This window comes from uncultured Corynebacterium sp. (genome assembly GCF_902489365.1).
GTDB lineage: Bacteria > Actinomycetota > Actinomycetes > Mycobacteriales > Mycobacteriaceae > Corynebacterium.
Genome location: NZ_CABTZR010000011.1, coordinates 1 through 46,587, shown reverse-complemented (window position 1 = coordinate 46,587; position 46,587 = coordinate 1). Strand labels below are relative to the sequence as shown.

Genomic DNA, 46,587 nt, shown 5'->3' with positions numbered 1-46,587 from the left:
CATCCGGCATACACCAACCGCGATACGCATACGGCGTATCGCAGCCACAATGAATAAAATCAACCAACACAAAAAGTACATTGGCACACTATTGAGTTCTCAAACATCATCCGCACACCCGTCACTTCGAATTCATCGATTCTCTGCTCTGAGCGGCTGGAGTTCACACTCTAGCTAACAAGTTTCTCTCTTGTCAACTAGGAGTTAATCTCCGTGTCACCAGCTTCTCGCGGCGACCTCGATAAATATACGCACAGCCCCTAGCTTCAACAAATCGCCAGGTAAACAGCAGTTTTCTTAACCTACGGCAGCCGGTGCAGATACTCCGTCCCAGAAACGACGAAATCCCGCCGCACAAAGCGACGGGATCCGTATGCAGTCATCTAGCGAGGTCGAGCACGCTAATTAGTCGAGCTTGGCACCGGCAAAGTTCTTCTTACCGCGACGAAGGACCAGCCACTTACCGTGTAGCAGGTCTTCGTCCGCCGGCTCCCAGTCATCGGATTCAATCCGCTGGTTGTTGACGTAGGCTCCGCCTTCCTTGATGGTGCGACGAGCCGCACCCTTGGAATCTGCCAGACCAGAGGCAACCAACAGATCAACGATGGTGCGCGGATCACCAGCAGCAATCTCGGCCACGGTGGTTTCAGAAAGCGCACCCGCCAGCGCCTGCTCATCAAGGTCAGCAAGCTCTGCTTTACCGAACAGCGCTTGAGCAGCAAGTTCGACAGCCTTGGTGGCATCCTCGCCGTGAACCAGCGTGGTCATTTCCTGGGCGAGACGGCGCTGTGCCTCGCGACGGAAAGGTTCATTGGCAACCTTCTCCTCGTATTCAGCGATCTCCTCCTTAGACAGGAAGGTAAACCACCGCAGGTAGTCAATGACCACGGAATCGCCGGCATTGAGGAAGTACTGGTACCACGAGTAAGGCGACGTCTTTTCCGGATCGAGCCAGAGCTTTCCGCCACCGGTAGACTTGCCAAACTTTTGCCCCTGGGCATCCGTCACCAGCGGGACGGTGAGACCGTGGACTTTGACGCCCTTAACGCGGCGGTTGAGGTCGACACCAGACACAATGTTTCCCCACTGATCACCGCCGCCGATCTGCAGGACGCAGTCGTACTCCTCGTGAAGGTGGACGTAGTCATTGGACTGGAGGAGCATGTAAGAGAACTCGGTGTAGGAAATACCGTCGGACTCCAAGCGGCGCTTGACGGTATCACGATCCAACATGGTATTCAGCGAGAAGTTTTTGCCGACATCACGCAGGAAATCAATGACGGTCATCTGCGAGGTCCAGTCAGCATTGTTGACCATGGTGGCTGCGTTCTCGCCCTCAAAGTCAATAAACTGGCGTAGCTGTTTCTTGATAGCCACCATGTTCTCGTTGATGGTCTCCTGCGACAGCATGGTGCGCTCCCCTACGTCGCGTGGGTCACCGATTTGGCCCGTTGCGCCACCGGCCAAAGCAATCGGGTGGTGGCCAGCTTTTTGGAAACGGCGCAGCATAATCATCGGAACGAGGTGACCAGCATGGAGGGAGTCACCGGTTGGATCAAAACCGCAGTACAAGGTAATGGGCTCTTCGCAGGCCTCGCGCAGCGCGTCAAGGTCGGTGGACTGGTTAATGAGGCCGCGCCACTGCAGCTCATCGATGATGTTCATGAATGCTCCTTGGAAAGTCGATTCGGTGCTGTGAGAATTAATTCTGGGGTGGCCACGGTACTGCGTGGTCTACCAGCATGACGGGAATGTCGTTCTCAATGGGATAGGCCACGCCGAGGCGTTCGTTGACCAAAACCTGTTCTTCGGCCAGATAAACCAGCGGACCTTTATCCTGCGGACATACCAAGATGTCGAGCAGCTTCGAATCGAGACTCATAACCGCTAACCCTACACCTCCTTGGATTCGATGGATGGAAGGGTCCCGCCGTATTCGAGTTTGAGAGCCATGGAATGGTTGCGCAGGTTGCGTACCGAGTTTTGGGCTATGGCATCTCGAATCTCACCCATCTCTCGGCCTAGGATCCCCAGCGATTCGCTCATTTCCTCGACAGCGACTGGATTCTTCAAGTCCGTTACGTCGAGGTAAGAATTCACCAGCTCCTTGGAGTGTTCTTCAATCATGTCCCGCACGAGGGCTTGCTGGTGTGGAGCATCGTCAAGGCGGTGCCAATTGTCTAGGACCCACACAGCCGAGTCATCGAACGAGTCCCACGCTTTCTGAACAGGTCCGGGCACTTTGGACTGCTTCAGGTTGTATCGGACGCCCTCCAACGAATTAATCAATTCACCTGCGCCGGATGGAGGGGCTTCAATGGCCTTCTTCTCCTGCTTGGGCGGCGTCACGAATCCTGCAGCCGCACCTGTGGAGACCGCGACTAGTGGCCACAGGAAACCTAAACCGCCACCAGTTAGCACGTGAAGGACGACAACGAGCGCGGTTACCGCAACGCCGACGACGATCTTCCGCGAGTTCAGTGTGTTCATAAGGTGTAGGTCCTCCTGGGGATAGGTGGAGATTTTTACTGGTAAGCGCGGATTTCCTCGAAGGCCGCGGCAAGGTCGCCGTTGAGCGCATCGAATGTCTTGCCGCCCGTGAGCTGAGCAAGCTCCTCCATCTCTTGAATGTTGGCTTCACCATACAAGATGACAAAGACCGGGATCTCCTTTTTCTCCGGGGGAAGCTGCTCATAGGCCTCCTTGAATTGTGCAAAAGTGCGCCCACGCGTCACTTCGCCATCAGTCATGAGTACCACGGTCCCGATCTCGCCGTTGCTGGTGTCTACCTCGTTGAAAGCATTGAGCACGGCCTCGAACGTCGCCGTATCGCCATCCGCCACGAGTCGATCTACGCGATCAGCAAGCTCTTTTGTGGTTGCCGGATTCTCTAAATCGACTCGCGCGCGAGTCGGCTGCTGAGGCTCGGAAGAATAAGGGATGAGCTTGATCTGCTCACGGTTACGGAAGGCTACCTGGCCTTCACCGTCTGGAGAGCCGTCAGCTGAGCCGTCGATCAGCGGGCGCAGACTATTCTTGAGCAAATCAATGCGCTCGCCCTCCATGGAGCCCGAGGTATCCAAGACCAGCGCCGTGTTGCCAGGGTTACGCAGCTCGTGAGCAAAGGCATCCTCCAGTGCGCTTACGGTTTGTTCATTCGCCGGGTACGGCAGCTCGAAGATGGTCCCAGGCATATCAGAATCGTCCACACGCAGGTGGTAGTTCCTCAGCTTCTCTGGGTGTTCAGCAAACCATTCGGCAAGCGCCTGCACCTTGCCCTCAGCCTCCTGGTCCGGGGAGCTGGCGAGAGCCGACAAGGGGTAGTCCGCCGAAATCACGCCATCGGAGGGGATGACCACCTCAAGATCGACGCCCTCATCCTTGAGCTGGTAAAGCACTGATTCATAGTTAAGGATGGCGTCGGCCTGCTCCGGATGCTCGCGGAACCTATCAGCCAGCCAACCCGACGATCCCGACGTTAAAGTCTGGTTGCTGAAGAGTTTCTGGACCTTGCCCGTGGCCTGGCGGATATCTTTCTCCGTAAGCGCGCGGCCGGTGTCCGCGAAAGCAGTGGTAGCGGCCGCTAGCGCGGAGAAGCCCGAATTTGAGGTCGAAGGATCGGTCATACCGAAGGTAATCCCCGAGTCAGCAATCTCCTGCCACGTCGGTTGCTTCGTGGTCCAGCCCTTTTCCTTCGCCACGGAAGGCTGCACACCGAGTACCACGGGGGATCGCGCCACACTGTGTTCTTTTCGCAGCTTCTCATCGGCACCAATGATGCGCGCATAACGATTGGTGGCAAACCACGTGGCATCATAGGTTCCGTCGAAACCGCCTTGTTTCAGGCTGCGGGAATTCGCCAGCGTCCCATCCTCAGTGGTCATGGTGATATCGAAGCCGAGGTCTTGGGAGGCGTCGTCAAGCACCGGCTCCAGAGGCTTAAGCTCCGTGGCCGCCACAATGTTGAGGCCACCGCTGAAGGAGGAGCCGGAACCCGGCATATCCAAATCATCGAACAAGCCGCCTGCCGAACAAGCCGTCAGCGCCATGGTGCTCAGCATTGCGAGCAGGACTTTTAAAGACCGAAACATTCCCTGTACCTTCCTGATGCTTTCCTTGCGGGGCCTTAGCCAACCACCCGCAAAATCTCTTCATAATCCGCCCACCGTAGTTGGGTGGTATCGCCACCATCCACCGGGATCGGGTAGGTAGCTGAAGAGTCAATGTTGGCAACGAAGTCCGAATTCTGCGAGCCCAAGCCAAGGTTCTCCGCGACTGCTGGGATTGCGTCTTCATCCATTGCTGTGGCGAACAATGCGCCCTCGTCCGTGCGTGGAAGAACGATGCTGCTTAGTTTCGTCGCCGGTTTCAACGACAACAGCGCATAGCCGGATAGGTCCTTGCCCGCACGATCGAGGTACAGGTACTGCTCCGCAGTGGTCAATACCATAGGCATTTCGCCCTTATCCACACGGAGGAAAGCATCGAGGATGCCCTGATCGGTGGTTTCGCCATACCCCTGATCAGCAACGAGGCGGCGCATGATGTCATTCGCCTGCGCGTTGATCTTCTCCTTGCTATCGCTGCCCAGTTCCTTTTCCGCATAGCTCGCGGCCGCGGTGTGTACGACCCGGGCATAGCGCAGTGCGGCAAAGGACTGGTCCACCTGTGGCACCGCCACATCCACCACGCGCGGCGAGCCGAAGGACGGGCTGATGTCCCGCCAGCGAGTGTCCTTCTGGGACATCTCCACCAGCGTCTCCATGTCCAAAGCCGCCTGGTTGTCGTATCCCGCAACCAAACCGTGGTCCCTCATGTCCTCGACAAGCTCGCTATGTACCAGCACCAACAGCGGCTTACCAAAATACATCGGGGATAGGTCATCCCTTCCGGCTAGATCCGGATGGGCATCGCGCACATCGGAGGTCCATGTAGCGCCGTTAGGATCCGCGAGCACAAAGTCATAATCTTTGTCCAAGCTACTGCTTCCCTCAACGAAGTCCCGTGCCGGCAGGATATCGAGCTCGAGCTCGATATCGTGCTTTTCCATCGCCTTCGTTGTGGCTGGGTCCTTAAAAACAGCCTCCAGCTCCGGGCTAATGGCGCCCTTAACGTGATGCGTGCCTGTGGAAAAGCCAAAGCTCGGAAGGGAGCTACCTCCGCGCCCCACCACGATGGATGCCACAGCAATCACGAGGAAAACCGCGGCGATCACGAAGGACTTGGTGCGCTTCTTCGACGATGAGCTGCTCATGACCTAGATCATAAAGTGATTTTCTTCCCACCGCTGGATTCACGGCGGGGCAAGGGGAGAAACAGGCACCCCCCTTGCCTTGCGCTCGGGCTAAAGAAGGGAAGGTACGTTCGCGACCAAGGAGAAAAGATCCTTGGGGTCGTCGGGGTTCGCGATGATGTCGATTTCGGATTCCAAATCTGTGCCCTTGACAGAATCGCGCAGGTAGCGGAGAGCCGAAAAGTCATTGATAGCGAATCCGACATCATCGAAGAGTGTGATCTGCTCGTCATTATCGCGCCCGGTGGCTTGGCCGGTGAGTACCTGATAGAACTCGACCACGGGGAAGTCCTCCGGTTTCTGCTGAATCTCTCCTTCGATGCGTGTCTGCTCTGGGAATTCAACGAAAACCTTGGATTTATCCAGGATGGAGCTTTCAAGCTCGGTCTTGCCCGGGCAATCACCACCGACGGCATTGAGGTGCACGCCCGGTGCAACGTGGCGCTCAGCCAGAATCTGGTTTTGAGCCTTGTCCGCGGTGCAGGTGGTAATGATATCCGCGCCCACAACGACCTCGTCAACGCTCGAGGCGGCCGTGATGTTGAAGCCCAAGGGTTCCAGATTGCGCTGGAATTTTTCTACGGCCTCAGGGTCAATGTCGTAGATGGCAATCTCGTCGATTCCCATCACGCCACGGAAGGCTAGGGCTTGGAACTCGGACTGGGAGCCGGCACCCACCATGGCCATGCGCTTGGAATCCTTGCGGGCTAGGTACTTGGCCACCATGGCGGAGGTTGCGGCCGTACGTAGTGCAGTAAGCAGCGTCATTTCGGCCTCGAAGGTGGGGTATCCATTGTCAACGTCTGCCAACACGCCGAAGGCAGTAACCGTCTGATAGCCGCGGGCGGGGTTGGACGGGTGACCGTTGACGTATTTGAAGGAGTACTCCTTGCCATTGGAGGTCGGCATGAGCTCAATAACGCCAAAGGGGGTGTGGGAGGCAACGCGCGCAACCTTGTCGAAGCGCTCCCATTCGCGGTAGTCGGCTTCAAGATAGTCCACCATCCCGGTGATGATGTTCTCGACGCCTTCGCGCTGAATCCAGCGCGCCATATTTTCTACGTCCACAAACTTAACTACAGGCTTCATCAAAGTCTCCATTCTTAGTTCTTGTCTTGGTTCTTGCTGTGCTGTGCGTTTCGGTTCCTGGGGTGAAGGTCCGTTTGCGGTGCGGCCGGGAACCGCGAGGTCGGCAGGTGCTTGGCCTTCCTCTCCGCCGCAATCGCGTAGATTCGCTCACGCCATGCAAACCACATTGCCGCAAACACTGGGATGAGAAGTAGCGTTGAGGCCAAAGCGAAGGTTCCGATGGGGTAATCGAAAGCCATGAGGATGATGACCACGCCGATGAAAGCGAGAACGGACCAGTCACCAGCTTGGCCGAATGGCGAGCGGTAGTTCGGGCGGGTATAGCGCCCCTTCTTGGCCAGCTGCAGAAACTTGATATGTGACAAGGCCACTGCAGCCCACGACGCTAGCGTGCCCAGCGCCGCCAAGTTCAGCACGATTTCGAAGGCCATTTCAGGCACAACATAGTTGAGGAACACGCCGGCAAGGCCGACGAAGGCGGCCATCACGATGCCACCGTAGGGCACACCAGACTTGGACATGCGCGCGCCAAACTTCGGCCCGGAGCCGGCAGTAGACATGTTGTACATGATGCGGCCCGTCGAATACAGTCCAGCGTTCAGCGAGGAAATTGCCGCGGTGATGACGACCAGCTGGAAGATCGGTGCGGCATAACCAGCGCCGAGGGATTCGAAGAAGGTCACGAACGGCGACACTTCCGCAACGTAGCTGGTGTACGGCAGCACCAGGGTCAGCAGCAGCACACTACCGAAGTAGAAGACCACGATGCGGAACAGGACGCTGTTGACCGCGCGTGGGATATGCTTCTCCACGTCCTTGGTCTCACCGGAGGTGGTGCCCACCAGCTCGATACCGGCGTAGGCGAAGACCACACCCTGGATGACGATGACGGCGGGAAGCAGGCCATTGGGAAGCCAGCCACCGGCATCGGAAATCAGGCTAAAGCCCGTGGGGTCACCATTCGGGTGCCCCATAATCACCACGCCGATAGCCACGACCATGAAAATCAACAGCGCGATGATCTTGATCATGGAGAACCAATACTCCAGCTCACCGAAGATCTTCACCGACAACATGTTGAACAAAAGGATGCTGCACACTACGCCGAGAGCAAGTAACCATTGCGGGACAGCGTCGAGCCAGGAGGTGTACTGGCCAAACCATTTGATGTAGATGGCCACGGCTGTGCCGTCGGCCACCAAGGTCGCAGCCCAGTTGCCCCAGTAGAGCCATCCGGTAACGAAGGCAGTCTTTTCGCCGTAAAACTCGCGTGCATAGGACACGAAAGATCCAGAGCTTGGGCGGTAGACGATGAGCTCGCCGAGCGAGCGCAAGATAATGTAACCGAAGAAACCGCAGACCAGATACAAAACTGCGAGAAATGGTCCAGCGGTTTGCAATCGGCTGCCGGTACCGAGCAACAAACCGGTGCCGATCGCAGAGCCGATGGCGATCATCTGGAGCTGCCGATTGCCCATCCCCTTCTGAAGGCCGTGGTCTTCCGAAGCATAGACCGCTTTCTCCTTCTCGTGAGAATCCGTGTTGGGCGGGCGAAGTGTATCAGCCATTAGGGAGATAGTCCTTTCGATGTTGCGAACGTGCCTTTCTTCACATTCCCTAAGGAAACGTTATATCAACCTTATGAGATTTCCCTCACTTCGATACCCCCACAGTGCGCCCTAACACATCGATGCCCAGTAGTAATAGATTTGTTTTCTACCCCCACACACAAAAGAACCGCATGGCCCCAAAAGACCATGCGGTTACTAAATCTCTGTGCGGACTAGCGCAGGGTAGTTTTCGCCCACTCCCGCGCGGCGCCAGCGCGCTCGCGAACCTTTTCACGCTGCTCCACCACGCGAACGCCAGCGGTGCCGCCCTTGGTGGCGCGGGACGCCACTGCCCCATCGATGGTAAGCACCTCACGTACTTCCGGAAGCAGGCGCTTGTCGACGCCCGCCAGTTCTTCATCCGTGAGATCCACCAGATCCACACCGCGAGACTCCGCGATCTGCACGCAGGCACCGGAAGCCTCGTGCGCCTCGCGGAACGGCACACCCTGGCGCACCATCCATTCGGCCAGGTCGGTGGCCAAGGTGAAACCGCGCGGGGCCAGCTCACGCATTCGGTCTTCATGGAAGGTCAGGGTTTCCACCAGCCCAGTCATGGCCGGTAGCAAGAGGTTCAGCTGCGCCACCGAGTCGACGATGGGCTCCTTATCCTCCTGCAGGTCTCGGTTATAGGCCAAAGGCTGCGCCTTGAGCGTTGCCAACAAGCCGGTGAGGTTACCGATGAGTCGGCCGGTCTTACCGCGGGTCAGCTCCGGAACGTCCGGGTTCTTCTTCTGCGGCATGATCGAGGAACCAGTCGACCAGGCATCATCCAGGGTGACGTAGCCGTACTCCGGGGTGCACCAATAGATGATCTCTTCCGACAGGCGGGACATGTCCACCGCGATCTGGGTGAGCACGAAAGCCGTTTCGGAGGCGAAGTCACGCGCTGCCGTACCGTCCAACGAGTTCTCCGCGGAAGAATCGAAGCCCAGCTCCTCGGCAATCGCCTCCGGATCCAAGTGCAGCGAGGAACCCGCAAGCGCACCAGAACCATAAGGGGACACCGCCAAGCGCTTATCCAGATCCTGCAGGCGCTCGATATCGCGCAGCAGCGGCTGGGCATGAGCGAGCAGCTCGTGTGCCAGCAGCACCGGCTGCGCCGCCTGGGAGTGGGTCTTGCCCGGCATAATGGCATCCGGGTGGGCCTCGGCCTGGTTGGCCAGAGCCTCCACCAAATCCGTGACCTGAAGTGCGATATCGCGAATGGCATCGCGAATCCACATCCGGAACAGCGTTGCCACCTGGTCGTTTCGGGAGCGCCCAGCGCGCAAGCGGCCACCGACCTCAGGTCCTACGATGTCGATGAGACCGCGCTCCATTGCACCGTGGACGTCTTCATCCGTCGGCAGCGGGGTGAATTCACCAGAAGCAACCTTTTCCCCTAGCTCACTCAGCCCGTTAAGCATGGTGTCCAAGTCAGCGTCGGATAGCAATCCCGCCTTGTGCAGGACCTTAGCGTGAGCCTTGGAGGCCAGCACGTCATAGGGGGCGAGGACCCAGTCGAAGTGGGTGGATACGGACAGGGCAAACATCGCCTCGGAGGGGCCGCCCGAAAAGCGGCCGCCCCACAGCGCACCCTCGTTAGTCTTGTGCATCGATTCCTTACCTTGGCCTTGACTGTGCTGGTTTACTTACCGGTGGGGAAACCGCCGTCGCGGTCACGCTGGTTGGAGATCTGCGTCGACAGGCCGTGCAGTTGGACAAAGCCCTTGGCCGCGGTTTGATCGAAGGTATCACCGGTGTCGTAGGTAGCCAGGTCGAAGGAGTACAGCGACTGGCCAGAGCGACGGCCGTTGACGGTGGCGGTGCCAGCATGCAGAACCATGCGGATATCGCCGGTGACGTTCTCCTGGGTGGACTCGGTGAAAGCATCCAGGGAGCGCTTCAGCGGCGAGAACCAGAGGCCATCGTAGACTTCCTCGGACCAGCGAGCGTCCGTGAGGCGCTTGTAACGGGCCAGTTCGCGTTCCACGGTGACATCTTCCAGCGCCTCGTGAGCCTTGATAAGCACCATGGCACCAGGGGCCTCGTAGACCTCGCGGGACTTGATGCCCACCAAGCGGTCCTCCACCATGTCGAGGCGGCCAATGCCCTGGGCACCAGCGCGGCGGTTAAGCTCCTCGATAGCCTGGAGGACGGTCACCGGCTTGCCATCAATAGCGGTGGGAACACCCTTGTCAAAAGTGATGGTCACCTCGTCCGGGGCATTGCCCAGGTCCGGCTGCTCGGTGTAGGCGTAGAGGTCCTTTGTGGGCGGGTTCCACAGGTCCTCTAGGAAGCCGGTCTCTACCGCGCGGCCCCAGACGTTCTGATCAATGGAGAACGGGGATGCGGCGGACTGCTCAATCGGCAGGTTAATCTCCTCCGCGAAGGCGATGGCCTTATCGCGGGTCCAGGCGTAGTCACGCGCCGGGGCGATAATCTCCAGAGCCGGATCCAACGCGCGGAAAGAGACCTCAAAGCGCACCTGATCGTTGCCCTTGCCGGTGCAACCGTGGGAGACGTGGGTGCCGCCGTGAGCCTGAGCAGCCTCAACGAGGTGCTTGACAATGAGCGGGCGGGAGATAGCCGATACCAGCGGGTACTGCTTCATGTACATGCCATTTGCCTTGATAGTGGGCAGACAGTACTCCTCTGCGAACTCATCCTTGGCATCGACGACGATGGACTCGACCGCACCGCAGTCGAGGGCGCGCTGGCGCACGGACTCCATGTCCTCGCCACCCTGGCCGAGGTCAAGAGAGACGGCGATGACTTCGCCGCCGGTCATCTTGGCCAGGTAAGGAATGGCGACAGAGGTATCGAGACCGCCAGAGTAGGCAAGCACGACGCGTGCAGTCATAGTAATTTGCTCCTTTAAGACAAACAGGTGCTAAAAAATCGAACTTATTTATATTATACAGGATTGCGTATAAATGTTAAATGCTGCGGTTGGTGAGTTTCTCACCAAGCTCGCGGCCAGTCAACCCCTCGCGCGCGAGGACGAAGATCGTGTCATCGCCCGCAATGCAGCCGACCACGTCTGGAAGTCCCACGCGGTCGATGAAGGAGGCCAAGTACTGTGCAGCGCCCGCCGGGGTGCGCAGCATGGCGATGTTGCCAGAGAAGTCGTGGGACACCACCAGTTCATCAAGCATGCGCCGGAGCTTCTCACGCGGGCCGTTGAGCTGATCTTCGAACTGCTCCAACTCACCTCCCACCACGTAGAAGGACCGCCCGCCATCGCGCTTGACCTTCTTGGCGCCCAGCTCATCGAGATCGCGCGACAACGTAGCCTGCGTGATATCAATCCCTTCATCGAGCAGGAGCTCTGAGAGCTGGACTTGGCTGGTGACCCGGGTGCGATCCAGGATCTCCAAGATCTTGGCTTGGCGGGCATTGCGTGTAGTTGGGGTCGTAGTCATTCGCTTAGTTCTCCTTTTGAGCCGCAAGGAGCCAGACCAGCAGCGCCTTCTGCGCATGGAGGCGGTTTTCTGCCTCATCGAAGACGCGCGACTGGGGCCCATCAATTACCTCAGAAGTCACTTCGTTGCCGCGGTAGGCCGGCAAACAGTGCAGGAAGATTGCCTCGTCCTTAGCGCGGGACATCACATCCGCGGTCACCTGATAGGGCAAAAACGGCGTGCGGCGGTCTTTGCCGTCATCCTCCTGGCCCATGGACACCCACGTGTCGGTAATAACAACATCAGCGCCGTCCACGCCATCAAGGGAGTCGGTCACCGTCACTGTACCGCGCTTTCGGGCACGCTCAACAAACTCCGCCTGCGGCTGGAAACCCTCCGGGGCAACAATGGTCATCTCAATGCCAGCGGTAGCAAACCCCAACATGTAGGAATTAGCCATGTTGTTATTGCCATCCCCTAGGTAGACGGCCTTCAGTCCAGTAAGGTCCCCGAAGTTCTCGCGACAGGTCACCAAGTCCGCCAAGATCTGGCAGGGATGGAGATCATCGGACAAGGCGTTGACGATGGGTACTGTCGCGGTCTCCGCCATGTCCAGAAGGTTCTGATGCGCATATGTGCGCCACACGATTGCCTCAACGAAACGGGAGAGCACCGCTGCGGTGTCCTGGTAGGTCTCCCCTTTGCCCATCTGCGTGGATTTGGTCTCCGTAACGATGGCGTGTCCGCCTAGGTGCGCAATTCCCGCCTCGAAGGAGAAACGCGTGCGCGTCGACGTCTTGTCAAAAAGCACAGCCACCGACTTCGGCCCCTCCAACGGGCGCTCGGAGAAGGGATCCTTCTTGAGCCTTAGGGCAAGGTCGAGCACCTCGGCTTGCTCCTGCGGCGTGAGGTCATCATCGGCCAAGAAATGGCGCACACTCATGCAATTTCCTCCAGTACCTTATGCAGGCGTTCCACCGCCTGGGTGAGTTCTTCATCGGTGATCACCAGCGGCGGGGTCAAGCGTACGACCTCGCTACTTGGGGCGTTGAGGATAAGGCCATGCTGCAAACCTGCAGCCACGACTTCCTTGGCCACCGACTTATTTAATACAACACCTAGCATAAGCCCTCGGCCCCGCACCGACTGCACCGCAGGGGATTTACCGATCTCCTGTCGCAACCACTCGCCCTTGCGGGTGACTTCGGCGAGGAAGGGGAGGTCGACGAGCTCCAGCACCGTTGACGCCGCCGCACACGAGACAGGATTGCCGCCAAACGTCGTGCCGTGGGAGCCCGGGGTGAAAAGATCTGCGGCCTGACCACGCGCAATGGTGGCACCGATAGGCATGCCAGCACCTAGCCCCTTCGCCATGGTGATGACATCCGGGAGGATGCCTTCATGTTGGAAGGCGAAGAAGTCACCGGTACGCCCCACACCCGTTTGCACCTCATCCACGATCATGAGGATGCCGTGCTTGGTGCAGAGCTCACGCACCGCCGTCAAGAAACCTTCTGGTGCCGGGACGACACCCGTCTCCCCCTGTATGGGCTCCAAGATAATGGCGGCGGTGCCCTCCGGATCTTGTTCCACCAAGGCGGTCAGGTAGTCGATGTCGCCGTAGGTATAAAACTCCACGCCGCCCGGGAAAGGTTCAAAGGCTTTGCGTTTGCTGGGCTGCCCAGTCATGGCCAAAGAACCCATTGTCCGGCCATGGAAACCATGGTGCGCCGCAAGGATGCGGCGACGGCCGGTCAAACGAGCCAGTTTAAAGGCCGCCTCATTAGCTTCCGCGCCGGAGTTAGAGAAGAAGACGCGGGCCTCGCCATCTCCCACCTTTTCCAGGAGTTTCCCGGCGGCTTCAACCACGGGCTCGCTGGCAAAAAGATTGGACACGTGGCCTACGGTGGCCACCTGGGCACTCACCGCTTCGACGATCGCCGGGTGGGCGTAGCCTAGCGAGTTCACCGCGATACCGGCGAGCATGTCGATGTAGTCTTTACCGTCTTCATCGGTTACCGTGGCCCCCTTACCGGACACGATGGCAACGGGTGGGGTTCCATAGGTGTTGCTGAGTACCTGATCCCAACGCTCTGTCAACTTGGTCTGCGCGGTCACTTGTTATCGTCCTTCCTGAAGACCGTTCCCTCCGGGTAGTCCTCGCGGTTATAGTCATTGGGCAGCACCATCGTGCCGATTCCTCCCATAGTTAGCAGCTCCAGCAGCACGGCGTGGGCGATGCGCCCGTCGATAACGTGCGCGGCGTTGACCCCACCTTCCACCGCCATGAGGCAGGACTCCATCTTCGGGATCATTCCGGAATCCAGGCCTGGGAGAAGCGTGCTGAGCTTGTCAATCTCGATCTTCGACACCAAGGAGTCGCGGTTCGGCCAATCGGTGTACAGCCCCTCCACATTCGTGAGAATCACCAAGCGCTCGGCGCCCAACGCTCGCGCCAAGGCCCCGGCCGCGATATCCGCGTTGATGTTGTAAACCTCGCCATCGTTACCAGGCGCGATGGTGGACACCACCGGGATGCGCCCGGCCTCGATGATGTCCATGACAGCGGTGGGATCCACGCTGACGATCTCTCCCACCATGCCGATATCTGTCGGCTCACCATCGACCTGGACAAGCCGCTTGCGCGCCTTAAACAACCCAGCGTCCTCACCCGAGGTACCCACGGCATACGGGCCATGAGAATTAATGAGGTTGACCAGGCCGCGCCCCACTTGGCCAAAGAGAACCATGCGAACCACATCCATGATCTCCGGAGTAGTCACGCGGAAACCGCCCTTGAATTCCCCCTCGATTCCCAGCCTGCCCAGCATCTCGTTGATCTGCGGCCCACCGCCATGGACAACGACGGGCTTGGCACCCACGGTGCGCAGAAAAACCATATCGGCAGCGAAGGCGGCCTTAAGGGAATCATCCACCATCGCGTTGCCGCCATACTTCACGACCACAATCTTGTCGCGGTAGTGCTGCAGCCATGGCAGGGCCTCCGCGAGCACAGTGGCGCGGTCGGCATTACTTAGTCCCTGAAGCATTATTCCTCCTCGCGCGTTCTTAAGAGCTGTACGCGGAGTTAATCTCCACGTAGTCATGAGACAGGTCGGTGGTGCGGACAAAAGCTGTGCCGGATCCCCCGGTACCCAAGTCCACGCGCACATCAATATCGGCCCCGGAGAGATCAACGTCGCGCGCGCCGGGCGCGCCAGTGGAACGGACGCATACGGCTTGGTCATTGAAGAACACGGAGATGTTGTCCGGTTCCATTTCGGCATCCGCCATTCCGACAGCGGCGAGCACGCGGCCCCAGTTCGGGTCCGATCCGAACATGGCGCACTTGAAGAGGTTGTCGCGGCCCAAAGTGCGTGCGGCGTTGAGCGCCTGTTCATCGTTAGCGGTGCCTTCCACAATGATCTTCACGCGCTTGGTCACGCCCTCGGCGTCTGCTTGGAGCTGATCCGCGATATCGGCGCACACCGCGAGAACCGCAGCATCCAACTCCTCCTGGCTAGGTTCTTTCCCGGAAGCACCGGAAGCCATGATGATGACCGTGTCATTCGTCGATGTGGAGCCGTCCACATCGAGCGTATTGAAAGTTTGATCGCTCGCTGCCTGCAGCGCCGAGTGCAAGGCCTCAGAGGAGGCAACAGCGTCGGTGGTGATGCACACCAGCATGGTGGCCAGTGACGGCGCCATCATGCCTACACCCTTGCCCATCGCACCCATGCTCCAGCCCTCGGCCTCAATGAGTGCTTCTTTAGCTACGGTATCGGTGGTCATGATGGCTTCCGCCGCGGACTTACCGTGAGCTGCATCCGCGCCAAGATCTCCGGCAACCACTTCGACGCCAGCCAGTGCCTTATCCATGGGAAGGAGCTCTCCGATAAGTCCCGTCGAGCACGCCGCGATGTTGGCGGCAGGGATACCCGTGTGCTCAGCGGTGGCTGCCACAATCGCCGCAGCGTCCTTGTCTCCCTGTTCGCCGTTGCAAGCATTCGCGTTGCCGGAGTTATAAATGACGGCCTGAACAGTGCCATCCGCCACTGCTTCGCGGGATAGCTTCACGGGCGCGGCCACCACGCGGTTGCGCGTGAAGACCGCAGCGGCGTCGAAATTAGGACCCTGGTTAACCACGAGGGCCATGTCGGGTTTTCCGGAGGGCTTGATTCCGGCTGTCGTGGCGCCAGCGAGGAATCCTGCAGGGGCGGTAATCATGTCGAGTTTTCTCCTAGTTCGTGTGGAAGTGAGTTGAAGAAGGCGGTGCGGAACGCCTGGGAAGGTACGCGCGCTTTAAGGGGCAACTGCTGCCTGTGGAAGGCCCAGGATTTCTTCCCATCCCAAAGTCAGGTTCATGCACTGGACAGCAGCGCCGGCGGTGCCCTTGCACAGGTTGTCCAGAGCCGCGGTAATCACGAGACGGCGGGCGCGCTCATCCACGTGTGCTTGGATATGGACCATGTTGCTGCCCACCACGTTTTGCGTCTCCGGCTGTTGGCCCTCAGGCAGGACGAGGCAAAATGGTTCATCAGCATAAAAGTCACGGAAGGCCTCGGCGACTGTGCGCTTGTCGGCGTCCGCCTTCAACGGCGCCGTAATCGTCGCCAGAATGCCACGCGGCAGCGGCGCCAGCACCGGAGTGAAACTCACAGACACCGGTTGCTGCGTAAAAGGCTGTAGGTTTTGCACGACCTCCGGGGTATGCCGGTGTGTCCCGCCTGGCTTATAGGCTTTGAGGTTGCCCATGGTTTCCGCACCCAGCTGTGCCACGGAGGCCTTCTTGCCAGCTCCGGACACCCCGGTAATTGCTATCACCGACAGATCTGGCTCAATCAAATCCTGCGCCACGGCTGGCAACACACCCAGGGTAATCGTGGTGGGAAAGCAACCGGGAACGGCAACGCGGTTGCTGCCTTTAAGCTGCTCACGGTTGCCGGGAATCTCCGGAATTCCATAAGGCCAAGCACCGGCGTACTCACCACCATAAAATGCGTCCCAGTCTTCCTTGCTGCGCAAGCGGAAGTCAGCCGCACAGTCAATCACCGTGACGGACTCCCCCAGCTGGCGGCCGATCTCCGCGGAATGCCCGTGCGGCAAACCGAGGAACACGATGTCATGGCCGGCTAGAACCTCCGGCGTGGTGTCCTCAATGACGCGGTCCGCCACTTGCGGCAGGTGCGGCATGAGCTCAGATACTCGCTGACCTGCGTTGGAATGCCCGGTGAGCGCGCCGATGCGCAGCTCGCCCGAGAGGTATGCTGGGTGCGACAGTAGGAGGCGGAGGATTTCGCCGCCTGCATAGCCCGTAGCTCCGGCGATTGCTACTGAAATAGTCATGCGGCCACTTTAGCAAATAATGCAGTCCGTCGTATGTTATTCAGAAAAAATGCGCCGAATGACTCGGCGCATAATTCGCATAATTGAGGACAGGTCGGGCTTAAGAAGATTTACATGACGCGGGAAGACACAGCTCCCACGCCCTCTGCACCCGATACGGCGGTCTTTCCTGCATAGCCTAGGTAGCCGTGCGGGCCGACGAAGTGGATACCGCCCTGGGCGTCCGCGATAGCGACGACTTCATTGAACTGATAAATCTGGCCGGGCTGCAGGCGCTTGAAACTCGTGGTTGTCAACCCCTGGTTGAAGCAGTCAGCCTTGGAGCGACCTGCATGGTAGATGAATCGCGGAGCCAATTGGCCCGGCGGGTTGCACTGCGGGCTCGTGGCTCGTGCCCCATCGGATAGGCACGCGACGTAGGTACCCTCGATGTTCGCGGCTTCGCAGTTGACGGTGCCATCGGCGTTGGAGAAACCTTGGGACAAGTCAGCGGAGGCATGCGGGGCAATAGTCAATGCGCCGACAACGGCGGCGGTAGCGGTGATACGAGAAATAAAGCGCATGATATGGACAATCCTTTCGGTGTGGCGTGGTGTGAGAACTCAGCATCCTTGCTGCACCCTCGAGACTATGAGGCAGAGCACAACCCTTCCAGCGCAAGGGGATCTCTCCCCACGTCATCGCCCCGCTGCCCACAAGAAAACCCGGCCCACCTGTTGAGTGAGCCGGGTTAGTGGATGGACAGAGTCGGAACGCTAGGCCCGCATCTGTGCGCCAAGGCGCTGCTGGGCCAAATCCGCAGCAGCGAGGCGGTGCTCGTTGGCCTCTTCATCCGTCAGAGTGCGGTCACCAGCGCGGAAGAGCAGCTGGAAAGCCAGAGACTTCTTTCCTTCGCCGAGCTGTTCGCCACGGAAGACATCGAAAAGCTCAACAGACTCTAGGAGATCACCAGCACCCTCTTCGACCACACGGCGAACCGTTTCCGCCGGGGTTTCCTCGTCCACCACCAAGGCGATGTCCTGGTGCAAAGCCGGGAAGGAGGACAGCACGGGTGCGGGGAACTTTTCATCCAGCGGCAAGGCTGACACATCGAGCTCCATCGCACACGTGCGTGCTGGCAGCTCCAAGGCCTCAAGGACCTGCGGGTGCAGCTCACCCGCATAGCCTACGACTGTCTCCTCATCGCTCGCGAGGACGATCGCGGCACAGCGGCCCGGGTGCCACGGTAGCTGCTCAGCTGCCTTCACTGCGATGTCAACGCCAGCGGAACGAGCAACCTGGCGCGCAGCCTCAATAGCATCCGCGTAGCTGTAGGCGCGGCCAGCTCCCCACGGACCTTCGTGTTCAATGTTTCCGGTGGCAACCGTGGCTACGTGCAACGGCTGCAGCGGCAAAGACTCAAGGAGATCGGTGACCACCGACTCCTCCGGGCGCGATTCCACCGACGGCATGGGAGAAGAGTCAGCGCGCTTGAAGGCCACCTGCTGAAGGCCGAACAGGGCCAGATCACCGCGGCCACGGGCAACGTTGCGGGCGATGGCCTCAAGGAGATTGGGCAGCAACGTCGTGGACAGGATCGCCTTGTCTGACTCGAGTGGGTTCTGCACGGCCACGGTCTGGCGGCGTGCATCCTCCTTGTCCAAGCCCCACGTGTCGAAGATGTCGTTCGCGATGAACGGCGACGGGAGGACCTCGGCGTAGCCCGCGTAGGCCAACCCATGTCCGATCGCACGGCGACGTTTCTGCGCCGGAGTCAGGCCGCGGCCGCCCACCGGAGTGGGCAGGATGGTCGGAATATCTTCAAGCCCCTCCAGACGCAGGATCTCCTCGATGAGATCAACGTCCATTTCGATGTCCGTGCGCCAAGAGGCGGGGACGACGGAGAGCTCCTCCTCACCAGAGACCTCGCAGCCGACCTCCCTAAGGCGTTTCACCACGGTGTCTTGGGAATACTCGATACCGGCATACTCACTCGGCTTCGCCGCACGCAGGGAGATGGGTTCGCGCTTGGCGACGTCTCCCACGAGCGTCCGCCCGGCCTCGATCGTGCCGCCTGCAATCTGCTGAAGCAGCGCGCACGCCATGTCCAGCGCTACCTCGACGATGGCCGGATCTACGCCGCGCTCGAAACGGCGGGAAGCCTCCGAGGAAAGCTTGTGGCGGCGGGACGTGCGGGCCACGGTGATCGGATCCCAAATGGCCGACTCGAAGTAGACATCAGTCGTCTCGTCAGAAATCTCGGAGGTGGTGCCACCCATGACGCCCGCCAAGGACTGGATACAGTTGTCATCGCAGATGACCACGTCGCCCTCTGAAAGCTCCCTCTGGACATGGTCGAGGGTTTCGAACTTCTCACCTTCGCTGGCGTTGCGCACAACGAGGTTGCCCTTGACAACTTCGGCGTCAAAGGCATGCATCGGCGCGCCAAGAAGCAGCATGACGTAGTTCGTGACGTCGGTAGCCACGTTGACGCTGCGCTGACCAGAGAGCATGAGCTCGCGCTCCATCCAGAACGGGGTACGCGCTGCCGGGTTAATACCGGTCACCTTGCGCAGACCAAAACGCTGCGCCTTGGTTTCCTCCCTCAGGTCAACGTCGATAAGCGTGCCCTCCGGAGCCGGCACGACGGAGGTATCGATGCCAGCCACACTCGGGTCCTGCGCCACGTCCGGGAAAGTGAGATCAAATGCGGAGGCAATTTCACGCGTCAGGCCGCGTGCAGACAAGGCATAGCCACGATCCGGGGTGATGTTGACATCGAAGACCGTATCGGACAGCCCAATGAGGGGGCGGGCGTCCTCACCAATCTTGTCGGCAACCTCCTCCCCTAGCACGATGATGCCGTCTGCTTTAAGGCCGAAGCCCAGCTCAGCTGCGGAGCACATCATTCCGTTGGAGATATGGTCGTAGGTCTCGCGGGCCGCAATCTTAAATCCGCCCGGCAACTCAGCGCCTGGAAGGGAGACTACGACATAGTCGTTGAGGCGGAAGTTGCGGGCACCGCAGATAATGCCCTGCAGTTCCCCCGTCCCATTGGCCTGGCCAACGTTAACCTGGCAATAGCGAATTGGCTTCTTGAACTGGGTGAGCTCTTCGATCTCTACGACCTGACCGATAACCAACGGGCCCGTGGTTTCCGGAAGGGCCTCGTAGCCCTCGGTTTCAAAACCTACGCGGACAAATCCAGAGTCCAGTTCATCAGAGGACACGGTCCAGCCGGAATTAGCGGTGCCCAGGATACGGGTAACCCAGTCTTGGGAAATAAGCATTGTTTTCTTTCTATCCTTTCTCTGGGTTCCTATGCCTGCACGCCAAAAGGCAGGGTGAAGCGGACATCGCCTTCAACCATGTCGCGCATATCGGTCAGACCATTGCGGAACTGCAGGGTGCGCTCGAGGCCCATGCCGAAAGCGAAACCGGTGTATTCCTCGGGATCAATGCCCACCGCGCGCAAAACGTTGGGGTTGACCATGCCGCAGCCGCCCCACTCGATCCAGCCGGCGCCACCCTTCTTATTGGGGAACCAGACATCGACCTCGGCGGAGGGCTCGGTAAACGGGAAGTAGTTCACACGCATGCGGGTGGTGGTCTCCGGGCCGAAGAGTACCTTGGCCAAGTGCTCCAAGGTGCCACGGAGATGGGCCATCGTCAGCCCCTTATCCACGGCAAGGCCTTCCACCTGGTGGAAGACCGGAGTGTGGGTGGCATCGAGCTCATCAGTACGGAAAACACGGCCCGGGCAAGCAATGTAGAGCGGTACATCACGCTCGAGCATCGTGCGCACTTGCACCGGGGAGGTATGGGTACGCAGCACCTGCTTGGAGCCTTCCTTGCCCACATGGAAGGTGTCCTGCAAAGTGCGTGCCGGGTGATCCGGTTTGAAGTTCAAAGCATCGAAGTTAAAGTACTCAGCCTCGACTTCTGGGCCGTCGGCGATCTCCCAACCCATTCCCACAAAGATGTCCGCAATACGTTCTGACAGCGCGGTGATGGGGTGCAGAGCACCGGTCTGTGCGCGGGTGGTAGGGACGGTAACATCGACCTTCTCCGCCTTCAGCTGTGCGGCGCGGGCCTCCTGCTCCAGTACTTCACGAATCTGGGCAAAGCTCTTCTCCACCTTGCCGCGGGCCATGTTTACTACGCGGCCAGCATCCTTACGCTGGTCCTTCGGCAGCTGCCCCAGTGACTGGCGGGCCTGCGGAATATAGCCGCTATCACCAAGGTGCTCGCGACGGGCGGAGGTGAGCTCGTCGAGGCTAGTTGCAGCTTCGAAGGCGGCGATGGCCTTCTGCGCGGCGGCCTCGAGGGCCTCTTCGGTCAATTCGATCTGAGGTGTATCGGACACGTGCCTTGATTACCTTCTTCTCGCACAAAAACTAACGCGAGCTATCTTACCGTGCCGCCTGACTTCTGTGGCCACCAACCCTGGCACGTCGGCGGCGCTAGCTGCTCTGCTGCTTCGCAGACTCATATAGGCAAATGCTGGCGGCCGTGGCGAGATTCAGAGATTCCGCTCGGCCAAGAATCGGAATACGCACACGCATGTCCGCCTCATCCTGCAAATCACCCAGGCCATGTGCCTCGTTGCCAAAGAGCCACGCGGTGGGCTGGGACAGGTCCGCATCGGCGAGGTCGACCTCGCCATCAGCTGCCGTGGCCAACACTTGCAGGCCAGAGGAGCGCAGTTTGCCCAGTACATCCTTGATGTTGGGGTCTCGGGCTACGGGCACATGGAAAAGTGATCCGGCCGACGCGCGCGCCACCTTACAGCCCAAGGGATCCACGGTCTCCCCGGCAAAGATAACGCCATCGGCACCCATGGCATCCGAAGTCCTGATGAGCGTTCCCGCGTTGCCCGGCTCCGCCGTTAAGACAGGAACAGACACTAGCTTCGGCTTGCCGGCCAAAATTTTTCCAGCGGTCCACAGCACTGGGCGGCACACGGCAAAGAGACCAGTACTCGTGGCGGTATCGGACAGGTGTCTTGCCGCCTTATCCGTAATGGGATGCACATACACGTCCATGTAGCCGCAGGCTTGGACAATGTGCGCGAAGCGCTCGGCGGCCTTTTCCGTCACGAAAACATCAGTGGCTGCACCCGTGGACACGGCCGCGTCCACGGCATTTTCGCCTTCAATAAGGAAACGCTCCGCTTTTCGGCGGCTGGCCGCCCGGTGTAATTTGGCGGCATTAACCACGCGCGGCGTGCGTTCAGTAAAGGCAGAGGAAAAATCCAGATTCATGCATTTGACGGTACCCACCGAACCAGATATTGAAAAGTCCCGCTCCCCCAGCAAGTTTGAGTGGGCAGCGGGACGGTCAGTCTCCACGTCAACTACGCGGATACGAGTGAGTTTTACTTCTTCAGCGGAACTCCGTCGGCGTCCTTATCAAAGCCAGAGAAGCCACCGGCGATGAATACAAGCTCAACCCACTTCCAGATCACCAAGCCAGCGATGAGGAAAAAGCCAATCAGGAAAAAAGAGGTAACGAATCCTACAATTGCGAGGCCCAACTGCCACATGCCGCGCTGCGAGCGACCAATATAGAAGTTATGAACTCCCAGTTCACCCAAGAAGAAGCACAGGAGCAGTGCTACCAACCATGACTTCTGCTCGCCTCCCGGGTGTGGCTGCTGGCCATAGTTTGACTGGTATGCATCCTGCTGTGCGGGCAGATTCTGGGACTGCCGCGAACCGCCATACGGAGCCGAGCTGTAACCGTACTGATCACTGGATGATCCGAAGGGGTTCGACTGCTGCGACTGTCCGCCATAAGAGCCACCGCCATAAGCATCGCCGCTTGGCTGATAAGCATTATTTGGGTTGGTCATAACTATCTCTCCTTCGCACTATGTGCCCCTGGGGCAGGCCCAGAAGCCAACGGTTACCTTGATTTACACAACAACGAGCAATGTAACACAAACCACAATGAGGAGCAGCACGCCCGCCAACCTAGCGGGTGCTACTCCCCACAACAAGAAACCCACCGGCCCTCAACAAAGGGGCGGTGGGTTCGTGACGTTTCTACGCTCGACGCTTACGCAGCCTTCGGTGCGTTAACGTCCTCCGGCAGTGCAGCCTTGGCGGCCTCGCACAGAGCGGAGAAAGCTTCGAAGTCGTTGACGGCGAGCTCAGCGAGGATCTTGCGGTCAACCTCGATCTCAGCCAGGCGCAGGCCGTGGATGAGGCGGTTGTAGGTGATGTCGTTCATACGAGCAGCAGCGTTGATGCGCTGGATCCACAGCTTGCGGAACTCAGACTTACGGGCGCGACGGTCGCGGTAAGCGTAAGTCATGGAGTGCAGCCACTGCTCCTTGGCCTTGCGGTAGAGGCGGGAGCGCTGGCCGCGGTAGCCCTTAGCGGACTTCAGGATCGCGCGACGCTTCTTCTTGGCGTTAACTGAGCGCTTTACTCGTGCCACAGTAATACTTCCTTATCTTGATTGTGGTGTGTGGGAATGGAGTGTTTCGGCGCTGACTATGCGCGGCCGAGAAGGCGCTTGATGCGCTTGGTGTCTGCCTTGGCAACGTCCTCGGTGCCCTTCAGACGACGGGTACGCTTGGAAGGCTTGCCCTCCAGGAGGTGGCGACGGTTAGCCTGCTCGCGACGCAGCTTGCCGGAGCCTGTCACCTTGATGCGCTTGGCGGTGCCCTTGTGAGTCTTCTGCTTCATGAGAATTAAATCCTTAAATCCTAAGTGGAGCGTGGTCTACTTCTTGCCTTTGCGGACGGGCCCAAGAACCATGGTCATATTGCGACCATCCTGCTTGGGGCGCGACTCTACGACGCCGACCTCTGCGACATCGTCAGCCAAACGCTCCAGCAGGCGGAAACCCAGCTCCGGACGCGATTGCTCGCGGCCACGGAACATGATGGTCACCTTAACCTTGGAACCCTTCTCCAGGAAGCGCACCACGTTGCCCTTTTTGGTCTCGTAATCGTGATCATCAATCTTCGGACGGAGCTTCTGCTCCTTCACCACGGTTTGCTGCTGGTTCTTACGGGACTCGCGGGCCTTCTGAGCCTGTTCGTACTTAAACTTGCCGTAATCCATGATCTTGGCTACGGGCGGCTTAGCGTTTGGGGCGACCTCGACCAAGTCAAGATCGGCTTCGTACGCAAGCTTGCGAGCATCGTCTGTACGGACAATACCCACCTGTTCACCACCGGGGCCAACAAGACGGACCTCGGGTACTCGGATGCGCTCATTAATGCGAGCTTCAGCGCTGATTGTGGTTCTCCTCGATTGTGGGGGCTAGTAGTGTGCCTACCGTGACCACAAACGAATAAATCCCGGTGCCAAAGGCATCCGGGAGTTTCTTTTCAAGCACGCGCCAGCGTATGGCGCCTACTCTTAACCTTTATCCTGCGGCGGAACGGGTGTCCGGCGCGGCTTCGGGTGGGAGAAACTCCGCTTGCGGCCCAAGTACCTCCTGGAGGAGGCGCTACGGGCGGTAGTGCGCACTACTTTAACACCTGACTTTTCAGGAGCCAAATCGGCGTGCCGACGTCGCTCCTGTAGTCGGCGTTGCCGCGGGCGGTGCGCAGCCCTCCACCGGCTTGAGCGCGCCAGTCTCCAAGGCCTCAGTTACGACTCGGTCTACCCCAGCAGCGAGAACGTTGAGCGCAGGAATTGCTTCTTCGGCGTATTCCCCCGGCATGGTGACTTCGATGGCCAATCCCACCGTGGATTCTTTACTCGAGTCCGATGCGGTGGTTTCCCGCACACCAATTTGACGGTGGGTATAACCGTCGTCGTACTCGGATAGTCCCCATCCGCCCTTGGCGCGCGTGTTCGGGAGCTTGTCCAGTCCGTTGTCTTGCCACTCCACAATGTCATCCATCGCGTCATAAACCTGTTCTGCTTCAGGAATGCACGGTAAGTGTGCGCCAAACTCTGCCTGATCTTCCAGCAGCCACGTGGAGTAGCCAAAAGGTTCCTCGAACTCGCCGGTCGAACCATACTTTTCCAAGAGTGCCGTTACTGCGCTTCCAGCATCACCCTCAGTCCATCGCACGTGGGACCACAACGCGTAGGCAGCATCATTGTCGGATTCCTTAATCGCAAGGTCGACGAGCTCCGGACTAGCGCCGTCGCGCAACGCGGCAATCGCGATCGGGACCTTCACCGTCGACCACGCGGGCTCCTCACCGCGCAATCCGGCCTTGACAGTCCCTTCCCTATCCGCGACCGCCACGCCGGCGCGGACATTGAACTCTTTCTCCACGTCAGCGACGACATCGCGTAACTCCGTGCGCACGTCATAGCTGACGGGTGCTTCCACACGTGGTGATTCTTCGGGAGCCGGCGTCGATGTGTCTTCCGCCGGGCTGGAACACCCCGTCATGGTGGCTGTCGCGGCAACACTGATGGCTAGAGCTGCCGTGCGGGTACGCCTGTGGATCAGCATCACACCAACTCCTTGAGGAACCCTCCCGTATAGGACCCTTCTACCTGCGCCACGTCCTCCGGCGTGCCTTGGGCCACGACGGTACCGCCACCCGAACCGCCTTCTGGGCCCATGTCCACGATCCAATCGGCGGCCTTAATGACATCCAGGTTGTGCTCGATGATGATCACCGAGTTGCCCTTATCAACCAGGCCTTGAATGACGAGCATGAGCTTTCGGATGTCCTCGAAATGCAGTCCGGTCGTCGGCTCATCCAGAATGTAGACGGTGCGTCCATTCGTACGTTTTTGGAGTTCGGAGGCCAGCTTCACGCGCTGCGCCTCACCACCAGAAAGCGTCGTGGCGGCCTGGCCCAAGCGGACATATCCCAGGCCTACCTCCACCAAGGTGTTGAGGTAGCGGTGGATCGACGTGATGGGTTCGAAGAACTCGGCCGCCTCCGAGATCGGCATGTCGAGAACCTCGGCGATGTTCTTACCCTTATAGAGGACCTCCAGCGTCTCGCGGTTATAGCGAGCACCGTCGCAGACCTCGCACGGCACGTAAACATCGGGCAGGAAGTTCATTTCAATCTTGATGGTGCCGTCGCCTTGGCAGGCCTCACAGCGTCCACCCTTAACGTTGAAGGAGAACCGGCCCGGCTTGTAGCCGCGGACCTTCGCCTCCTGGGTTTCGGCGAAGAGGTTGCGGATCTTGTCGAAGACCCCTGTGTAGGTTGCCGGATTCGAACGCGGGGTGCGCCCGATGGGGCTCTGGTCGACCTGCACCAGCTTGTCCAGGTGCTCCACGCCCTCCACGCGTGTGGCACGACCCGGCACCTGGCGGGCTCGGTTGAGCTTGTTAGCCAAGGTCTTGGCCAAAATCTGGTTGACCACGGTCGATTTACCGGAGCCGGATACGCCGGTCACACACACGAGCACGCCCAGTGGAATCTCCACGTCAATGCCCTTGAGGTTATTCTCTCGCGCACCGACCACCTTAAGCATGCGCTCAGGGTCAATCTCACGGCGCGTATCCGGGACCGCAAGCTTTTTCTTTCCTGACAGGTACTGCCCCGTCAGGGACTCCTCCACAGATTCGATGCCGGCGGGCTCGCCTTGATAGACCACCGTTCCACCGAATTCGCCCGCGCGCGGTCCAACGTCGACAAGCCAGTCCGCCTCCCGGATGGTGTCCTCATCGTGTTCCACCACAATCAACGTGTTTCCAATATCGCGCAGACGTTTCAACGTTGCGATAAGGCGCTGGTTATCGCGCTGGTGCAAACCAATGGAGGGCTCATCCAGCACATAAAGGACTCCCGCCAGGCCGGAACCGATCTGGGTGGCAAGGCGAATGCGCTGTGCCTCGCCGCCGGACAACGTGGAGGCGCCGCGGTCAAGGGTGAGGTAGTTCAGGCCGACGTCGAGAAGGAAGCGCAGGCGAGCCTGGATCTCCTTGAGCACAGCACCAGCAATGATCTCCTCGCGGTGGCCCAACACGAGAGAGTCGAGGAACTCCGCCGCCTCCTCAATGGACAGCGCCGTCAAGCCGGCGATGGACTGCTCGCCATGCGCGGTGGAGGCCAACCGCACCGCCAAGATTTCCGGCTTCAGCCGAGTACCGTCACAAGCGTTACACGGCACACGGCGGGTGTACTGGAGCAAGCGATCCTTCTGCGACTCGGAATCCGCCTGATCGAGCTTGCGCTCCAAGAAGCCAATAGCTCCCTCGAAGGGCGCGGACCAGTTGCGCTGGCGGCCATAGCGGTTCTTGTAGCGCACGCTGACTTCCACATCCGTGCCATAAACCAGCGCGTGGCGCTGCTCCTTGCTCAGCTCGGAAACCGGAGTGTGGGGATCAAAGTCCAGGGCTTTCGCTAGGCCTTCGACGAGCTTGACAAAGTACCGCGCATTGGGGCTCGACGTCCACGGTTGGATGGCTTCGACCGCCGGGGCATCCGGATCCGGGATCAACAGATCCACATCCACCTCAAGACGCGTGCCCAAGCCATCACACACCGGGCAGGAACCGAAAGGCGCGTTGAACGAGAACGCGCGGGGCTCGTATTCCTCAATGGTCAGCGTGTGGCCGTTGGGGCAGGCCGCTTTCTCCGAGTAGGTGTGCGTAAGCTCTTCGTGGTCTACGAAATCCAAGGTGACTAGGCCGTCTGCCAAGCGCAGCGCCGTCTCGACAGAATCCGTCAGCCGCTGCTTTTGGGAAGCTTTCACCTGCAGGCGGTCCACGACGACATCAATGTCGTGCTTGATCTGCTTCTTCAGCTTCGGCGGGTCACTGAGCTGGTAAAGCTCCCCATCCACCCGAACACGGGAGTAACCCTGGGCCGCGAGGTCCGCGAAGAGGTCAACGAACTCGCCCTTACGTCGGCGAACGACCGGTGCGAGGACCTGGAATTTCAGCTTTTCCTCGTGGCTTAAGACTTCATCAACAATCTGCTGCGGGGTTTGGCGCTCAATGACGGCATCACACTCAGGACAGTGCGCAGTGCCCGCGCGGGAGAAGAGCAAACGCAGGTAGTCATAGATTTCGGTGATGGTTCCCACCGTCGAGCGCGGGTTGTGGTTGGTGGACTTTTGGTCAATGGACACCGCTGGGGATAGACCGTCGATGAACTCGACGTCCGGCTTATCCATTTGGCCAAGGAACATGCGCGCATAGGAGCTCAAAGACTCCACGTAGCGCCGCTGGCCCTCGGCGAAGATGGTGTCAAAGGCGAGTGAGGACTTGCCTGAGCCCGATAGGCCGGTAAACACCACCAGGTTATCGCGCGGAATATCGATGTCCACGCCCTTAAGGTTGTGCTCACGCGCACCACGTACGACCAAACGATCAGCCACTAGTTGTTGCCTTCCTACACAAAAGAATGTGTGTTCAGAGAGTTCTCACTCAGAATGTACCCGTATGGTTGGATCTATGAACAACGCCCTCAAGCTTCATAAAATTTCCGTGTCCGAGATGGACAACAATTGCTACCTGCTGTGCGCCGGTGACGAGGCGCTGCTTATCGACGCCTCCGCTGACGCCCCTGCACTGCTCTCCTTGGCCGCCGACCACGGAGTAAAGATCACCGCGGTGCTGACCACACACCGCCACTGGGATCACGTACGTGCACTCAAGGAAGTCTTGAATGAAACCGGTGCCGTTCACTATTCCTCTTTCCTGGACGCCCCTGCTTTGCCCGCGCCCGTCGACGTGGAGCTGGAGCACGGCGATACGCTTCCTTTCGCCGGTTACGATCTGCCCGTCATCATCCTGCGCGGGCACACCCCGGGCGGTGCAGCCATTGCAGCGGACATCGACGGGGTGACCAACATTTTCGTCGGCGATTCCCTCTTCCCCGGTGGTGTGGGCAAGACCACCTCGGAAGGTGACTTCGTGCGTCTGTACAAGGATGTCACGCAGCGACTCTTTGATGTCTACCCGGACGAAGCAATCGTCCGCCCTGGGCACGGCGCACCCACCACGCTCGGCGCAGAGCGCCCGCACATGGACGAATGGTGGGAGCGGCGTTGGTAACTACTTATTAACTGCTGCACTGACAGCGGCACTTGTTTAACCCGCGTACTATGGTGTGACGAACGTCTTTACAGATCTATTGAATGGAGCACGTTATGATTCGTAAATTTGCCCGTCCTATGCTGGCCTCCGTGTTTGTCTGGGATGGTGTGGATACGCTCCGCAACACCTCGGAGCACGTCGCGGACACAGAGTCCGTGCTCAAGCGCCTGCGCAAGGTGCTGCCCCGCGAATATGCAGGCTACATCCCCAATGACCCAGAGCTCGTTACCCGCGCACTCGGCGGTGCGAAGACCGCTGCAGGTACCACCTTGGCACTGGGTAAAGCCCCGCGAACCTCGGCTGCAGTGCTCGCGCTGACGCACGTCCCTAACCTGGTGGGCAACGCTTTCTGGACCGCTGATTCCAAGAAGGAGAAGGAAACTCAGCGCAACAGCTTCCTCACCAACACTGCCCTACTTGGTGCCCTGGCCATTGTTACGCAGGACACCGAGGGCAAGCCCTCCGTGCGTTGGCGTGCTGCCAAGGCCTCGGAGCGTGCCAACAAGAAGATCCAGCAGGCACTGCCAGGCAAGTCCGAGCAGCAGAAGTTCGCAGAAGACTTCTCCAACCGCGCCAACGAGATTTCTTCTGATGTGACCACTAAGGCTAATGACTGGTTCGAAACCGCCAAGGACTACGTCGAGGACAACCGCGATGATTGGGAGTCCGCTGGCCGGGACTTCATCGACTCCGCGCGTTCCTTCGTCGAGGACACCGCTGAGACGGCACGCGAGTTCTTTGAGGACAACAAGGATGACTGGCTTGACGCGGCCCGTGACAACACCGAAACCGCCCGCAAGGGTCTGGTAAAGGCAGCCGGCAAGGCACAGGACCGCGCTGACGAGGCCCTAGCCAAGGCAGACTCGCTCGACGGAAAGCGCGCCCAGAAGAAGGCTCGCAAGCGCGCCGAGAAGCTCCAGAAGGAAGCCTCCAAGAAGCTGGATAAGGCTTTCAAGAAGTTCGGTGACCGCTTCTAAGCTCTCCGTCCTACGCTGCGGAAAGCACCGCAACGCACCGCGATAATCACCGCGGTGGAGAGAACAACGGCTCAGCTAGTATGCTGGGCCGTTGTTCTTTTTCCTGTCCACTCTTCCCTAGCTCTCTTACTTCCCGTCTGTCCACGAGAAGCCTTCATACGCACCCAAGGAGCCTTGTGTCTGAATCTTCACCCGCGACTCACACCGGGAACCCCGGCGCCCACGCGAACGAGCAGTGCGCTGAAATAGCTAATGAACAAGCATATGTCGATGGCCTCTTCGAGCGTTTGGACAACGAGGTCCAAGCGGCCAACGAGCGTTTGAACGAGGTGCAAGCTGCCGTCGATCCGCATACCCCGGATGCCGATGCACTCGTTCGGCGAGAGACCGAGTACCACGGCCTGCAGGCCAAATTGGATCGCCTCAACGTCGCCCAACTCGGCTTAGTTTTTGGGCGCATCGACATCGATGCACCCGGCGATAACCCCACCCCGGAAGGCCTGGACCGGCGCTACATCGGCCGCATGGGGCTCGACGCCAGGGAGGAGAATTACCGGACGCTCCTTCTGGATTGGCGTGCGCCGATGGCGCGGCCCTTCTACCTCGCCACTACAGCGCACCCTGAAGGCGTCCATGTCCGCCGGCATATCCGGACCACCGGACGCACGGTTACTGGAATCAGCGACGAGGTCTTGGAGGGAGAGTCCTCTGCTGACAGCAGCGATGTCGCAAGCGAGTCCGCCCTCCACCACGTGATGCAGCGCGCGCGCACTGGGCACATGCCCTCCATCGTGGAAACCATTCAGCGCGAGCAGGATGAAATCATCCGTGACAGCACGCGCGGTGTCATGGTGGTTGAAGGCGGGCCAGGAACCGGCAAGACCGCTGTTGCGCTGCACCGCGTGGCCTACCTGCTCTACACCTACCGCGAACAATTAGCCGCCACAGGCGTGCTCATCGTCGGCCCCAATTCCACCTTCCTGGAATACATTTCCCGAGTGCTCCCGGAACTTGGTGAGACCGGCGTTGTGCTCTCCACCATTTCTTCTCTCTTCCCCGGCATCGAGGCCACGCACTCAGAGTCCTTGCTCGCCCGCGAGATCAAGGGCTCCGCTGCCATGGTGGAGATCCTCGGCAACGCGGTCAAGGATTATCAGCGCCTACCGGAGCAGCCGCAAACACTGGAGATCGTTCAGCTCGAGATCACCGTCACCCCAGCTATGGTCAAGGCGGCGCGTACCCGCGCGCGGCGCTCACGCAAGCCGCACAACGACGCTCAAACGGCGTTTGCGGAACACCTCATCGAGTCTCTGGCCCAACAGATGGCCGAACGCATCGGTTCTGACCCGCTGGGAGGTGCCAACCTGCTCTCCCGTGCGGACGTGGATCAACTCCACGATGATCTCGCCGAAGAACCGCAGGTCACAGAACTCATCGACGAGTTCTGGCCCCACCTCACGCCTACCGAGGTACTCGCCAATCTCCTGAGTAGTACCGAGCGAATCGATGCGGCGGCCAACGCTTATGATGACGAAACCCGCGGTGCCCTCTACCGCGAAGACGGTACGTCATGGGCGGCCTCCGACGCCGCGCTTCTCGACGAGCTCGCGGTCCTCATCGGCATGCCCGACCCCGAAGCAGAGCGCGCCGCCGAGGAAAAGGAATGGCGCGAACAGGTCGCGGAGGCAGAAGATGCCCTCGATATCCTGAGTTCCTCTGATTCCACCGACAACGATGATGACATGTTCGAAGCCGAGATTCTCTCTGCGCACGACGTCATCGACGCCGAGCACCTCGCTCGACGCCACGAAGTTCGGGATTCCCGTACCACCGCTCAACGTGCCCGCGAGGACTACACGTGGGCTTACGGGCACGTCATCGTCGATGAAGCCCAGGAGCTGACCCCGATGGAGTGGCGCATGATTTTCCGGCGCAGCCCTTCCCGGTGGATGACGGTCGTCGGCGATACCTCCCAGACTGGAGCGCCCGCCGGTGTGGATGACTGGGGCGAGACGCTCGAGCCTTTTGTCGGAGAGCGTTTTCGGCTTCACGGGTTAAGCGTCAACTACCGCACCCCGCGCCCAATTACCGAATTGGCCAATCAACTCTTGGAATCCATCAACCCCGAAGCGACGCCAGGTATCGCTGTACGCGACGGCGTGGACGTCATCTGGCGCGAAGATACGAACAACCTTAAGCCTGCTACCTTCCAGGATGATGAAGGGCGCCTGCACGCTGTGATTACGGCGGCCAACGTTGAGCACACCAAGGGGCTAGAGTTTGACCACGTCACCGTAGTCAACCCGGATGACATCGTGGCAGCATCACCGCAAGGTTTGCACAACCTCTACGTAGCTCTCACGCGCGCGACGCAGTCTTTGACCATCGCCGGCCGTTACGCGGAGGTTTTCGGTTAGTCTGGTGCGCATGGCACTTTCCGATATCGCCCGCAAAGTCGAATTCACCGCGAACACATTCTCGCTTAAGCACTCCGCACGCAAAGGCTGGCAACCGAGCATTACTGGCTATGCCGGCTACGGCAACGAAGATTTTGTCCACGTGCTGGGCCGCGTACTCATGCACGATCCCAAGGCTGAGGAACGCGATACATGGACCCAACGCGGATACCGCCAATTCTTCACCATCCAGGTCACGCACCACGAGGTCGAAGTAACTGTTGGTGGGAAGACGGTGCCGGGCACCACGAACCACAACGGCTATATCGATGTCCTCGTCCATGACCACGGGCTAGAACCCGGCTGGCACGACGTCACCATCCGCGCCAAAGGCGCAGACGAGGTGCGCGCAGAAGTCCTCATCGTGGACAAAGACACGACATTCGGCGTGGTCAGCGATATCGATGACACCATCATGGTGACCTGGCTGCCGCGAGCCATGATTGCGGCGTGGAATTCCTGGGTAAAGCGCACCAATACGCGAACCCCCGTCGAAGGCATGGCCAGCTTCTATCGGGAGATCTCTCAACAGCACCCAGAGGTTCCCTTCGTCTACCTCTCCACCGGTGCGTGGAATACCTATGACACCTTGGTCAATTTCATGGCGGAGAACGGCTTCCCTCGTGGCCCGCTGTTGCTCACCGACTGGGGCCCAACGCCCACCGGCCTTTTCCGCAATGGACAAGAACACAAGCGCGTCCAGCTCCGCAACCTTTTCATTGCTTTCCCCAAATTGCGCTGGCTTCTCATCGGTGATGATGGGCAGCACGATCCGCTGACTTATGCCGACGCTGCAGCGGAGCATCCCAACCGTGTGGCAGCGGTAGCAATACGCAACCTCACACCACAAGAGCAGCTGCTCTCCCATGGCTCGCTTGCTCCCTTGGTCAAGGTCAACGAAGAGTCTTCTTTCCATATCCCGCTTATTCAAGGCGCTGACGGCAACGCACTCGTCCGCGCCTACCGCGAGCTTAACCTCTAATCCAGAATTCGCATGCCTTTATTATCTAGTTTCTAGAAAGGCAGTTGAACGCCGTACCTGTTGAGGATCTCCTTGATCTGCTGAGCGTTTGCCATAGCAACACCAGCGGTGATCACCAGTGCACCGATGACTGCCGCAACAACTCCCCAAACGCCGGCTTGTGAAGAAAAGAACTCAGCAGATGTGGATGGCTGGGTGCTGTGGTCGCCGCCTTCTCCGATGCGAGCTTTAGAGTGATCCGACGTTGCTCCTAACGGCAAACAAGCGGCAAGCTCATCAATGGTGTAAAAGGTCGATCCTTCTGAGATCGGCTCACAGCCTTCATTGAACGGCACTTCTTTTTCGTTGTAGAGCATGCGCACAAGGGTGTCGCCTCGTTCGTTTTGGAACGCATCCCATTGGATATTAGCTCCCATCGGGGCTACTTGGTCGCCTCTCCATGCGGAATTCTCCCACGTATAAAGCTCACCACGTGGAGTTGCTGTTTCAGATCCTGGGAGCTTTAGGAGGGCGGCCAACGGGATGATGGTCTCGGCATGCCCAAACCGATATTCGGCAGCTACATTGCCACCAGCAGCGCGGTCCTGGACGCCTTGAATCATATGCTCCAGAAGCGGCTCGTAGTTGTCATAAGAGACAGTCTGCCCTTCAACGGCTGGCCCCTTTTGGTAGTAATCCTCAACATCTAAGAGGTAAGCAAAGGTTGGTCCGCTGGCTTCGTCCATGTAGTGGTCAAAGATCCAGCCCTCCGCTGGTGTCTTTTCTTCATGAGCCAAGGCTGGAGCAATGATGTACAGGTTGTAGAACTGCAAGGCGGCATCCACAATGCCTTCAACCGTCTTGTCATCCTTCTCACGGCCGACAAAAGAAATGGATCCATCCTCTAGGCCTGTGATGAAGTCCTCAGTGAAGATCTTGCTCAGGAGGCTGCGCGCGGCAGTCTGTGATGCAGGTTTGGCATAAGCCTCTTCAACCTTCGCGTTGAGAACCTCCGAGTCTTTCCACTCGGAATACTCCTTATAGGACGGAGATTCTTTGTCCTTGTGTGCATACATGAGATCGGTACGCGATTCGATACTCACATGGCCATCTTTCATGCCGTCAATCAGGTTATCCGCCAACTCGGGCTTTTCCGCGAGCCATGCTTTAGCAAAGTTCCATCCGGAATCATTAGCGCGATCCTCACCGGAGGAAATGTACTTGACTTTGAGGTCATTCTCTTCGATGGTGTCCATTAACGTAGCGTTGCGCTGCGCATTGCGCTGGCCGATTCCTTGCAGCTCCTCGCGGCCCACGACCGTAAGGTTACCGTATCCGGCTTCTTGGCCGATTCCGCCAGCCAGTTCCTCATTCACGGCAATCATGGCCTCGACCTGTGGGATGAGGTCCTCCCCCAGCTCCGTGAGTTGGTCGTGTTCTTTGGCGTACTCCAGCATCTGCTGAGCTAGGTCGTCATATTTAAAGCTCGAAAGCCCCCGCGACCCATGGCGGTTCACGGTGGACGTGTAGATCGGGTGAAAACCAGCGGGTGCTTCAGAGTAGCTGGCCCCCTGGGGCTCATAGTGCTGCTTTGTGGAGTAATAGGTCGCAGCATCCGCAGCCAAAGCCGGAACCGGTGTCATTGAACAAGCGACAGCAGTGACAAGTGCAAGGGTACGAGAACGCATGAGATTGTTCCTTCGAGAGTTAGTGAATACGGAGACTTAACTAACCTAAATCGAGAACATGACTCCAAAGAGACTGGCAGGCAAACTGCAAGTTAAGAATCTCTTCTCCCTATGGGTACACAAGTGCCCGACCGGCTCCATGCCGGTCGGGCACTTTGTCTGCTGCTTTAATCCCGGACTTCCTGCCCAAAACAGCGTCGGTCAAGCGTCTTAGTTCACAGTGTGGACGATCATGACGTCACAATCAGACTGACGCGCGACATCCGCCGGTACCGAACCAAGCAGACGGCCGGTCAAAGAATTAATTCCGCGGTTACCAACGATGAGCAGGTCTGCTTTGTTGTCATTGACGATCGACATCAGGGCTTGGACCGGGGTGCCCGGGCGCACAGCGGTTTCCACCTTCGACACACCGAACTTCTCTGCGTGCTCCTTGCCGGAGGCGAGGTTGGCCTGGGCCTTCTCATCACCGAGAATCGTTACGGAATCCTGGCGCAGGGTCTTGGAAGCCTGCTCCTGGTTCTCGTAGTAGGCGCAACCGATGATGAGGGTGGCATCGAAGGCTGCGGCGATCTTGGCGGCGCGCTCCACTGCGAGCAAGGAGGACTTGGAACCGTCGGTACCGACCACGATCTTGTTGTAATCGCTCATGATGACCTTTCTTCGCTGGGCCCCAACCGTGAGGCCACCGCTAAACAAAATTCTAAAAGCTTTTGCGCACCCGCTAGTCTAACAACGCTGGCGTGTTCGCGTCGATCAGCGCGTGTGCTGTACGCCCGACTGGAGCCCGGCGCTTACTCAGTGGTGTTGACCACCACGACGTCAGCGTGGGCCTTGCGCGTGAGCTCCGTCGCTACGGAACCAAACACGCGACCGCGCACTGAGTGAATTCCCTTGTTGCCCACGACGAACATATCGACGTCGTAATCCTTGCCCACCTCGAGGAGTGAATTCACAGGGTCACCGGACTTAGCAATGATTTCAATGCGCTTCGCGCCCTCGCCGTGCGCGATCTCCGCGGCATTGTTGAGGAAGCTTTCCGACATCTCTTCGCTCACCACCGGTACTCGGGCGTCCTCTGAGTTGGGGGCGCCAAGCATCGAACCAGAGTGGTTGTAGAAAGCGGACACGATAATCAGCGTCGCGTCATAGGCGCGCGCCATGGATGCGGCAGAACGGACAGCTCGCATGGAAGTCTGAGAGCCATCGGTTCCGACGGCGATGACGTTGTAGCTCAGCATGATTCTCCTTATAAGTAGCGATTAATCCTTAACAGTATGACACGGTCTTCTACGCAGAGACGGGTATTACCCGCACATTGAGTTGTTAAATTTCAGCACTGGGCGCGCCATTAGATCCCGGCCTCCTTAAGACCGCGTTGCTCCTTTTTCAGATCAGCGATCTCATCGCGCAGACGCCCCGCCAACTCGAACTTGAGTTCTCGGGCGGCCTCACGCATTTGGGTCGTCAGGTCGTCGATAAGCGCCTGCACCTCGTCGGCTGCCATGGAGGACACATCTGGCTTGTCGACGATTGCCGTGGGATCCGCGTCCTGCCCTTGCTCATCGGCGTTTTCATAGACCTGATCCAAAATATCGGCGATCTTTTTGCGCAGAGGCTGCGGGTCGATGCCGTGCTCCTTGTTATACGCAATCTGCTTCTCACGGCGGCGCTCAGTCTCCTCAATCGCCTCCTGCATCGAGTCCGTGATCTTATCCGCGTACATGATGACCTCACCGGAGACGTTTCGGGCGGCGCGGCCAATCGTCTGAATGAGCGAGGTGGTGGAGCGCAGGAAGCCTTCCTTATCGGCGTCCAAGATGGCGACGAGCGACACCTCGGGAAGATCGAGTCCCTCACGCAGCAGGTTGATGCCCACGAGAACATCGAACTCACCCAAGCGCAGCTGCCGCAGCAGCTCCACGCGTTGCAGGGTGTCGATATCCGAGTGGAGGTAGCGCACCTTGATGCCGTGTTCGAGCAGATAGTCAGTGAGGTCCTCCGCCATACGTTTGGTCAAGGTTGTAACTAGGACACGCTCCTGCTTCGCGGTGCGGGCACGGACTTCATCGATGAGGTCATCGATCTGGCCCTTAGTAGGTTTGACCGTCACCCTCGGGTCTACAAGGCCGGTGGGGCGAATGACCTGTTCGACGAACTCGCCGCCGGAGGCCGTCATTTCGAAATCACCCGGGGTGGCCGACATGTAGACGGTTTGGCCCACGCGCTCCTCAAACTCATCGAAAGTGAGCGGACGGTTATCCACGGCGGAAGGAAGACGGAATCCAAACTCCACGAGGTTGCGCTTGCGCGCCATATCGCCCTCAAACATGCCGCCGATCTGCGGGACGGTCACGTGAGACTCGTCGATGATGGTGAGGAAGTCTTCTGGGAAATAGTCCAAGAGCGTCGCCGGCGCGGACCCAGCGGGACGTCCGTCAACGTGGCGCGAATAGTTCTCGATGCCGGAGCAAAAGCCCACCTGTTCGATCATCTCAAGGTCATATTCGGTGCGCATGCGCAGGCGTTGTGCTTCGAGCAGCTTGCCGCGGTTCTCCAGCTCGGCGAGGCGCTCCGCGAGTTCCGCCTTGATGTCCTCGATGGCACGAGCCATGCGCTCTGGGCCTGCTACGTAGTGGGTTGCGGGAAAGATCCGCACCTCATCGACCCGCTCGAGCACATCACCCGTAAGCGGGTGGATGTAATAGAGCTCGTCCACGTCATCGCCGAAGAACTCGATGCGCACCGCGCGCTCTTCATAGGCTGGGATAATATCCACGGTATCGCCCTTGACGCGGAAGGTTCCGCGCGTAAAGCCCACGTCATTGCGCTCATACTGAATATCGACGAGCAGACGCAGGAAGCGATCGCGGTCAATCTCCTCCCCTTCCTCGAGCACAACCGAGCGATCAAGATAGGACTGCGGCGTGCCCAGGCCATAGATGCAGGATACAGAGGAGACGACGACGACATCACGACGCGAGAGCAGCGCCGACGTCGCGGAGTGGCGCAGACGCTCCACGTCCTCGTTGATAGAGGAGTCCTTCTCAATGTAAGTATCGGTCTGCGCGATATAGGCTTCCGGTTGGTAGTAGTCATAATAAGAAACGAAATACTCAACCGCGTTGTGTGGCAGGAGTTGGCGCAGCTCATTCGCCAGCTGTGCTGCCAGCGTTTTATTCGGCGCCATCACCAGTGTCGGGCGCTGCTGCTGCTCAATGAGCCACGCGGCGGTCGCTGACTTACCAGTGCCCGTGGCACCCATAAGGACCACGTCGCGCTCTCCGCGGTTGAGGCGTTCGTTGAGTTCCGCGATAGCCGCAGGTTGGTCACCGGCGGGCTGGTACTCGGACTCAACACGAAACTCGGCCGATCGGCGCTCAACTTCGCCGACGGGGCGGTGTTCAGAGACCGGCAGGATAGGGTGTTCAGCAGCAAAAGCCATGGCGACCAGTCTAACGCGGCGCGACCGAAACCTGCTAGGACCGCGGCTTAGGGCAGCGCCGCACGCGTGGTGCGCAGCCACAGCTCGAGCTCACCGGTGGTCTCCCAGAGCGCATAGATTGGGGATTTATCCGGCTCCATCGCCGTGTTGATCCGCTTGCGCAACCACGCCCGGGTCTGCGGTGTGCGCAGCGCCTTGACAGCGTCAGCGCTGATCCCCGGGGGCAGCTTATCCGCCGGCGCCGTGGCCAGCGCTCCCAAGGCGATGACAATCTCGGCGTCGTCGATGTCAATGGGCGAATCCACGCAGCTCTTTTTGAATGCATCGAGGTCGAAGGAACCATCACGAATATCCGCGAGCACTTCGCACGCGGCATGATTATCAAAAGGCCCAACGTCCCAGGTTCCCATGAAGGGGAAGAGTAAACCGCATACATGAACGGGATGGGAGCAGCAGGTAAATTTTGCCCGCCATATCCTTTAAAAGTTCCTGCTTTCCTTTAGAATCGGCTGGCATGAAGTTCCGTTCCCTTGCCAGCACCCTGACGATTGCCGGGCTGCTCCCCCTCGCCGTTCTTACCCAGACGCCTTCGGCCTTCGCCGCGCCGTGTACCCCCTACTCAAAGTCTGGTAGTTTTACCTCCACTCCCAAGGCTTCCGGTCCCGCCGGAGGTTCCTCTCTCGGTGGGCTCGATGCGCTCTTCAGCAGCTCCTCCCGATCGGAAAAGCCGGGAGAGTCTGCGGATGGGCAGCGCAGCAACTATAACCAGCGCCAAATTACCGGTGGGCCGACCCAGATCATGCAGCTGATCACCGGTTCCGGTTCACCCAACCGCACGGATCAAAAGTTTGGTATCTCCGGGACCGATCTGGGCATCGCCTACTCTGATAACGCAGGTCATTCCTACTACGTCTTCGGTGACTCCATGGACTGCGTCGGCGAAGGCGATGGCTGGCGCTCCAACCTTCTGTTGCGCACGACAGACGATGATTATGGCGATGGCCTGCGCCTCGAGGAAGCGCTGACTTCTGGCGGCTGGTCCACCAATGGCCGGGCAAAGGAATTCATTCCTTCGCAGAAGGTTGGGGATGCCGATACCAACGGTGAGCGCACGACGATCCCCACCGCGGGCATCGTTGTTGACGGCGTGCATTACGTTGACTATATGTCCGTGCGCTCGTGGCACGACCCGAACACCGGCTGGTCCACCAACTATGCCGCGACGGTGAAGTCCACTGATGGCGGAGTCACGTGGCGCGCGGTACCGGAGGCAACACGTACCAACGCTAGCCACGGTGTGAACGCGCCAATCCCTGGCGGCGCCAACTATCGCGCCGGTTTTGAGAAACTGCAGCAATCGGCCTTTGTCGAGCACGGGGACTATGTCTACCGCTTCACCACGGGCAACGGCCGCCGCGGCCCCGCTTACCTGGCGCGCGCGCTGAAATCGGAATTCCCCAACGAACGTGCCTTGAGCTATTACTCTGATGGCTCCTGGGTAAAGGATCCGGCACGAGCTAGCGAAGTGCTTGACGGTAAGGTCTCAGAGCTCTCCGTCGCCTATAACCAGTACTTGGGCAAGTTCGTCACCATGTACGGGGTGGAGGGCGAGGGCATCGTCATGCGTACCGCGGATAGCCCGGAGGGTCCGTGGTCGCCACGCCGCATGGTGGTTAGCGCTGAGACCACCAAGGTCGTCAGCGGCGAACCGCTGAACGACACCTACGCGCCCTTCGTGCTGCCGAACCAGGATGATCAGCACCTGTATTACACGCTAACGTCGTGGCGCGACTACAACACCATGCTTATGCGCACGGACCTAGATTTTGTGGGCGATGACATGGAAAACAATGACCACATCGCCGTCTCAGACGTCGTAGCAACGCGCTAGCCTAGGCGGGCACGTAGTTTCCCGGCCACCTCCGCGACCTGCGCATCGAGCTTGTCGCGGGGTCCATTATTGTCGATCACAAAATCAGCGGCAGCACGGCGTACATCGTCGGGGATCTGCGCGGCTATCCGGCGGCGCGCATCGCTTTCCTCCAGGCCGCGGTACTCAACAAGTCGGCGCACTCGCTCCTCCACATCAACGTCGACGACGATGGTGGCGTCCATGTCGTTGTGAAGCCCTTTATCGACGAGGAGCGGCATGTCATAAACAACGAAGTCGGCACCACCTTGGCGCGCTGCTTCGAAGCGCGCTTGGGTTTCCTCTTGGATGCGCGGGTGGGTAATGGAATTGAGGAGATCGGTTTTCTCGCGGCTGGTGAAAGCGCGGGAAGCCAGTAACCCACGATCGAGGGTTCCATCGGCTTGAAGGATATCCTCCCCGAAAGCGTCCGCTAACTCAGCGAGCGCTGGCTGCCCCGGTTCAACGATGTCACGGGCGATGCGATCTGCGTCCACCAGCACCCAGCCTTCCTGCACGAGGAGCTGGGCCACGGTGGATTTTCCGCTGCCGATTCCGCCGGTAAGTCCAATAATCTTCATACCGGTTTAGGATACGCGAAAGGCCGCCTCTCCCCAGTGGGGAAAGACGGCCTTTACGAAAACCAGACCTACTCGGCCTAGGCGGTAGAACCTAACCTAAAGGTTAGTTCTGCTCTTAGTTGCCAGCGAGCTTGTCGCGCAGAGCAGCGAGCTGCTCGTCAGATGCGAGGGAGCCACCAACCTCTGCCTGAGAATCGGATGCCGGAGCTGCATCCTGAGACTCGGAAGAGTAGTTGGAGTTGGCAGCGGACTCAGCAGCCTCAGCAGCTGCAGCACGGTTGCGCTCGATCTGAGCGGTGTGCAGGTTGAAGCGACGCTCGGACTCGGCGTAGCGAGCCTCCCAAGCCTGACGCTGCTCGTCGTAGCCCTCGAGCCACTCGTTGGTCTCCGGATCGAAGCCCTCCGGGAACACGTAGTTGCCCTGCTCGTCGTAGGAGTCAGCCATGCCGTACTTGGACGGATCGAACTCGTCGGTGTAGTCCTCGTCTGCCTGCTTAACAGACAGGGAGATGCGGCGACGCTCGAGATCGATGTCGATGACCTTGACCATGACTTCCTGGCCAACGTTGACAACCTGGTCCGGAACCTCCACGTGGCGCTGAGCCAGCTCGGAGATGTGGACGAGGCCCTCGATGCCCTCCTCGACGCGAACGAAGGCGCCGAACGGAACGAGCTTGGTGACCTTGCCCGGGACGATCTGGCCCACAGCGTGGGTGCGGGCGAAGACGCGCCACGGATCCTCCTGGGTTGCCTTCAGGGACAGGGACACGCGCTCGCGGTCCAGGTCAACGTCGAGAACCTCGACGGTGACCTCGTCGCCCACGGTGACAACCTCAGACGGGTGGTCGATGTGCTTCCAGGACAGCTCGGAGACGTGAACCAGGCCGTCGACACCGCCGAGATCGACGAAGGCGCCGAAGTTGACGATGGAGGAGACAACGCCCTTGCGGACCTGGCCCTTCTGCAGCTGGTGCAGGAACTCGGAGCGGACCTCGGACTGGGTCTGCTCGAGGTATGCGCGGCGGGACAGAACAACGTTGTTGCGCTGCTTGTCCAGCTCGATGATCTTGGCCTCGAGCTCCTGGCCGATGTACGGCTCCAAGTCGCGGACGCGGCGCATCTCAACGAGGGATGCCGGAAGGAAGCCACGGAGGCCGATGTCCAGGATGAGACCACCCTTGACAACCTCGATGACGGTACCGGTGACCGGCTCTTCCTTGGCGTGCAGCTCCTCGACGGCGCCCCAAGCACGCTCGTACTGTGCGCGCTTCTTGGACAGGATCAGACGGCCTTCCTTGTCCTCCTTGGTGAGAACAAGTGCGTCGATCTCGTCGCCGACCTCGACAACCTCATCCGGGTTGACGTCGTGCTTGATGGAGAGCTCGCGGGACGGGATGACGCCCTCGGTCTTGTAACCGATGTCGAGCAGGACCTCGTCGTGGTCAACCTTGACCACGGTGCCCTCGACGATGTCACCATCGTTGAAGTACTTGATGGTGGCGTCGACAGCTGCGAGGAAGTCCTCTGCGGTTCCGATGTCGTTGATCGCAACCTGAGGGGTGTTAGAAGTTGGCATGTAGTTATGCTCCGAATAAACGTAGGAGATCGTAATTGGACAGTTACGCGTCTCTTGAAAAGCGTCATTAAGCAGCGCAGATGCGCAAGGCTTAAGATGGATTTCAATCCCGACTCGCAGCCGTGCCGAGCTCTCCTACAGTAGCCCAGCGCGTCCCGAGTCATAGACACGCCCGTACAACCCTACATCCCCGCAGCTAAAACGGCAAATACGACATGGAAAAGAATTTAGGAAAGTAACAATGTCTTCAGCATCGTTTTCTGCATCCGCAGCCAACCGTGATTTTTGGGACGATGACGCCGACTCCTACCACGCGGAACACCCCGAGTATCTATCCTCTTTCTACTGGTGCCCAGAGATGCTGCATGAAGATGAGGCGCAGCTGCTTGGCGACGTCTCCTCCGCCACCGTTCTCGAGCTCGGCTGCGGCTCCGCGCCTTGTACGCAGTGGCTGCAAGGACGCGCGCGCTTTGCCACGGGCTTCGATCTCTCGTCTGGAATGCTTTCCCATGCCGAGAGTGGCCTACCGCTCGTTCAGGCTGATGCCCTAGCACTTCCCTATCGTGACGGATCCTTCGACGTCGTCTTCTCCGCCTTTGGCGCACTGCCCTTCGTCGCCGACCTTGACCAGGCACTGCGTGAAGTCCACCGTGTTCTGCGCCCTCATGGCCGCTTCGTCTTTTCTGTGCCACACCCCATGCGTTGGGTTTTCCCTGATGATCCACAGAACCTCACCGCGGAGCTGCCCTATTTTGAGCGCGCCTACCTTGAGCAGGATGACAGTGGTGAGCTCAGCTACGCCGAGTTCCACCGCACGATGGGTGATTGGGTGCGAGCACTACAGGTGCGCGGTTCTTTCGAGATCTGCAACCTCATTGAACCCGACTGGCCAGAGGGCCTCGACATCACCTGGGGCCAGTGGTCACCCGAGCGGGGAGCCATTTTCCCCGGTACCGCCATCTTCGTCTGCGAAGCGCGCTAGGCCGGCACCGCCCACCCTGTTGCCGAGTCTGCTGGCCGCAGCGAACTAAGCTGGCAGCCATGCTTTTAGAACGCCTCGGGATTTTTCTGCGCCGCACGGTGGCGTGGTGGATCGACGCCTTCCTCGCCGCCGCCGTCATTGTGCTACTCAAATGGCTTGTCGACCTCAGCACCGATGGCGTGCTCACAGGCAGGGCGGGTGCAATTTATGACATTGTTGCTCTGGCCCTCGTGTTCTACGTCTATCGGGTGTGGGTAGAGGCCACAAAGCAGACTTCTCTGGGCAAGTGGTCGCTGAAGCTGGAGGTCATCGCTGAGCGCCCCGGCATCGCCAGCGCGGCGATCCGCAACAGCTGGCTGCTTCTCACTTTGCTCGCACTGACGGGGCTTCCCTACGTGGAGCCAACGGTATTGAGCATCCTCGGACTCAGCGTCCTCCTGCTCGGCCAAACTCCCTTCGATCTCCTCGCCGGATGCTTGGTGGAGCGCCGCACGCCCACCGAAGACGAGCGTGCGGTGGGCTTGTCCTGAATCCCTAGTGCGCTGCAGCGTCCCAGTTCTTCCCCTCCCCCACGGAAACCTCGAGGGGCACGGTCAACTCGATAGCCTTGTCCATCTCGCGTTCTAGGATGCTCTGGACTTCCTCGGTTTCACCTGGAGCTACCTCCACAACGAGTTCGTCGTGAACTTGGAGGAGCACGCGTGAAGCCATGCCTTCCAAAGCCTTGTCCACGCGGATCATGGCGACCTTGATGATGTCTGCCGCCGTGCCCTGGATGGGGGCGTTGAGGGCCGCACGCTCGGCGTTTTCGCGCGCCACGCGGTTGTCGGAGTTGAGCTCCGGCAAGTAGCGCCGACGCCCAAAGACCGTGGAGGTGTAGCCATCCTTGCGGGCCTGCACGACAACCTCATCGAGATAGCGCTTCACGCCACCGAAACGTTCGAAGTAGCTCTCCATGATCTCCTTGGCTTCGCGTGCCGGGATACCTAGCTGCTGTGACAGACCATAAGCGGAGAGACCATACACAAGGCCATAGGACATGGCCTTGACGCGGCGGCGCAGCTCCGGTGTGACCTCATCCACCGGAACGTCAAAGACCTTGGAGCCGACGTAGTTGTGCAGATCCTCGCCCTCGCGGTAGGCCTCGATGAGGCCGGGGTCAGCGGAGAGATGAGCCATGACGCGCATCTCGATCTGCGAGTAGTCCGCCGTAATCAGGGTTTCATAGCCTTCCCCCACCACGAAGGCCGAGCGGATCTGGCGCCCCGCCTCCGTGCGCACCGGAATGTTTTGCAGGTTCGGCTCCGTGGAGGACAACCGGCCTGTTGAAGTCACAGTCTGGTTGAACGTGGTGTGGATGCGGCCATCCGGCTGGATGGTCTTGATGAGCCCCTCCAGCGTCGTTTTCATCTTCTGGTACTCGCGGTGCGCCAGCAGGTGATCCAAGAAGGGGTGCGGGTGGGTAGCAGCGAGCTGCTCGATTTCCTTAGCCGCGGTGGAATAGCCCGTCTTGGTCTTCTTCGTCTTTGGCATATCGAAGGTCTCAAACAGCACTGCCTGCAGCTGCTTCGGGGAGTTCAGGTTGAGGGAATCGTCACCAGCGAGCTCGCGGGCAGCGCGCTCTTGCTCGTTAACCTGCTCGATGAAGGCATCGCGCTGCGTCTCTAAGACGTCTCGGTCCACTGCGATGCCAGCGGCTTCCATGCGCGCCAGGATGCTCACCAGAGGCAGCTCAAGGTCGGTATAAAGCTCGAAGGAATCAATCTCCTGCAGTTGACTCGTCAACTCTGCCGCCAGCTCCATGATGGCGCCGGCCTGTTCCACAAGCTGATTGTCATCCAAGAGGGAGAGCTGCTCCGTGGCGGCCCCGAGGGACTTCTGCAGGTGGCGCTGGTACACATCCGTCAACGCATACGTGCGCTGGCCCGGACGCAAGAGGTAGGCGGCAAGGGCGGTGTCATGGGCAATTCCGTGCAGCTCAATCCCCCGGCCGGCCAGCATGTGCCAGGCGGCCTTTGCCTCGTGGAGGTACTTCGGCGCATCCGATTCCAACCAGGCGGCCAGTGCGGCGTCGTCGGCCGCGCCCAAGTCCCCCAATTCAATCTGGAGTCCTTCAAAGGAGGAATCGACGAGTGCTAGTGCTGCGGCATCACCCGCGCCCGGTGTTCCGTCGCCTTGCACGAAGACCGCTACGTGTTCTTTGTCCTCGAGCCACTCAGTCAGCGGAGTGTCCACCACGGTCACGGTCACTTCCGGGGTGTCCTCTGCGGCGGCAGCATCGGCGGCGTCGTGCGGGACGGCGTTGAGGACCCGCTCGCGCAGGTTGGTGCCGAATTCCAACTCGTCGAAGCGAGCTGCCACCTCGCTAGCCACAGCTCCCTTAAAGCCGAGGTCCGCCGGGCCAACCTCCAGGTCCATGTCCGTCACCATTTGGGTGAGCTTCCGGTTGAGCTTGACCTGTTCGATGCGGTCGCGGAAGTTCTGCCCCGCCACACCCTTTATCTCTTCGGCATGCTCGATGAGGCCATCCAAAGAGCCGTACTGCGTGATCCACTTCGTGGCGGTCTTCTCCCCCACCTTCGGGACAGACGGCAGGTTATCGGAGGGGTCCCCGCGCAGGGCTGCGAAATCTGGGTACTGCTCGGGGCTCAGGCCATACTTCTCTTCTACTGCCTCCGGGGTAAAGCGATGCAGCTTGGATACCCCTCGCATGGGATAGAGGACGGTCGTGGAGTCGTCGACAAGCTGCAAATAGTCGCGGTCACCGGTGACCAGGAAGGTCTCATAATCCGCGCCGGCCTGAGTGGACAACGTGGCCACGATGTCGTCAGCTTCGAAGTTATCGCGCGACAACGTGGTGATACCGAGGGTGTCCAAGACCTCTCGGATGAGCTCGACCTGGCCGCGGAACTCTTCTGGAGCGGCCTCACGCTGCGCCTTGTACTCCGGGAACATCTCCGTGCGGAAGGTCTTTCGCCCCACATCAAAGGCCACTGCGACGAAGTCCGGCTTTTCCTCAGTCAGAATGTTCGCCAACATGGAAAGAAAGCCATACACCGCATTGGTGTGCTGTCCGCCCGAGGTGGAGAAGTTCTCTGCGGGCAGTGCATAAAATGCGCGAAAGGCCATGGAGTGGCCGTCAATGAGCAGGAGTCGAGGCTGAGAAGTAGTCACCCGGCCCATCCTAACGTGTTGCGCTCAATGACACCGTCGAGGGCCACAGGCAGGCAATTAGGTTCGAATTGGTCCGCTGCGCTAGTATCGTTGCTTGTGCGCCCCTGTAGCCCAATTGGCAGAGGCAACGGATTCAAAACCCGT

At 59.3% G+C, this 46,587-nt stretch carries 40 protein-coding genes; 7 read left to right on the top strand and 33 right to left on the bottom strand.

Annotated elements, in window-relative coordinates; translation table 11 throughout:
- Nucleotides 1-405: 405 nt before the first annotated feature.
- From tyrS to uvrA, 25 genes are all read right to left on the bottom strand, one after another.
- Nucleotides 406-1,665 (bottom strand): tyrosine--tRNA ligase, encoded by a 1,260-nt coding sequence (gene tyrS, locus RDN59_RS03125; protein ID WP_308606554.1) that lies wholly within the window; start codon nucleotides 1,663-1,665, stop codon nucleotides 406-408.
- A gap of 37 nt (nucleotides 1,666-1,702) precedes the next feature.
- Complete coding sequence (locus RDN59_RS03120) at nucleotides 1,703-1,882, bottom strand: Trm112 family protein (protein WP_308606553.1); 180 nt, start codon at nucleotides 1,880-1,882, stop codon at nucleotides 1,703-1,705.
- An 11-nt stretch (nucleotides 1,883-1,893) separates the two neighbouring features.
- The gene (locus RDN59_RS03115; protein ID WP_308606551.1) at nucleotides 1,894-2,490 is read right to left on the bottom strand and encodes a hypothetical protein; all 597 of its coding nucleotides are present in this window, start codon (nucleotides 2,488-2,490) and stop codon (nucleotides 1,894-1,896) included.
- 35 nt (nucleotides 2,491-2,525) lie between these two features.
- Nucleotides 2,526-4,091, bottom strand: a complete 1,566-nt coding sequence (locus RDN59_RS03110; protein WP_308606550.1) for a VWA domain-containing protein — start codon at nucleotides 4,089-4,091, stop codon at nucleotides 2,526-2,528.
- Between the two features lie 35 nt (nucleotides 4,092-4,126).
- The gene (locus RDN59_RS03105; RefSeq protein ID WP_308606549.1) at nucleotides 4,127-5,254 is read right to left on the bottom strand and encodes a hypothetical protein; all 1,128 of its coding nucleotides are present in this window, start codon (nucleotides 5,252-5,254) and stop codon (nucleotides 4,127-4,129) included.
- 90 nt (nucleotides 5,255-5,344) lie between these two features.
- Nucleotides 5,345-6,382, bottom strand: a complete 1,038-nt coding sequence (locus tag RDN59_RS03100) for an ornithine cyclodeaminase (RefSeq protein ID WP_308606548.1) — start codon at nucleotides 6,380-6,382, stop codon at nucleotides 5,345-5,347.
- Nucleotides 6,383-6,396: 14 nt separating this feature from the next.
- Nucleotides 6,397-7,950 carry an amino acid permease gene (locus RDN59_RS03095; protein WP_374044574.1) on the bottom strand — a complete coding sequence of 518 codons (1,554 nt, stop codon included), beginning with the start codon at nucleotides 7,948-7,950 and terminating at the stop codon, nucleotides 6,397-6,399.
- Between the two features lie 215 nt (nucleotides 7,951-8,165).
- Nucleotides 8,166-9,590, bottom strand: a complete 1,425-nt coding sequence (argH, locus tag RDN59_RS03090) for an argininosuccinate lyase (RefSeq protein WP_308606547.1) — start codon at nucleotides 9,588-9,590, stop codon at nucleotides 8,166-8,168.
- A 32-nt stretch (nucleotides 9,591-9,622) separates the two neighbouring features.
- Nucleotides 9,623-10,837 (bottom strand): argininosuccinate synthase, encoded by a 1,215-nt coding sequence (locus RDN59_RS03085; protein ID WP_010190050.1) that lies wholly within the window; start codon nucleotides 10,835-10,837, stop codon nucleotides 9,623-9,625.
- A gap of 76 nt (nucleotides 10,838-10,913) precedes the next feature.
- On the bottom strand, nucleotides 10,914-11,399 hold the full coding sequence (locus RDN59_RS03080) for an arginine repressor (RefSeq protein ID WP_046648521.1): 486 nt from the start codon (nucleotides 11,397-11,399) through the stop codon (nucleotides 10,914-10,916).
- Between the two features lie 4 nt (nucleotides 11,400-11,403).
- Nucleotides 11,404-12,321, bottom strand: coding sequence for an ornithine carbamoyltransferase (gene argF, locus RDN59_RS03075; protein WP_308606546.1), 918 nt, complete (start codon nucleotides 12,319-12,321; stop codon nucleotides 11,404-11,406).
- Nucleotides 12,318-13,496, bottom strand: coding sequence for an acetylornithine transaminase (locus tag RDN59_RS03070; protein ID WP_308606545.1), 1,179 nt, complete (start codon nucleotides 13,494-13,496; stop codon nucleotides 12,318-12,320). The genes argF and RDN59_RS03070 overlap by 4 nt, the downstream gene beginning before the upstream one ends.
- Nucleotides 13,493-14,428 (bottom strand): acetylglutamate kinase, encoded by a 936-nt coding sequence (gene argB, locus RDN59_RS03065; RefSeq protein ID WP_308606543.1) that lies wholly within the window; start codon nucleotides 14,426-14,428, stop codon nucleotides 13,493-13,495. The genes RDN59_RS03070 and argB overlap by 4 nt, the downstream gene beginning before the upstream one ends.
- A 19-nt stretch (nucleotides 14,429-14,447) precedes the next feature.
- A complete protein-coding gene (gene argJ, locus RDN59_RS03060; protein WP_308606542.1) occupies nucleotides 14,448-15,605 on the bottom strand; it encodes a bifunctional glutamate N-acetyltransferase/amino-acid acetyltransferase ArgJ in 1,158 nt (385 codons plus the stop codon).
- A gap of 75 nt (nucleotides 15,606-15,680) precedes the next feature.
- Nucleotides 15,681-16,724 carry an N-acetyl-gamma-glutamyl-phosphate reductase gene (gene argC, locus RDN59_RS03055; protein ID WP_308606541.1) on the bottom strand — a complete coding sequence of 348 codons (1,044 nt, stop codon included), beginning with the start codon at nucleotides 16,722-16,724 and terminating at the stop codon, nucleotides 15,681-15,683.
- A 110-nt stretch (nucleotides 16,725-16,834) separates the two neighbouring features.
- Nucleotides 16,835-17,287: a hypothetical protein gene (locus tag RDN59_RS03050; RefSeq protein WP_308606540.1), complete on the bottom strand. Its 453-nt coding sequence runs from the start codon at nucleotides 17,285-17,287 to the stop codon at nucleotides 16,835-16,837.
- Nucleotides 17,288-17,479: 192 nt separating this feature from the next.
- A complete protein-coding gene (gene pheT / locus RDN59_RS03045; protein ID WP_308606539.1) occupies nucleotides 17,480-19,993 on the bottom strand; it encodes a phenylalanine--tRNA ligase subunit beta in 2,514 nt (837 codons plus the stop codon).
- Between the two features lie 29 nt (nucleotides 19,994-20,022).
- Nucleotides 20,023-21,069 carry a phenylalanine--tRNA ligase subunit alpha gene (pheS, locus tag RDN59_RS03040; protein WP_308606538.1) on the bottom strand — a complete coding sequence of 349 codons (1,047 nt, stop codon included), beginning with the start codon at nucleotides 21,067-21,069 and terminating at the stop codon, nucleotides 20,023-20,025.
- 97 nt (nucleotides 21,070-21,166) lie between these two features.
- Nucleotides 21,167-21,967, bottom strand: coding sequence for an RNA methyltransferase (locus RDN59_RS03035; RefSeq protein ID WP_308606537.1), 801 nt, complete (start codon nucleotides 21,965-21,967; stop codon nucleotides 21,167-21,169).
- Between the two features lie 113 nt (nucleotides 21,968-22,080).
- Nucleotides 22,081-22,557 (bottom strand): TM2 domain-containing protein, encoded by a 477-nt coding sequence (locus RDN59_RS03030; protein ID WP_308606536.1) that lies wholly within the window; start codon nucleotides 22,555-22,557, stop codon nucleotides 22,081-22,083.
- A 206-nt stretch (nucleotides 22,558-22,763) separates the two neighbouring features.
- Nucleotides 22,764-23,147, bottom strand: coding sequence for a 50S ribosomal protein L20 (gene rplT, locus RDN59_RS03025; protein ID WP_005323264.1), 384 nt, complete (start codon nucleotides 23,145-23,147; stop codon nucleotides 22,764-22,766).
- A gap of 56 nt (nucleotides 23,148-23,203) precedes the next feature.
- Nucleotides 23,204-23,398: a 50S ribosomal protein L35 gene (gene rpmI / locus RDN59_RS03020; RefSeq protein WP_039675593.1), complete on the bottom strand. Its 195-nt coding sequence runs from the start codon at nucleotides 23,396-23,398 to the stop codon at nucleotides 23,204-23,206.
- 36 nt (nucleotides 23,399-23,434) lie between these two features.
- Nucleotides 23,435-23,956, bottom strand: a complete 522-nt coding sequence (infC, locus tag RDN59_RS03015; RefSeq protein ID WP_080975058.1) for a translation initiation factor IF-3 — start codon at nucleotides 23,954-23,956, stop codon at nucleotides 23,435-23,437.
- A gap of 253 nt (nucleotides 23,957-24,209) precedes the next feature.
- Nucleotides 24,210-25,136, bottom strand: coding sequence for an S-adenosylmethionine synthetase (locus RDN59_RS03010; protein ID WP_308606535.1), 927 nt, complete (start codon nucleotides 25,134-25,136; stop codon nucleotides 24,210-24,212).
- Nucleotides 25,136-27,973, bottom strand: a complete 2,838-nt coding sequence (uvrA, locus tag RDN59_RS03005; protein ID WP_308606534.1) for an excinuclease ABC subunit UvrA — start codon at nucleotides 27,971-27,973, stop codon at nucleotides 25,136-25,138. Before uvrA ends, RDN59_RS03010 begins: the two co-directional genes overlap by 1 nt.
- Before the next feature lie 76 nt (nucleotides 27,974-28,049).
- On the opposite strand from uvrA, the gene RDN59_RS03000 reads away from it, so the two are divergent.
- The 4 genes from RDN59_RS03000 to RDN59_RS02985 all read left to right on the top strand — a co-directional run bounded on the left by RDN59_RS03000 (nucleotide 28,050) and on the right by RDN59_RS02985 (nucleotide 33,109).
- On the top strand, nucleotides 28,050-28,652 hold the full coding sequence (locus tag RDN59_RS03000; RefSeq protein WP_308606556.1) for an MBL fold metallo-hydrolase: 603 nt from the start codon (nucleotides 28,050-28,052) through the stop codon (nucleotides 28,650-28,652).
- Nucleotides 28,653-28,747: 95 nt separating this feature from the next.
- Nucleotides 28,748-29,671 (top strand): DoxX family membrane protein, encoded by a 924-nt coding sequence (locus RDN59_RS02995; protein ID WP_308606533.1) that lies wholly within the window; start codon nucleotides 28,748-28,750, stop codon nucleotides 29,669-29,671.
- 176 nt (nucleotides 29,672-29,847) lie between these two features.
- Nucleotides 29,848-32,088: a UvrD-helicase domain-containing protein gene (locus RDN59_RS02990; RefSeq protein WP_374044573.1), complete on the top strand. Its 2,241-nt coding sequence runs from the start codon at nucleotides 29,848-29,850 to the stop codon at nucleotides 32,086-32,088.
- 10 nt (nucleotides 32,089-32,098) lie between these two features.
- Nucleotides 32,099-33,109: a phosphatase domain-containing protein gene (locus tag RDN59_RS02985; RefSeq protein WP_308606531.1), complete on the top strand. Its 1,011-nt coding sequence runs from the start codon at nucleotides 32,099-32,101 to the stop codon at nucleotides 33,107-33,109.
- 32 nt (nucleotides 33,110-33,141) lie between these two features.
- Here the strand turns inward: RDN59_RS02985 and RDN59_RS02980 are convergent, their stop codons facing one another.
- From RDN59_RS02980 to RDN59_RS02960, 5 genes are all read right to left on the bottom strand, one after another.
- Nucleotides 33,142-34,776, bottom strand: a complete 1,635-nt coding sequence (locus tag RDN59_RS02980; RefSeq protein ID WP_308606529.1) for a histidine-type phosphatase — start codon at nucleotides 34,774-34,776, stop codon at nucleotides 33,142-33,144.
- 210 nt (nucleotides 34,777-34,986) lie between these two features.
- Nucleotides 34,987-35,427 (bottom strand): universal stress protein, encoded by a 441-nt coding sequence (locus RDN59_RS02975; protein ID WP_101735709.1) that lies wholly within the window; start codon nucleotides 35,425-35,427, stop codon nucleotides 34,987-34,989.
- A 143-nt stretch (nucleotides 35,428-35,570) separates the two neighbouring features.
- Nucleotides 35,571-36,017, bottom strand: a complete 447-nt coding sequence (locus RDN59_RS02970; protein WP_308606528.1) for a universal stress protein — start codon at nucleotides 36,015-36,017, stop codon at nucleotides 35,571-35,573.
- Between the two features lie 110 nt (nucleotides 36,018-36,127).
- A complete protein-coding gene (gene uvrB / locus RDN59_RS02965; protein WP_308606527.1) occupies nucleotides 36,128-38,221 on the bottom strand; it encodes an excinuclease ABC subunit UvrB in 2,094 nt (697 codons plus the stop codon).
- Between the two features lie 47 nt (nucleotides 38,222-38,268).
- Nucleotides 38,269-38,631 (bottom strand): DUF4259 domain-containing protein, encoded by a 363-nt coding sequence (locus RDN59_RS02960; protein WP_308606526.1) that lies wholly within the window; start codon nucleotides 38,629-38,631, stop codon nucleotides 38,269-38,271.
- Between the two features lie 104 nt (nucleotides 38,632-38,735).
- On the opposite strand from RDN59_RS02960, the gene RDN59_RS02955 reads away from it, so the two are divergent.
- A complete protein-coding gene (locus RDN59_RS02955) occupies nucleotides 38,736-40,112 on the top strand; it encodes a DUF4185 domain-containing protein (protein ID WP_308606525.1) in 1,377 nt (458 codons plus the stop codon).
- Here the strand turns inward: RDN59_RS02955 and coaE are convergent.
- Both coaE and rpsA read right to left on the bottom strand, forming a co-directional pair.
- On the bottom strand, nucleotides 40,109-40,711 hold the full coding sequence (coaE, locus tag RDN59_RS02950; protein WP_308606524.1) for a dephospho-CoA kinase: 603 nt from the start codon (nucleotides 40,709-40,711) through the stop codon (nucleotides 40,109-40,111). The genes RDN59_RS02955 and coaE overlap by 4 nt on opposite strands.
- Before the next feature lie 115 nt (nucleotides 40,712-40,826).
- Entirely contained in the window at nucleotides 40,827-42,287 is a 1,461-nt protein-coding gene (rpsA, locus tag RDN59_RS02945) for a 30S ribosomal protein S1 (protein ID WP_010190105.1), read from the bottom strand.
- Nucleotides 42,288-42,528: 241 nt separating this feature from the next.
- Here rpsA and RDN59_RS02940 point away from each other — a divergent pair, with 241 nt between their 5' ends.
- Nucleotides 42,529-43,269, top strand: coding sequence for a class I SAM-dependent methyltransferase (locus tag RDN59_RS02940; RefSeq protein WP_308606522.1), 741 nt, complete (start codon nucleotides 42,529-42,531; stop codon nucleotides 43,267-43,269).
- A gap of 59 nt (nucleotides 43,270-43,328) precedes the next feature.
- A complete protein-coding gene (locus tag RDN59_RS02935; protein WP_308606521.1) occupies nucleotides 43,329-43,799 on the top strand; it encodes an RDD family protein in 471 nt (156 codons plus the stop codon).
- 4 nt (nucleotides 43,800-43,803) lie between these two features.
- On the opposite strand, the gene polA is transcribed toward RDN59_RS02935, so the two are convergent.
- A complete protein-coding gene (polA, locus tag RDN59_RS02930; protein ID WP_308606520.1) occupies nucleotides 43,804-46,452 on the bottom strand; it encodes a DNA polymerase I in 2,649 nt (882 codons plus the stop codon).
- Nucleotides 46,453-46,587: the final 135 nt, after the last annotated feature.

Bases quoted from the DNA above. Each gene is read 5' to 3' on its own strand.
- argJ (WP_308606542.1), bottom strand. From the start codon at position 15,605: ATGATTACCGCCCCTGCAGGATTCCTCGCTGGCGCCACGACAGCCGGA.
- RDN59_RS02970 (WP_308606528.1), bottom strand. From the start codon at position 36,017: ATGCTGAGCTACAACGTCATCGCCGTCGGAACCGATGGCTCTCAGACT.
- coaE (WP_308606524.1), bottom strand. From the start codon at position 40,711: ATGAAGATTATTGGACTTACCGGCGGAATCGGCAGCGGAAAATCCACC.
- RDN59_RS03010 (WP_308606535.1), bottom strand. From the start codon at position 25,136: ATGCTGATCCACAGGCGTACCCGCACGGCAGCTCTAGCCATCAGTGTT.
- RDN59_RS02995 (WP_308606533.1), top strand. From the start codon at position 28,748: ATGATTCGTAAATTTGCCCGTCCTATGCTGGCCTCCGTGTTTGTCTGG.
- RDN59_RS03030 (WP_308606536.1), bottom strand. From the start codon at position 22,557: ATGACCAACCCAAATAATGCTTATCAGCCAAGCGGCGATGCTTATGGC.
- RDN59_RS03110 (WP_308606550.1), bottom strand. From the start codon at position 4,091: ATGTTTCGGTCTTTAAAAGTCCTGCTCGCAATGCTGAGCACCATGGCG.
- argB (WP_308606543.1), bottom strand. From the start codon at position 14,428: ATGCTTCAGGGACTAAGTAATGCCGACCGCGCCACTGTGCTCGCGGAG.
- uvrB (WP_308606527.1), bottom strand. From the start codon at position 38,221: ATGGCTTTTGCTGCTGAACACCCTATCCTGCCGGTCTCTGAACACCGC.
- polA (WP_308606520.1), bottom strand. From the start codon at position 46,452: ATGGGCCGGGTGACTACTTCTCAGCCTCGACTCCTGCTCATTGACGGC.
- RDN59_RS02955 (WP_308606525.1), top strand. From the start codon at position 38,736: ATGAAGTTCCGTTCCCTTGCCAGCACCCTGACGATTGCCGGGCTGCTC.
- tyrS (WP_308606554.1), bottom strand. From the start codon at position 1,665: ATGAACATCATCGATGAGCTGCAGTGGCGCGGCCTCATTAACCAGTCC.
- argH (WP_308606547.1), bottom strand. From the start codon at position 9,590: ATGCACAAGACTAACGAGGGTGCGCTGTGGGGCGGCCGCTTTTCGGGC.
- argC (WP_308606541.1), bottom strand. From the start codon at position 16,724: ATGACTATTTCAGTAGCAATCGCCGGAGCTACGGGCTATGCAGGCGGC.
- RDN59_RS03085 (WP_010190050.1), bottom strand. From the start codon at position 10,837: ATGACTGCACGCGTCGTGCTTGCCTACTCTGGCGGTCTCGATACCTCT.
- RDN59_RS03080 (WP_046648521.1), bottom strand. From the start codon at position 11,399: ATGACTACGACCCCAACTACACGCAATGCCCGCCAAGCCAAGATCTTG.
- RDN59_RS03035 (WP_308606537.1), bottom strand. From the start codon at position 21,967: ATGAATCTGGATTTTTCCTCTGCCTTTACTGAACGCACGCCGCGCGTG.
- RDN59_RS03105 (WP_308606549.1), bottom strand. From the start codon at position 5,254: ATGAGCAGCTCATCGTCGAAGAAGCGCACCAAGTCCTTCGTGATCGCC.
- pheT (WP_308606539.1), bottom strand. From the start codon at position 19,993: ATGCTTATTTCCCAAGACTGGGTTACCCGTATCCTGGGCACCGCTAAT.
- RDN59_RS02980 (WP_308606529.1), bottom strand. From the start codon at position 34,776: ATGCGTTCTCGTACCCTTGCACTTGTCACTGCTGTCGCTTGTTCAATG.
- RDN59_RS02940 (WP_308606522.1), top strand. From the start codon at position 42,529: ATGTCTTCAGCATCGTTTTCTGCATCCGCAGCCAACCGTGATTTTTGG.
- RDN59_RS03115 (WP_308606551.1), bottom strand. From the start codon at position 2,490: ATGAACACACTGAACTCGCGGAAGATCGTCGTCGGCGTTGCGGTAACC.
- RDN59_RS02960 (WP_308606526.1), bottom strand. From the start codon at position 38,631: ATGGGAACCTGGGACGTTGGGCCTTTTGATAATCATGCCGCGTGCGAA.
- RDN59_RS03050 (WP_308606540.1), bottom strand. From the start codon at position 17,287: ATGCGCTTTATTTCTCGTATCACCGCTACCGCCGCCGTTGTCGGCGCA.
- argF (WP_308606546.1), bottom strand. From the start codon at position 12,321: ATGAGTGTGCGCCATTTCTTGGCCGATGATGACCTCACGCCGCAGGAG.
- RDN59_RS03120 (WP_308606553.1), bottom strand. From the start codon at position 1,882: ATGAGTCTCGATTCGAAGCTGCTCGACATCTTGGTATGTCCGCAGGAT.
- rpsA (WP_010190105.1), bottom strand. From the start codon at position 42,287: ATGCCAACTTCTAACACCCCTCAGGTTGCGATCAACGACATCGGAACC.
- RDN59_RS02935 (WP_308606521.1), top strand. From the start codon at position 43,329: ATGCTTTTAGAACGCCTCGGGATTTTTCTGCGCCGCACGGTGGCGTGG.
- RDN59_RS02985 (WP_308606531.1), top strand. From the start codon at position 32,099: ATGGCACTTTCCGATATCGCCCGCAAAGTCGAATTCACCGCGAACACA.
- RDN59_RS03095 (WP_374044574.1), bottom strand. From the start codon at position 7,950: ATGGCTGATACACTTCGCCCGCCCAACACGGATTCTCACGAGAAGGAG.
- RDN59_RS02975 (WP_101735709.1), bottom strand. From the start codon at position 35,427: ATGAGCGATTACAACAAGATCGTGGTCGGTACCGACGGTTCCAAGTCC.
- RDN59_RS03100 (WP_308606548.1), bottom strand. From the start codon at position 6,382: ATGAAGCCTGTAGTTAAGTTTGTGGACGTAGAAAATATGGCGCGCTGG.
- rpmI (WP_039675593.1), bottom strand. From the start codon at position 23,398: ATGAAGCAGAAGACTCACAAGGGCACCGCCAAGCGCATCAAGGTGACA.
- RDN59_RS03000 (WP_308606556.1), top strand. From the start codon at position 28,050: ATGAACAACGCCCTCAAGCTTCATAAAATTTCCGTGTCCGAGATGGAC.